We start from the raw sequence: 57,671 nt of genomic DNA, 5'->3' as shown, positions 1-57,671 counted from the left end.
AAGGTTGAAGTGGCCGTGAACGTTGCTCGCGTGAATCCCCGGGGAGCATCTTCTGCAGCCGTGAAAATGACAGTGCTGTTCGACTTGTCGGCGGGAATCTTGAGACCCGAAGCGGTCACGCCTTCGGGAAGGTTGTCGAATGTCAGCTCGATTTCTCCATCAAATCCATCCCGACGGAAAACAATCACGTCCAGAGGCATGCTCGCCCCACGCCGCAGAGCGATCGGTTTGGAGAGGGCGTTGCGATCTCCGTTCCGCAGTTCCATATGCGTCGCCCAGGCAACGACAGCGAAATCGGGCGCTGCCTGACGGATGGATAACCGGTACTCATTCTGGGGATCGTTCCTGGTTCCTCCGAACAGATCGGTGACCTGGACCCGGTAAGTGCCATCGGCGGGGATTTCCAGCTTGCCGAAAGCATCGGCTGATCCCGTGTTGTAGCAGGGGCCATCGAACGCGTACCCATTACTGGAGACTTTGATCGGACTGGGGAGGTCGGTCAACTGCAGCACATCGGTTAACTTCTCCTCTTCTCCCGTGCCCTCGACGCGTTGAACGACAATCGAAGGATCGGTCGACAGGCCGAGGCGCGACGAGGCGATCTCCAACCACCAGACTTCCCCTTTCTTCGCGGTGAACTCGAAGACATCGACGTCGGCAGCCGGGTAGAAACTGCCGGAAATCGTACAGGGAATGGAAACCGGCATGATCTGCTGCGAACCGTCCTGCGACTCGACTTCCGGGATTACGCTGGCTTCTGAAAAATCAGCAGGCGGCCACGAAAATGCGTTGACGTCACGTGTCGAGGGGAGCCGGGTGATCGATTCTGCAGGTTCGGCATTGCGAAGAGCCAATCGATAGAAGAAGTGAGGCCCCCCGTCGAACGTCAGATCGTGGATCTTCACCAGATAGCCGCCTGTCTCCGGGACCTTGAAATCCAGTAAACCACCACGCCGTTCGACAATGAGATCCTGCCCGGCGGCGTCGGCGATAATCACGACCGGCGTCAACTTGGAATCGATTCCTTTGGCCGCACAATCGACCACGATCCGATCTCCCTGTTGAGCGTCGAAGGAATAATGATCGACTCCACGGGCTGTGAGAGAGCCGTTGCAGATCGAGTTGAGCGGAACCTTCTGAGCAGATTCAACGCTGATGTTCTTTCCGGCCTGTAAGACTTCCTGCAGGTCGGCAATCTGAAACGTCCGGGCACTGGAGAGACCGAGCCGGGAAGTGACGCGAGCGTCATAGTTTCCGGCAGGACAGTCTTCGGCGACGGTCACCGTAAACAGATTCGGAATTGGTGTGCCTGCGGAGTCGAGCTTCGGCGTGGCGGTGATTGCGTCACTGGAGAAGTGAAGCGCTTCCAGCCCCTCCAGAAAATCGCCCGACACAGTGACCTCGACCGTCGTTCCGGCCTGGGCTCCCATCGGACTGAGAGTAAGCAGGCGGGGAGCCGGGAGTCCCACCGACTGGGCAGAAGCTGTCTGAACCAGGGCGGGGCACCAGATCAACAGCGCGAACAGGCTCAGAGTTGGAAACGTCCTGAAATGCATCGGATGGTCTACTCCAGCGAAAGCGAAGAATGGCGATCAGTGATTGAACAGAAACTCTTTCGAGTTCATGAGAGCCCAGATCAGGTCACGATATTTCTGGGGGGCGGCCTGCTGCGGAGGCAGCGGCTCCCCTTTTTCATTCAGAACGGGCTCCTGCAGATACGCTATCGCCGTTTCCAGTTCGTCTGCGCGAGGCTTTCTGGAGAATGCCAACATGTACAGGCGGTGCACGCGAGCTTCCTCGGAATCCGGAGATGTGGCGAGCTGAGCGGCGGTCCCGTTTCCAGCCGCAAGCTTGTTTTTGATCTCGCTGGAGTTGATGAGATGAAGCAACTGAGCGAGAGTCGAAGTCTGGACACGTTCGCATTCACAGACACTCGTGTTATCCGGACGACCGAAGACGCGCAGGAACTCGGACGAACGGTTGTAGCTGTTATCCGGCAGGGCGATGGCTCGGGTCGTGGTCGGCAAGTTCGCGAAGATTGTACGGCTGCCGGTCAAGTCGTCGATGGAATCGAGCAGGACTTCGGCCTGGAGTCTTCGGGGATAAAACCGCGAGTAGTTCTGACGGTCAACCAGATTGGCCTGGTTCGGCTCCGAGCTGAGCTGATAGGCGTTGGAACGAACAATGATCCGAACCAGTTCTTTCAGGTCGTAGCCACTCTCCACAAAATGCTGTTCCAGATCGGCCAGCAGGTCCGGGTTGGTCGGGGGATTCGTATCGCGGATATCGTCTTCCGGTTCGATCAGCCCCCGAGTGAAGAAGTGCTTCCAGTAACGATTGACAACCGCCTTGGCGAAGAACGGATTCTGCGGATCGCTCATCCAGTCGGCCAGGAAAAGTCGGGGGTCCTGATCGGGGAGAATCTCGCCCACGCTGTCGCCCAACGCGGCGGGGCGAAGAGCTTCGCCGGATTTCACATTCTTTGCTGTCGCCACGCCTCGTTCGTGGAAGATCAGATCTTCCCCGCGAATTCCAGTCGGCTTGCGACCAACCTGGCTGAAGAACGCGGCCAGACTGTAATAGTCGTCCTGTTCCCAGCGTTCGAACGGATGATGATGGCATTGCGCACACTGCAGCCGCACTCCGAGGAAGAGCTGAGCGACGTCTTCGAGCTGCTCCTTTGGATCTTTGACTCGCTTGTACCAGGCGACCGGTGGGTTCTCGACTACGGTTCCCGTAGCCGCCAGCAGCTGACGGACAAGCTGGTCGTACGGGACGTTGGCCAGCAGGCTGTCGCGAATCCAGGCGTGAAAAGCAAAGTTCGAAGTAATGTCGCTGGCGTCGTCGCGGCGATTCTTGAGCAGAGTCGTCCATTTATTCGCGAAGTAATCGGCGTACCCGGGGCTTTTTAGCAGGCGTTCGATCGCCAGGTCGCGTCGCGTCTCGCTGGAATCGGCCAGAAAGGCGGTCGCTTCCTCTTCAGAGGGGAGTCGTCCCGCGATGTCGAGTGTGACGCGGCGTAGAAACGTTCCGTCATCGCAAGGTTCCGAAGTCGGAATGCCCAGCTCCCGCAGGTTTCCGAAGACGTGCTCGTCGATGAAGTTGCGGGCCGGTGGAAACTCTCCCGTCTCTGCCCCCAGAGGAATGGCCGCGGAGTAAACCGCCGTTTTGTCCTGGAACCGAACCATTACAGCGGCTCGTCCCGGGAGCGATTTGGCTTGCGCAAGCCCCAGTTTGTCGACGTGCAGCATCGCTTCGGAATTGGACTCGAACAGAGCCAGCCGGGAAACATCTTGAGTTGACTGATCGCTGTAGTGGGCGATCGCCTTCAGCTGAACAGATTGACCGGGCGGAACAACGCCTCGTTCGGGTTCGACGCTCAGTCTGACCAGCTCGACATCGTCGGGAGTGCGAAAGGGCATTCCCTGTTCGATCCACTGAATCAACTCTCGATACTCCTCAGAGGTCGACTCCAACCGGACTCCGCCGCCGTGCGAGATCTGGCCGCTTGCCTTGCGAAGCAGCAGACTGTGTTCAGGAGCTGCGGGGAAAATCCGCCGGCCATTCCCTTCAATCACGAGGCTTTCGTAGTCTTCGTCCGGTTCGAAGCCGAACAGAGATAGCTGAAAACCATTGGGACCGCCGCCGGCCTTCGCATGACACGGTCCAGCATTGCAGCCCGCCTTGGTGAAGATCGGAACAATGTCGTTCACGAAGCTGATCGGCCGGGAGTCTGCCGCAGTTGATGTCGAGAAAGGGAGCCCGAAGCAAAGGGCAAGGAGGCCAGCACGCAACGCAGTCCGCATGGGAACCATCATGAGGTTGCCACCAATCGGGAGGAGTCAACAGGCGAGACATTGATCATCGTCGGTGATGATCGTGGGGAGCATCTATCGAGTGCTACCGATATGTTAATGGACGATGAAGGGGCCGTCCAGCAATTTCGGCTCGAAACAACCTTGAAAATCGAATCCTGACGCCGGTCGGCCCGGCGGGGATGGGTGTTCTTCTGGATCGCCAGGCAACATTGCGATTATCGGCACAGTCTGACACTCCCGATAGCGTCCCGTTCGACGTCTTCGGTTGTTCAGGTTATCCTGAATTGCGGTCATTCTCTAATGGGTGAGCCCTTCCAGTCCCCCTCGGGACCAGGGAAAGAGGAAATGCGGGAGATTCGCCTCACCGGGCCTGATTATCAGCTCGAAGATCGCGTCGCTCCTGCAGTGCCTGCTCCTCCTTAGTCTTGCCCTTTTAGAGAATGTCTCCCTGAATCTCTCCTCCTCTGAAGTGGACCTGTCATGACACGTTGTCTGTTTCCGGCTTTTCTCCTGATCTCAGCAATTTTGGGCACGCTTTCGTCTGCCGCCGCCGGGCAGCCGAACATTCTGCTGATCTTCGCCGACGATATCGGGTACGAAGCTCTCAACTGCTATGGAGGGCTCGACTTCGAGACACCACGTCTTAACGCGATGGCCGAGCAGGGCGTGCGGTTCGATCGAGCTTATACCAGTCCGGTCTGTACGCCCTCCCGGGTCAGCCTGCACACAGGGCTGTATACAACGCGGCATCGCCACTACAACGTGCTGCCGGTTCACAAGGGGACGGACCGTCAGGTCAACTTCCAGAAGATGCCGACGTTCGCTCAACTGCTGCGGGACAACGGATACTCCACCAGCGTGACCGGGAAGTGGCAGCTGGCGACGCTCGAAGTCTGGCCGGGGCACATTCGGGACGCCGGGTTCGATTCCTGGTGCATCTGGCAGATCTGGCTCAAAGGACAAAAGACGCTCCGCCACTGGACTCCGACCTTCAATGAAGACGGGAAAGTCCGCGATGACATCGCCGACCGGTTCGGGCCCGATGTGCTCGTCGAGTATGTCATTAAACAGATGCATGAAGCGAACGACGCCGGGAAGCCGTTTCTGATTGTTCACAACGAACTGCTTCCACACGATCCGATCATCGAAACGCCGGACGATCGAGCGAAAGGACGCCCCGCCAGCCTCGGCTCGATGATCAACTACATGGACAAGCTCGTGGGACAACTGCTCGACGAAGTCGAAGCGATGGGGATCCGGGAGAACACGTATGTCATTTTCATGGGCGACAACGGAACGCATGAGGTCGATTTCAAGAACCCCCAGGCCGGCGAGCAGGGACAACGGCCGCACACGCGGCACACTGAGGCGGGGAACGTGAATGGCGGCAAGGCGACTTTGACCGATGCCGGTTCGCACGTGCCGCTGATTGCCTGGGGACCGAAGCAGGTCGCAGCCGGAACGGTGTGTCAGGATCTGATCGACGTAACCGATCTGTTTCCCACGTTCTGCGAACTGTCTCAGACGGTCATGCTGGAATCGGTTCCGGTTGATGGTCGCAGCATCGTGAATCAGATTCATGGCGAACCGGGCACTCCACGCGAGTGGGTCCATCATGGCCTTGCCGGGAAAGAGAATCTGTTCGACGGTTCGTGGCGGGTCTTTCGCAAGAACGGACCGGTGATTGATGCCCGCTCGCTTCCCGAAGAGAAGCGACTCTCGCCGGATGATCCCCAGACGCTCGATGTCAGAGAGCGAATTGATCCGATCTTTGAGGCAATCACGGAGAAAGGGCCGCGTCCTCCGGTTCCGTTTGAACCGAAGTAATCGCCGCTTTACCCCTCCTCTTATCTGCTACAATGAACAGTGGCGATTCTTCTGGCGATGAGATGAGGAGGGGATCAATGCGAAGGCTCAACACGAATCTTCGAAGAGGCCCAGGCCGGCGCGGAATCACGTTCATCGAAGCCGGCGTCGCGATGCTGATTATTGTTGTCCTGGGAATCCTGCTGCTGCCCGGAATCCGATCTGCCCGGCCGGCTGCCCGGCGGGTCCAATGTCTCAATCATCTGAGGCAGGTCGGGACCGCGATGCTGAATTATCAAACCCAGTACGGAGTGCTGCCTCCCGCCTATACGGTTGATGATCAGGGAAATCCGCTTCACAGCTGGCGAACGTTGATTCTGCCATTTCTCGATGAAGATGCTTTGTATCGCTCGATCAAACTCGCTGAACCATGGGACAGTCCGGCGAATGCGGCCGCCCTGAAATCGGCTCCGTCCGTTTATCGATGCGCGGAGTTCCACGGCGACCAGTCCCACACGAACTACATGGTCATCGTGTCCCCCGAGAGTCTGATTCGAGCGACCGAGTCGCGAGACCTTTCGACGGTCACAGACGGTCGCACCCAGACGTTGATGGTTGTGGAGGTTCCTCACGAACACGCCGTGCCGTGGATGTCGCCGCACGATGCCGACGAGGCACTCATGATGAGTATCACCCCGGGGTCTGAACTTCCCCACGAGGACGCCATCAATGTCATGTATGCCGACGGCCATGCAGGTTCACTCAACGCAGAGATTGACCGCGAAATCCTGCACAAGCTGATCACGGCTGACAGTGGGGATACGTTTGAGGATACGAATTTCTAGGACGTGGCAGAGACTGCTGTCAGCTCGTTTTCGGATGGGATCAATACCGGTCGACGTCCGGGCTTCGTCCTCCATAGAGAGATTTCGAACCCGAGCAGTGGCAGTCCCCAGCTGATCCATGTAGCGACCGGGTCGTACCATTCCGCTTGAACGGCCAGCACGCTTCCCAGCCCGCCGAACAGTCGCAGAACGACAGCCGAGCAGAGTAGTAGAAACGTGCGTGTCATCCAGCGACGGTGCTCCGCGAACTGCCGCCGTATCGCGGCTTTCCACCCGAGTAGAGTCGTTGTTCCCGTCAGAATCGCGAGCAGGGCCAGACTGACCCCGGCGACCGGCCCCGAGGAGGCGTACGCGGCCATCCAGAGTCCGCTCGGGACAATCAGGAGCAGCACCGTCATCCCCTGAACGCGGCCGAGTTTGCGATGCCAGCGGGGAAAGCGCGTTCGGAACCGCGTGCTTATCAACAGCAGTCCCAGCATCAGCACAACCGGTCCCGCGACGATATGCGCGTAGAACGCCCCGCTGTATGCCCCGAAGTAGTAGTCCTCACGACCGCGGAGAAAGTCGGAGTTGAAGTTCGCCGGGAAGTAGTTTCGATAGCCGAGCACGATGCCGACCGTGACTTTCACGATCAGCACAACGACCACCACATTCAGCACGCGGCGGAGCGTTCGGAGAGAGAAGGGCATCATGACAGAAACGTTCGAGACGGGATCGAAAAGAGCTCAGCTTCGAGTGGCAGCCGAGCCCCTTCAGTGTCGCTCCCTGTTCGACGATTGTCCAGCAGTTCTCTGCAGTTAGCGACTTGTCCGCGTCGTCTGCCCGGAATCGGCACCGAGGGATTCGAGATAGGCGATCAGATCGGCCAGGTCCTGTGGACTGAGCATGCGATGGACGTCCTCCGGCATGATGGACGTGTTCGACGGGATAATCTCTTCAACGGTCTCGTTTCGGACACGAGTCGACTTCTCTTTGTCGATGCCGATGTGCAGTTCCTCGGGCCCTTCGCCGAGAATGATGCCGCTGGCCGTCTTGCCGTCTTCAGTCACCACCGTGTAGGGAGCGAAGCCCCGCACAAAACTGGCGCTGGGGTAGAGGATCGCTTCGAGCAGATCGCGACGGGACCGGCTCTTGCCGATCGTCGAAAGATCGGGACCGACCTGACCGCCGGTGCCACTGACTCGATGGCATTTGTTGCAGGCCGCTTTCGTGCTCTCAAAGACCGTGCGGCCGTGGTTGAGATCTCCCTTCGGAAGTGTCTGCTCAACAGTCAAAAGCCGATTGCGATCTTCATCCGACAGAGTCTTTCCGAGCGAGGCGGCTGGGATCTCAAGCCAGTTCTGGTCGTCCGGATTGACCTGTGGCCGGCGAAGCTGTTCCAGCGCGATGGCTGCCGCCGAACTGACGCCGGGACGCGGATCGATCAGCAGTTCCGAAAGTCGCCTCCGGTCGCTGGCGTTGATGAGACCGAGAATCAGACCATGGCGGATGAGCCGATCGTTCTCCGGGCGAGCCAGTGCTTCAACCAGAACGGGCATCATCGTCGCATCCTGTTGACTGTGGCGTCCGAGCACCAGCGCGGCGACTCGGCGTTCCCCCGGTTCGCCGTTCCGAAGTCGATCGATCAACTCCGGCTTCAACGTCTCGGCCTGATTCCAGGGGACATCGAGCAGCGAGCGAATGGCGGTCTGGCGAACGGAGCTGTCCCCGTCCTTCAGGAAGTTCGGCAGTTGACTGATCAGTTCCGGCAACGCGGTCCTGCGAAGATGCCAGATCGTTGCCATTCTCGCTTTGGGGGAATCATCATCGTGGATTGTCGCGACGGCGGGCTCCGCCGGGGACTTCTTGCGGATGCGATAGATTGCTCCTCGAATATGCGACTTCGCCACCTGAGATTGCGGACAACCGATGCGGAACCAGCCGCCGGTATCGATGACGAGCAGCGAGCCGTCCGGGGCTTCCAGAACATCGGTCGGGCGAAAATCCTTGCTACTGCTGACCACGAAATCTTCGAGCGAATCGACGGCATAGCTCGAACCATCCGGTTTGAGTGTGACTCGCGAGATGCGATTCGTGTTGAACTGCGTCACGAAGATCGAGCCGTCGAAACCCGGCCCCAGTCGGTCTCCGTGAACACGGCAGAGTCCCGAAACAGCGACATGACCGAAGTTGTGGACTTCCTGCAGCAGGTCGCCCGTCCGAATAAACTCGCTGCCGAGACCTTCGGCGAAGTCTTCACGCGGGTAGACGCCGCCGTACTGCCAGTTGACCAGACAATCGCCTCGCGGCTTCGAATACATCAGATTGACCGTGCCGAGCATCTCCCCTTCCGGCGTAAAGACGACCTCGACCGGATTATCCATACCGCCCATGCAGTAAGTCTGCACATCGGAGCCATCGGGGAGGCACGAGAAAATGCGAGCCGCTTTCCCCTTGCTGATGAGGTTCCCGGCGGCATCGGTAATCTCGTGACCGTGCCGGCCTTCACACCAGTAGATACGTCCTTCCGGCCCGAGAAACGGACCATGCACATCGGCTGCGTTGCCGGTGTACCCGAAGTCGCCAACCAGTTTGACCCGCTCGTCGGCCACGCCGTCGTCATCGGTGTCAGTCAGCTTCCAGATGGCCCCACTCGATGCGACATAGAGGGACCCCTGATGCCACAGGCAGCCCTGCGGAAACGTCATCTTGTCGGCGAACGTGGTCGCCTTGTCGAAGACGCCGTCCCCGTCGACATCTTCGAGTCGTTGCACAAAGTTCGGCAGCTTCTCTTCCAGTTCCGGCCGCCGCAGGTTCTCGCCGGCGTTCGCGGCCAGATAGAGCCGCCCCTGTTCATCAAAGTCTCCCATCAGAGGATGAGCGACCAGCGGCGGAGCAGCCGCGAGTTCGACGGTATATCCTTCAGGCACCTGGAGAGGAGCGGGTTCAAAGCTGCCAGCGGGTTCTTCGAGATCGACCTCCGAGGTTTTCTTTGCTTTCGCTTCCTCGAAGAGTTTGGACATCATCAGATAGCTCTTCGAGCCGCCTCCGTTCCACAGATCCCATTTCGGATTCGCGATCTCCTTGAAGTGAGCGTGAAGCTGTTCGCGGAGTTCGACGACATCGACGGCATAGGCTGGATCGTCGATCAGGTTGTTTCTCTCGCCGGGATCTTTGGTGAGGTCGTAAAGTTCGTTCGGGCTCTCATGGATCCGCTCGATGTACTTCCGCCTCGGCGTGCGGATCGCGCGGACGTTCTCAAATTCATAGTAAACGGTGTCATCCCAGGTTCCGTCCCATTCTCCTTTCAGCATTCGAGCATAGCCGCGGCCCGGTAGACCTTCGGGTTGCTTCAGGTCGAGCAGCTGGCACATTGTCGGCAGGAAGTCGGTATGGTCGACAACCTGTTCGACCCGCTGGCCAGCCGTGATCTTGCCCGGCAGCTTGTAAATCAGCGGAACGTGAATGGTCCAGTCGAAGGCGGTGAGCGGGCGGGTGTGATCGCCCATCCCCCAGTAGCCACTGTGCCCGCCAGCCAGTCCCTGATCGGCCGTGAAGACGATTAGGGTATCTTCACTGAGGTTGAGCCGCTTGAGAGTTTCCAGGATGCGACCGACGCCATCATCGATTCCGCTGATCTCGGCTGCATACTTACGGATCGTCGGAAGGTCGCCAATGCGGTCACCGTAGTTGAAGTTCCAGGGTTCCGGCTCCGTTCGCGGGAACGAGGGAAGCTCGGCGTCGCCGTAAGTTTCGAGATGACGATTCCGAATCGGTTCATCAATCGCTCCGCCGAGTCCGTAAGGCCCGTTGTAGGCGAGCATCAGGAAAAAGGGGCGGTCTTTGTTCTGCTCGATAAACTTGACGCCATGATCGGTCCAAAAGTCGGTCAGGTACTGTGGCTCGACGCGGATCTCTTCGTTCTCGATGATCTGCTGATCGTAAAACCCCCGACTTCCCCCGTGCGGTTTGGTCACCCAGTAGGAACAGCCATCCTGAGGATGCAGGTTGTCGCCCAGGTGCCACTTCCCGGAGAGGCCACAGGCGTACCCCGATTCATGCAGCAGCTGCGGAAGCGTGTCGAACTCTTCGAGCGTGTAGTAAGCGTCTGGACCGATCTGGGCATTGTTGGCCCTTAGGAAACAGTGCACGCCATGTTGGCAGGGCATGAGACCAGTCAGCAGAGTCGCTCGGGTGGGCGAGCAGACCGCGTTGTTTGCGTACGCCCGTTCGAAGAGCGTTCCCTGTTGAGCAAGCGAGTCGATGTGGGGCGTCTTCACGTCCGGGTTGCCGTAGCAGCCGAGCGACCAGGCGCCGTGGTTATCGGTCAGAATGAAGATGACATTCGGACGCTTGTCGGTCCGCTCGGCTGTCGCAGCCGGGGGAAATGCCATCAGGCAGAGAAGAACCAGACTGCTGACTCTCAGTGCTCGCATCGTAGACCTTTCGCTGGAGATCGGACTCAGTTGTCGTCTCTCAAGAAGAGATGGCGCGGCGCAGGAAGTTGTGAGTAATTTGCTGGACGCGTGGATCGGGGCCGTGCGGGCGACTCCAGTGAGACCACGGAAGCACATGCCCCGGCGGCGAACTCAACCCCTGTGCCCAGAATATTGTCGCGGCATTGAACACGAAGTTGCCTTTGGGACCCGGGTAGACAGTCGCCGTCCACTGCTGTGGATTCACGCCCCCTTGCCAGGCCGTGCCGCCCGCAACCACTTCGAGCCCGGAGATGTCTGCCGGATCACCGTGATACTCCCAGCCGATCAAACCGGGGATCGCGTCGCCTGCTTTCACACCGGTTCCGTTGAAGATCCAGTGGTCGGGCTTCGTGATGATCCAGTCTCCACCTCCGTTGACCGGTTCCACGTTTCTCGCGCCCATCAACAGTCCTTCGTCCGGTCCACGATGCGGGAACGGGCCATGATCGTTATGACGATTTACGGCGTAGTCGTTGTCCGCTCCGTACGGGCCGCCCCGGAAGATGATGCGGTTCTCGATGCCGCTGCTGCTCTCCCGGTAAGGCGTGACCCAGCAGACCGAATTTCCCGAAAGAAACATCAGGTTCACGCCGGCATCGCGCATGGCTTCGACACTGCGGAACTGTCGCAGATCCCAGTACTCGTCGTGTCCGACACTGATAAAGCATCTGGTTTTCAGCCCGCGGTCCGGCGTCAGCATGTCGGCGTTGGCACAGTACGTGACATCATACCCGTGTTGTTCGAGCCAGTAGGCGAGCGGAAACTCGAACGGCAGAAACTCTCCGGAACCGACCGTAAGGGGATCGTTCACGACCCCATCGTACTGGGCTTCGCGACCATACGGCCGATCGAAACTGACATCCGCCCACGGTCCCTGATTTCCTTTGGGGTGCGTGTAAATCGAGTAGTTGTTCGGCCAGCGGTTGTACGCCTGCCAGGTGTTCTCACTCGTCTGAAAGAGAATATCGGCCGGACGATTATCGCGGACGACGAACACGATATAGCTTTGCCAGTACGATTCGTTGCCTTCGGGGATTGTCGTCATTCGACCCAGGTAGACTCCGCTGAGCCAGTCCTCGGGAATCGTGAACGAGACCGTCGGCTCCCACTGACATTCATGCAGGTTCTTCTCGCCGGGCTGAGGCGTCGGTTGTGTCTGCGAGGGAAGCGAGTCGAACGTTCGCACGAGCCGCGCCCCGCGTCCACCGTAGTAGCCCATGCGAAAGATCTCGAGTTTGAACGAGCGAGCCGGGTTGGAGGAGACCATTACATCGAGCTTGTCGCCCACCTGCACACTCTGACGAGAGCAGTAGCCTTCAATCCAGGGAGAGCGGAAGCGTCCGCCGTCGACACGGACGCGCGTCAACTGCCAGTCCAGCGATCCTTCACGCTGATTCTCCGCGGCAATGCGACCGGAGTCCCGCGGTCCTGCGGCTCGACTGGTTCCACTTGAGTGGGCAGTGACCGCGGCGGCAGCGAGTGTGCCTTTCAGAAAATCCCGACGGGGAACTTGTGGCGAATCGTGGTCACTCATCAAGGAGGGCTCCGTGAGGAAAAGGAGGCGAGTGCGGCACCGGGGTCGTATTGTATCAACGGGGGCCACGGCATGCGAGAATAGTGGCGAGTGAAGTCCCTGAGTTGATGAACGGTTGTGTTCACCCCAGCCTTTCGTATAACGGATGCTAATCGGCGTCGGTCCTGTCCTCCTTTTGAAAGCGACACCTCCATGAACAGTGTTTCCAGGTTTCTTACTTTGATGATCGTCGGGGTGTTGATCGGACTTCCGGCTCTCGGCGACGAGCGGCGATCGAAGCAGACCGAAACGAAGTCGACAGAGACAGCCGTCGCTCCCACGAAGTCGAATGTGCGATATGGCGATCATGCAAGAAACGTCCTCGACTTCTGGCAGGCCGATTCGAAAACGCCGACACCCGTGGCATTTGTCATTCATGGCGGAGGATGGCGTGGCGGCGATAAAGATCGCGTCGATCGCTTTGCCGACGTGCAGGCTCTACTGAAAGCCGGGATTTCCGTCGTCGCCATCAACTATCGCTATGTGCAAAACGGAGAAGAGGAGGGCGTCGAACCTCCTGTAAAAGCACCGCTGCACGATGCCGCCCGTGCTCTCCAGTTCGTGCGGAGCAAAGCGAAGGAATGGAATCTCGATAAAGAGCGAATCGGTGCGGCCGGCGGATCAGCGGGCGCCTGTTCCAGTCTCTGGCTGGCGTTCCACGACGATCTTGCCGATCCTGACAGCGACGATCCTGTCGCCCGCGAATCGAGCCGCCTCTGGTGTGCCGCTGTGATCGGCGCTCAAACCACGCTCGATCCCCGTCAGATGAAAGAGTGGACTCCGAACAGCCGTTATGGAAGCCACGCATTCGGCTTGAAGTCTTTTGCGGACTTCCTTGAGCAGCGAGATGAGATCGAACCATGGATTAACGAGTACTCGCCCTATGCTCTGGTGTCAAAAGACGACCCTCCGGTTTACTTAATCTACCGCAGCGCCCCAGCGATTGGCGAACCTCAGAAAGACCCGACGCACACATCGAACTTTGGCATCAAACTTCAGGAACATTGTCGGGAGCAGGGAACGAAGTGCATTCTCGTCTACCCGGGATCACGCGAGCAGTCCTTTGAATCACCAACCGCGTTTCTGGTTGCCAGGCTCAAGCAGCGAACTGAACAGGCATCAGAATGACGCTTTTCACGACCGCACTCTGGACCGCCACGGTTTATGCAGTTCATCTGCTGGTCGCAGCGCGGGCCATTCTCCGACCGCATCGAGAGCCGGCCTCTCGTCTGGCCTGGATCATTGTGATTCTGGTCCTTCCGGTTGCGGGTATCATCGCCTATATCCTGCTGGGTGAAACCAATGTCGGCCGCCGGCGAGTGGCCAGAATCAAGTCCGTGCTGAAACAGATGCCTGATGCTCTCTCGGTCTTCGATTCGCAAAGCTCGGTGCTGACCGTCACCCTCGATGAGCGATTCGCACATCTGTTCCGGGTGGGGGAGACCGTCAACGGTTTTCCACCTCTGGGAGGCAATCGCGGGGAATTGATGGCCGACTCCGATGCCGCCATCGATCGGATCGTTGCCGACATCGATGCCGCTCGGGAGAACGTTCATCTTCTCTTCTACATCTGGCTGCCCGACAACAACGGGATGAAGGTCGTCGAAGCTGTGAAGAGAGCGGCCGCTCGCGGAGTTCAATGTCGCGTCATGGCCGACGGCCTGGGAAGTCGAACCATGACCGGTTCGTCGCACTGGCAGGCAATGAAAGATGCTGGCGCTCACTGCGCCGTGGCACTCCCGCTGGGGAATCTGCTGCTGCGGCCACTGCGCGGGCGGATCGATCTGCGAAATCACCGTAAGATCATCGTTATCGACAACTGCATCACCTATTGTGGCAGCCAGAACTGCGCCGATCCCGAGTTCCGTGTCAAAGCGAAGTTCGCCCCCTGGGTCGATGCCTTGATTCGTTTCAAGGGGCCAATCGTCTGGCAGAATCAGCAGTTGTTTGTCAGCGACTGGATGGCTCATGTCGATGAGGATCTTGAAGAACTGCTGCGAACGTCTGTGCCGGCGCAGAAAGAAGGCTTTGCCGCACAGGTGATCGGCACCGGACCGACAATCCGCTACTCCGCGATGCCCGAGGTGTTCGAGAACCTGATGTATACCGCTCGCGAAGAGCTTTTCATCACGACGCCCTATTTCGTCCCTGATGATTCGATGCTGAGCGCGATCTGCGCCAGTGCCCGGCGGGGCGTCGACACGACGATCATCTTCCCGGCTCGCAACGATTCTCTTTTTGTCGCCGCTGCGAGTCGAAGTTATTATGCCGACATGCTGGCCGCCGGTGTGAAGGTACGCGAGTACGAAGGCGGTCTGCTCCATACGAAGTCGCTGACAATCGATGGAGAAATGACATTGATCGGCTCGGCGAATATGGATCGCCGCAGTTTCGAACTCAATTACGAAAACAACATTCTGTTTCACGATACCGAGTTAACGGCCGCGGTCCGGGAGCGGCAGGAAACTTACCTGCAACAGTCGCGGACGGTCGATCCCGAAGCGGTCGCCAACTGGCCGGTGTATCAGCGGTTCTTCAACAACGCCGTCGCGATGCTCGGCCCCGTTCTGTGACGCTTCTGGAAGCCTCGTTCAGATCGCAAGGATTTCGACCATGGAGAGTTTCAGCCGACTGGCCTTCAGGAGCGGCAGCGCATTTCTGTTTGTTCTGGCCTCATTACTGACATCCGCAATACGCCCCGCGGCAGCCGAAAACGTACGGGTTGACGTCATCCAGGACAACTCTATTGTCATGGTCGGCGGTGAATGGACGGTGAACGGTGGTCGGCAGGGGCGTATCCGCATCAAAGGCAATCAGCATATTGTGGCGATGGGCTTTGATCTGTCTGCGGTCCGAGGACGCGAGGTTCGGTCGGCGAGCCTCGTTTGTGCTCAGGGGGATCACATGATTGAGGGCGTCACGATTTCGACGATCGCCACGCCCTGGGATGAGTACCAGTCGAATGGGCTGACAGCCGGTGTTGAAGGAATTGTTGACTGGGGGTATCCGGGAGCACGGTTCCCGGCGGTCTGTGGAGGAAACAGCTTCACGCTGGTGACGAGCATCGACTCCACAATTGTGGACGGCAGTTATCGCTGGGCTCTTCCCGCGGACATGGTGTATGCGATGGTAATCGGAGCCGCTCAGGGTCTGGCGATTCACGAACACACTGCCGACTATGGTCGCAATCCGACCATCTTTTCCCGGGAACAGTCTTCGAAGAAACCTTATCTGCTTCTGGATGTCGGGGAACCGCTCGAACAGGAACCGACTCCGCCATCGGATCTGCAGGTTCTGCCCCTCGGGCCAGCGAACGCGGAATTGTCGCTCGTTCCTCCACGAGCGGGATTCGCATACGAAGTAACCGTCGATGGTCACCGTTTGGGGCGACACAACATTCCGTTCGTGAATCACGACTCCAGTCTGCAGACGATTTTCCTGCGTGACCTGCCGGACTCGATTCTTCCTGATGCAGTCCATGAGATCCAGGTCGCATCAATCGACCGAATGGGGCGATCGTCGGGTCCAGTCGAATTCCGCGGAATCGTCTTCCGTTCGACTCCCGTGGAGACCCCCGACGTTTCTGTCCAGCGATATCCGGCGGCTGAGACCAGGGGCATTAGCGTTGTTCCAGTACTGGATAAGTATGATCAAAGCGGAGATCCGGTTGGCGACCTTCCAGCCGACTATCGAAGAGCAAACCCGATCTTTGATGGAACTGCGGTCCATCTTCGGGCGGCTGCCGGCGAAGTCGTCGGGTTTCAAGTCCTGCTTCGCGGACAAGGTGACGCGGGCGTTCAGGTCGCGCTGAGATCTCTGCCTGTCCGAATTGATCTCTGGCAGTCGGTTTACGTGTTGGCCGGGAATCGCGCGATTCCCGATGCTCTGATGCCGCTCCCGGACCAGATCACGCTTAATGAGCAGCAGGATCAATCGATCATCGCCGACATCTTCGTCCCGTTCGATGCGAAAGCCGGGGAGTATTTCGGAGAGCTCACGGTTTCGGACGGGCGGACCGTTCCGCTTCTCCTCGAAGTTCTCCCATTCTCGCTTCCCCGACGAGCCACGTTCTTCTGCGAGATGAATAGTTATGGGTTGCCGGATCATGTCGACGATTACTACGCACTGCAGCAGATCGCCTACGACCATCGCGTGCACGCCAATATTCTGCACTACTCACACAACACGGCTGCCCCCGGCTCGCGAAAGAGCAATCTCGACATGCGATTACGATCTGGGCGTCGGATGGACAACCGTCGTTATGACGACATCGCTCCAGGAGCAGCGGAGGCCTACTGGGAGGACTTTGCCGAGGCGTTCGGCCCGTTCATCGATGGTTCCCTCTTCAACGAGGGCCACCGCGGCCCGATTCCCGCTCCGGGATTCTATCTGACCTTTCACGAGAGCTGGCCTCTGCATTGTCGGGCCTACTTCAATGGGAATCCGGATGCTTACGAAGCCTTCAAGCAGTCTCCCGAATATGCTCAGACCTACGTGAATATCCTTGAGGACTTTGTCCGGCTGGCGAAACGGAAGCAGTGGCATGACGCCGGTTTTCAGGTTTACTTCAACAATAAAGGCGGACTCGATCAGCTCACCAAAGCTCCGTGGATTCTCGATGAACCGTCCAGCTATTGGGATTACCGGGCTCTCCAATACTACGGAGACCTCACGGATCGTGGCCGAGCAGAGGCCGATGAGATTCAGATTGACTACCGGATCGACATTTCGCGTCCCGAATACTGTCGGGGGCAACTGGAGCGGCAGGATGATTTGTGGATCGTTTCTTCCTCCGCGTTTCAGAACTACCGTCGTCTCGTCACGGATCGGATGAGAACAGAAGGCCTGCAGGCCTGGGTTTACGGCACGTCGAACCACGTTGACCAGAGTAACCGCAACATTCAGGCGTGGGCCCTGGATGCCTGGCAGGACGGAGCAACGGGCATTGTTCCGTGGCAAACGGTTGATAAGTCCGGAAAGGCCCTGAACGAGGCGGATCAACTCGGGTTGTTTATCTTCGACAGGACTCCGGACGGGAAGACCGTCATTCGACATTCGCTCCGCCTGAAAGCCTATCGCGAAGCCGAGCAACTGATCGAGTATCTGAGTCTGGTCGAACAACGCCGTGGCTGGAGCCGCGCACAGATGCACGACTTCATCGCCGCCTATGTCGATTTGGACGGCGAAGTCCAGCAGACCAGCGAAGAAGACGCCGGCACCGCCGGTTATGGGCGGCTCTCGGTTGCCGGATTAGAGTCGATCAGGGCTGCGGCAATAAGCCTTCTGACGGATGCTGAATGAACGCTGCCGAAGCGCCTGTCACGGAACTTACCGGCGCCGGAGAAGGCGATTGTCCGGCGATCCCAAGTAGTGGCTATTCGCCATTTTCAGCTGATGAACCGGCAAGTTCGGAGATTGCATCCTCAGCGACAGCCGTCCCCACGAGACTCTTCTTTTTTCGCGTCCGCAAAGGCCTACTGAAGCAAGCCGCGCTATCAGATCATGCCAGAATATCACTCACGACTTTAGCTGGCCGCTTCGCGGTGATAATTTCCTCGCGGCCGCTGGCCACGTACATGAGATCTTCGTAGTTCAGTCCAAACTGGTGCATGATCGTGGCCTGGTAGTCGTTGGGAGTCACGACGTTCTCAACGGCCTTGTGGCCGACCTCGTCGGTTTTCCCGTAAGCCATGCCTCCTTTGATCCCGCCGCCGGCCAGCCAGATGCTGAAGCCCTGGCCGTTGTGATCGCGGCCCGCTTTCTCGGGGGAACCCTGTTCCTGAGTGACCGGAAGGCGACCAATCTCTCCACCCCAGTGGACGATGGTGGAATCAAGCAGACCTCGCTGCTTCAGGTCCTTCACCAGAGCCGCTGCCGGCTGGTCCGTTTTTTGACAGATCGAGGGGAGTCCGCTCTTGATGCTCGCATGGTTGTCCCACGGCTGATTGTTGTGGAACAACTGGACGAAACGGACTCCTCGCTCCACGAGGCGGCGGGCGATCAGACAACGGGTGCCGTATTCGCGGCTCTTTGGATTGTCGAGGCCGTATAGCTTCTGAGTCGCTTCGGTCTCCTGTGAGATATCGAGCGCTTCGGTCGCCGCGGTCTGCATTCGGGCCGCCAGTTCGTAACTCGCGATCCGGGCCTCGAGTTCGGCTTCTCCAGGATGCTGTTCCAGATGTCGCTGGTTGAGTGTCTGAAGCAGGTCGAGGTTCTGCTCCTGGAACTTTCCCTGCAGATGAGCAGGCGCCTGGAGGTTCAGAATCCGCGGCTCCTTCGGTCGTAGAACCGTGCCCTGAAACAACGCCGGCATAAATCCGTTCGACCAGTTGGTCACACCATCGACCGGCAATCCACCCGGATCGGTCAGGACCATGTAAGCGGGAAGATTCTGCGTTTCGGAGCCGAGGGCATAGACCAGCCAGGAGCCGAGCGTGGGGCGGCCGAGGACGCCGGGAATGCCTCCGTGGAAGTAGCGAATGGAGACCTCGTGCCCGTTGGCTCCGGTATGCATGCTGCGAATCAGGCAGATGTCGTCGACAATCTCGGCGGTATGGGGAAGAAGCTCGGAAAGTTCAGTGCCACATTCGCCGTGCGGCTTGAAGGACCACGGCGAACCGAACAGCTTCTTGCTCGCTTCGTTCACGAAGCTGAACTTGATGTCGCCGGTGTATTCAACGCCGTCCTGCCGCGAGAGTTCCGGCTTCGGATCAGTCAGGTCCATGTGCGAAGGGCCGCCGTGCTGGAACAGCGAAATCATTGCCTTGGCTTTGGGCTCGAAATGGGTGTCCCGAGGGAGCAGATCGTTATGCGGCTTATGATCGACGCTCTTCGGCTTCGCCTGGGATCGTTCCTGTTTGAGGAGCCAGGCCAGAGCGAAGGAGCCGAAGCCCATTGACTGATGGGCAAGAAAGTCACGGCGGGAATAGGCGTTCATGGTCATGGGATGTCTTTGAGTTGGGCGGGCTGTAAGTGGTCGCGACTTCAGGAATCAGTCGACGTAGAGAAACTCGTTGGAGTTGAGCAGTGTCTGACAGAAGTTAATCAACACCTGCTGACTCGGCGTTTTCCCATCCGCCACACCACTCCGGTTGCGATGAAGCTCTTCCAGTTGATGGGCGACGAACGTCATGGCCAGCTCTCGTTCCTCAGCCGTCGGCTTTCGAAGATACGCCAGCTCCCACGCAGCCAGAATGCGAGCCGGAAGTTCGTCGTAACTATCGGATGGGACCGGCCCGTGGAAGTTCCGTTCGGAGTCGAAAACCGTTTCTCCGTCGTCATGCTTTAATGTCGCGGTTACGGTCCAGCTGAATGAGTCGGAGTTCTCGTCCTTCAGACAATCCGTAATGAAATCGATCGTGTCGCCGCGTTGGACGCTGGCTGAGTCCACGCTGGTTGTCAGATTGCCATGTTTGATCTGCCATTCGCCGAGCAGCCCAGTTCGTGAAGAAACGATCCGGCCCCGAACACCGTCGCCATTCTCGCTGGCATGTGAAAGCTTTCCGGCGATCGACAGCACGCCGTGATCCGGGATCCGCAGACGTCGGATCGCGCCGAATTTCGGGTTGCCGGGATGCCCTCCTGTTTTGGTGAGGAACACCCAGCCGATCTGTGGATCGGGACGCTTCTCGCTGCCCTGCCATTCGGTTCCGGTCCAGTGCGGCAGCGGAGTGAATTCACGCGTTCGCCCGGTTGTTTCATCGAACTGACCGTAGCCGAAGCCCCATGGCTCCTGGGCCGGCTCAGGCAAAACGGGTAACGTGTTGGCGATCGCGGACTCCACCGGTCTGGCGGTTGTGGTGACTCGTTCGGCCAGCAGTTCCGCCTGAGCGAGAGTGAACTCGCCATTCATGAGCATCAGCGACTGGGTCGCCACTGTAGAGACGGGACGTCGCTCGCAGTTGATGTCCATCACGGGAGCATCGAACATCTGAAGCATAGCCACCGGCTGCGTGCGACGAACTTCGATGTAAAGACTCCGTCGCTTCTGGGGACCATCGACGATGATCTGCCCCGTCTCGTCTTCCTTGATCTCGGCCGGCGGTCCGAACAGTGCTCTGTCCAGGGAGCCGGATGCGGTCAACATGCGATCCCGTAAAACCTCGGCTTCCAGACGCTGCAGCGACTTCCGCCAGTAGAAGCGGTTCTCGGGATCGATCTGGCTCATCTGTGAATCGGGATAAGAAGTCTGTCGCCAGGCTGTCGACGTCAAAATGAGGCGATGCAGCTTCTTCAGACTCCAGCCGCTTCCCGTGAACTCCGAAGCGAGCCAGTCCAGCAGTTCCGGATGCGTCGGCGAATCGCCAAGCTTCCCGAAATCTCCCGGAGTGGACACCAGACCGGTTCCGAAATGATGCATCCAGACCCGATTGACCAGCACGCGGGGTGTGAGCGGATTCCCGGGACTGGTCAGCCATTTCGCGTAGGCGAGTCGACGACCGGTCGTGGGGATGGATTCATCATTGACAGGAAACTGGACACCGCCGGCGTCGGGGACCGCGATCGTCAGCGCCGCCGGTTCGACGGGCTGCCTGGGCTGCTGATGATCTCCGCGATGAAACAGCCGCGCCAGTGGAGCATGTCCCGGTGTTTCCCGGAGGACGCGGATGAACTCCTCTTTGGGTTTCTTTGCCCGAATCTCGGCGATCTTCTTGTCGTAGTTCTTAAGGTCTTCGGCTGCGTCCGGCAGATACTGATAAAGCACGCCCGGCGTAATCTTCACGCTGGGATTCTTGTCGAGCAGCTGAGTCTGTTCCGGAGTCCGCTCTTTGTCAGGAGTCTCGTAAGCGGCTCGCAACTGGCCCCGCAACGGTTCCTCGTACTTCTCAAGCTCTTTCTGAAGAGCCTGCTCCATGTACTCCTTCTGTCTGGCGGCTCGCTCCTCGGCCAGCTTCCTCGCTTCCTCTTCCACTTCGGCTGCTTTCTCTCGGTCGGCCGCAGTGTAGAGCGAAACCCGGCGCTGGGGGGGAGTCTGCCATTTCTGCCAGTCGAGAGCCGGCTCGAAGACCGCACGCATCGCAAAGTAATCGATCTGCGAGATCGGATCGTATCGATGGTCGTGACACTGAGCACACGCCACGCTCATTCCAAGCAGGGAAGAACTCACGATCTTGATTGTGTCGGAGACGACTTTGTTGCGGGCTTCAGCGGAGTTGTCTCCCGAGCCCGTCCCATCAGCGGCCATTCGTAGAAATCCGGTCGCGGTCAGAAGTTCAATCTGTTCTGCAGTCAGATCGCCTTGAATCGGCCCGGCCAGTTCGTCGCCGGCGAGTTGTTCGATAATGAACTCATCAACCGGTTTGTCGGCATTCAGCGAGCGAATGATGTAATCACGGTACTTCCACGCCCACGGACGTTCCTCATCTTTGACTGTGTTTCCTTCCGAGTCGGCATACCCGGCGACATCCAGCCAGTGTCGAGCCCAGCGTTCGCCGTAATGCGGGGACTCCAGCACGGTATCGACCAGATGCTCGTACCAGTTCTCATCCTTCAGATTCATCCAGCGATCGAATTCTTCCCCAGTCGGCGGAAGGCCCGTCAGATCGAAGTAGACGCGCTTGATGAGAGTGCTGCGGCTGGCCTCGGGGGAGAATTGCAGTCCCTCCGGCATCGCGGATCGCAACAGAGCATCGACGGGGGTTCGAATTCGCTCGGCTGCCGGAAACTCGGGCACAGAACGGCGCTCAATCGGCTGAAAGGCCCAGTAGCTGCGTTCTTCAAGAGTAATCGGGATACCAGGGCCGAGATTCTCCGGTTCGGGACGCAGCGTCTTGGCGCCCTGAGCAATCCAGCGTTCGAGGATCTGGACCTGTTCGTCCGGAACATGAGCTTCGCCAGGGGGCATCTCGCCATTACGGACCCGATCCAGCAGATAACTGGCATCGGGATCGCCCGGCTCGATGACGGGACCGGAATCTCCTCCTCGGGTGAGAAAGCGGACCAGTCGCAGATCAAGCGATCCGTCCAGTTCTTCGGTCGCTCCGTGACAGTCAAAGCAGAATTCGCGGAAGATCGGCTGAATGTCCCGTTCGAATCGCAGATCCGAGTGATGAGACTCTTCGGCCGGACTGGTTGCGGTGAGACCAGGAAAGGTCAGAAGCAAAACAAACGCGAAAATCGCCGGGCGAGCAATCATTGAGGTCTCTTCGGTCGTGCTCCCGCTTCAGGGGGCGAAGCAGAACACGACTCAGGCAGGATTATGGGGGAGAGTTCAACAGTCGTTGATGTATTATGGCGCGCGACAACACGGCTGCTCAATGGCAGTTCGACTGAATCTCCGTTCCCGACGGAAATCAGCTGTCCACCTCGTCAAGTTCCGCCAGCATCTCCAGAAGGTTGGCGATGAGGATGTCGGAAGCCTCCTTCTGAACCACATTCGTGCCGAGCCAGGTCTCGTAGCCGCCCAGTCGATGCTGGTCCGGAGTCGGCAGATAGCCGTGACGCCCATTGGCCAGACCGATCACCATCGTCTGCGGGAAGGGGCTGCGATCTTTCAGTTCGAGTCCGATCTCCACGAACGTTTCAAAGGGGATGGCACAGACCGCGAGATCGCCAATGCGAATCGCCTGAACCTGAACGGTCATGGTCTCTTCTTCCCGTTCGGCGGCGCGAACTGTCTGGCGTGCGTAGTTCTGGGCCAGTCGCGGGAGTTTCTCGATCTCGGCCTTGTCCTTGATCGCAAGAACTTCCCGAGCTCGAGAGACATCTTCCTCGTTCGGGCGACGATACTTCAGACTCACATCCCGTTGCAGCATTGCGAGTGGAGCGTCGGTCCGGAAGGTCTCGATCTTCTGGTACGCGAACCAGGACGTATCGGCGGCTTTCCGGGCCACGATACGGATCTGCTCGAACGGCTCGCGCGGCGGACGGGTGACCGTGAATGGGATGTTGTTGATATCTCCCGATGTGCCATTTGACATCATGGCGATAAAGTCGTCACTCGCGTTGAGCCGCGAGGGCATGAGCCGGGAGTATTCGCCGAAGTAGTCGGACGACAGCTGACCGCTCGGACTTCCGCCGACATAGTGGAGCGAATAATTCGCGAACAGCGCCAGCGGTTTTCGTTTCGCGTCGCGGACCGCGATGATGCTGATATCCGGATCAGTCGGGCCGGCCGGACGATCGAGTACATCCGGGCTGCGACCGGGGTTCATCTTGACGATATCCATCTTGCCGAACGGATTGGGAGGCATCTTGCCGGGCTTGAGAAACCAGCGTCGGTTGAACACTTCCTCGGGAAGAGGATGGGCGGCGGCTCCAACCGAGCAGGGCTGCAGAGCCTCATGGGCGTTAATGATCGACTGAGCGACGCCCTCGACGAGTTGTTTGCGAAACGCGACTTCTGGAGCAGGGCCGTCTTTCACGTTTGAAGGGGGGCCTGTGTGCGTATGCGTTGAGCAGATCAACATGTTTTGTCGAGGAACGCCGGTCTTCTCAGCCGCGATCGCTTTGGCTTCGTCGAGTACTTCCGGAGACGCCCCGAGGCTGTCGAGAACGACCATCGCCACGGTGGTCGTATCGTCCGAGAACACCAGCGCCCGGGCAAAAAACGGATCGTGAGCCTTCTCAGCGTACTTGGCGTTGAAACCACCCGGCATGCGAATCGGGTACTGCTTCGGCGTGATATCGACCGCAGCCGCCCCCGCCTTAAGCACCCTTGCCCCGGCTTCGGCGCCGGGCGTTTCAGTCGCGTGGTAACAGAGGACTCCGCAGACGAACAACGAAAGCAAACGCAGCATGGCGACCTCCCCGCGGTGACACTGTGACTCCGACAGCCGGCAGACAGCACATCAGCCGGTGTTGATATGAGTAAGTGAGTGCCGCACAGAAATCAACTCAGCGAGGGAAAGTCGCCAGGTGAAATCATGTTTTACTTCTGGATCGGCAAGGTCAACTCGAGTGGTTTTCCGTTGCGAATGACATTCACGCGAACCCGGTCGCCAGCTTTCTTCGATGTGGCGACATAAGTCAGCAGATCCTGTTCGGTACTCAGGTTTCTGCGGCCGTCGTAAGCTACAATGAGATCTCCCTCACGAAAGCCGGCTCGCTTGGCCGCGGCATGAGGGCCGTGCTGTCCGACGCGACGGACCCGGAGGGCCATGTCACCGGAGTTGACTCGGGATCCCTGTCGTTCGTCGTCTGGAATTGTTTCCAGCACCATCCCTCCAGCGGCAATGCGACGCAGCCCCCAGGTCGTGACACGCCACGAAAGATCACCTGCGCGTCGCCAGTCTTTCGTGACCGACAATGTCAGCGACTTTTCAGAGCCGTTACGCTTCACGGTGACCGGCACGGATCCTCCCTGAGGGGCGATGTTATGCAGCACCCACTGGATATCCGCGATCGAAAGGATCGGCTGTCCGTTGAACGATTCAATCACATCTCCCTCCTGAATGCCGGCCCGGGCGGCGGCGGAGTCGGGATCGACGTCACGAACGGTCGATTTCTTATCGGGATTCATCACCAGTCCGACAACTTTGGGGTGAGGATAGGGCCAGAGGACTTTGTCCGGGATCGGCTTACCGGCTCCCCAGTAGAGCTCACGCTGAGCATCTCCGATCTGGTGACAGTGGATGCAGCTCTTCACGACGTCGCCCGAATAGTTCAGCCGATCGGTGTACTTGTCTTTCAGTGACGGATACTTCTCGGGGGACGAGACCTCCATCGGCTGCCCGGTTTTCCCCGCCAGGGATTGTTTGACGTCCCCATAACGAGCATGCAGATCGAGCGCCCCCTGCAAAGCCTCGGAAAGCCCTTCGAGCGAAACATCGCCGACCCAGTCGGTGCGATGGGAACGAGTGCCGAAACGTCCGTAGATCGTTTTGTCAGCATTCAGGAAGAAAACTGCGAACGACTGATCGGTATCGTACTGAAACAGATTCAGATCGAGGCCATTGGTCGACACCTGCCGGGCACAGACAAACTGCTCCAGCAGCGGACGGATGACCGGATCGGTATCGACGAGTTCATCGTCCAGCTTTACACATTCGTGACACGGCAGACAGCGCAGCACGACGACGATCGGCTTGCCGGTCCGTTTCGCTTCCGCGAATGCCGCGGGAAGGTCGTTGTAAATCCAGAAGCCTTCCGCTTCGACCTTGGCCTTATCACCCCTGACGATCTCTTCACGGGTTTGAGCCAGAACGGGAGCAGTCAGCGTACACAGTAGAGCGCAGAAGAGAAGTGGCCTGAGCACAGCAAGAGTCCTTGGAACGGGACAGTGAAGGGAGTGACAGAACGCTGACAATCTACCAGACAGCCGATCGATCTGCCAAGAAACAGGCCTGAGTTTTGACGTTCGATCGGACTGCACTGGTTTCGCTCCGGACGAACGACTACAGTAAACGCATCAATCAATAGCGTTGTGTTCCAGCCTCCCCACGCCCCAACTCCCCCCTGAAACCGCATGCGCAATTACATTGGACTGCTGTTTCTGTCGATCCTCGCTACGTCGGGGAATCTTCGCGCCGCCCCGATCGATTTTGTTCGCGATGTGCGACCAATCTTCGAGGCGCACTGTTACGACTGCCACAGTGGAGAAGAAGCCGAGTCCGGGCTAAGGCTCGATGTGAAATCGGCGGCCTTCAAAGGGGGCGACAATCACGGGCCTGACATCGTCGCCGGCAAGCCGGATGAGAGCCCGCTGATTCACTTCGTTCAAACCGACGACGAAGACGAGCTGATGCCGCCGGGCGAACGACTGCCGGAAGAAGAGATCGCGATACTGACGAGATGGATCGACGAGGGAGCTGTCTGGCCGGACGGCGTGGATACGGTCGAGCTGGCTGATCGCATGGACCATTGGAGCTTCAAGCCCGTCCAGGCAGACGACGAGGTCGAGCAGACGATCGACGACTTTATCGATCGTCGACTGGAAGAGGCAGGGCTGAAGCGAGCCGCCCCGGCCAGTCCGGTCGACTGGCTTCGCCGCGTGACGTTCGACCTGACGGGCTTGCCGCCGACCCCCGAAGAAGTTGCCGAGTTCAGGAAGCAACCCGACTACGAAGCGGTTGTCGAACGTCTGCTGGCGTCTCCTCGTTACGGAGAGCGCTGGGCACAGCACTGGCTGGATGTCGTTCGCTACGCCGACACGCACGGCTTTGAGGTCAACACCGAACGTCCCAATGCCTGGCCCTATCGTGACTATGTCATTGAAGCCTTCAACAGGGACGTCCCTTACGATCGCTTCATCCGCGAACAGATTGTCGGCGATGCTCTGGGGGAAGATGCCGCCACCGGCTTTCTGGTCACGGCATCGGTTCTGTTGCCCGGACAGATCGGCAAGGATGAACCGTCGAAGCGGCTGGCTCGACAGGACTCACTGGACGAGATCGTCAACAACATCGGGCAGACATTCCTCGGCCTGAGCGTCGGCTGTGCCCGCTGCCACGATCATAAGTTCGATCCGATCAGCGCCCGTGACTACTATGCCATGCAGGCTTTTGTCGCTGGAGTGGAGTACGCCGATCGCCCGCTCAATACTCCGGAAGCAGAACAGGAACGCCGTGAACTGGCGAAGCTGAAATCCCGATTGAAACAGGTGGAGGCGGAACTGGCGACGTTGACTCCGTTTGTCGGCAACGGAACTCCGCGCCAGATGGTTAATGCCCGGACAAACGTCGAACGCATCCGCCGCACTTCCGCTCGACGACTCCGTTTCACCGTGTTGGCAACCAACCGTCTCGAACCGTGTATCGACGAGTTGGAAGTCTTCGATCCTGAGGGAACCAACGTCGCTCTTGCTTCCGCCGAAACGAAAGTGACCGCATCCGGGGAAATTCAGGTCGCCAATCGCCATGACCTGACCTATCTCACCGACGGGAAGTACGGAAACTCGAGCAGCTGGATGTCGAACGAGAAGGGAGGCGGCTGGGTCATTCTCGAGTTTCCGACCGATGTGATTATCGATCGCATTGTCTGGGGACGGGATCGACTCGGAAAGTACGACGATCGGCTGGCGATCGACTACCGCATCGAAATTGATCCCGGTGACGGGACCTGGCTGCCCGTCGCAGATGCCAGTGATCGGCAGAAGTTCGATGGATCAGCGAAGAAACCGGCGTTCTCTACGGACGGCCTGCCAGTCGAAGAACAGATCGCCGCGAAGGCTTTGCTTGACGAGAAAAAGCAACTGAGAAAGAGGATTGCAACTTCGGAGGGCGGACAGATGGTCTTCGCGGGCAAGTTCCGCGAGCCCGACACAATTTACCTGCTGAATCGCGGCGATCCCGAGCAGCCCGGCGAGGTTGTCCCGGCTGCAGTTCTCAGTTCCTTCGACTCCCTTGAACTTCCCGTCGATACAGCCGAACAGAAACGGCGGATGGCGCTCGCAGACTGGATCGCGCGACCCGAGAATCCTCTGACGGCCCGCGTGATGGTCAATCGGATCTGGCAGGGGCACTTTGGCATTGGGCTGGTCGAAACATCGAGCGATTTTGGCCGCAATGGGGCGATGCCGACGCATCCAGAACTGCTCGACTGGCTCGCGACGACGTTTGTCGAGAACGGCTGGAGCATCAAGCAGATGCATCGGATGATTGTCCTCAGCCAGACGTACCGGCAGTCTTCGGCGGTCGACAATCCCGCAGCCGTCGATCAGGACGCCGATGTCCGTCTCCTCTGGCGATTCCCTTCACGGCGGCTGGAAGGCGAAGCGATTCGCGATTCGATGCTGGCCGTGAGTGGCGAGTTGAATCTCAAAATGTACGGCCGCGGATACAATCTCTTCGACAAGCGGGGCGGACTGACCGGGTTTGAACCGGTGGAAACGTTCCCGAAGGACGGACTGCGGCGGATGATCTATGCGCACAAGGTTCGCCGCGAACGAGAAGCCGTCTTCGGAGCCTTTGACTGTCCGGATGGCGGGCAAAGTGCGGCCCGGCGACGGGAAAGCACGACCCCCATTCAGGCGCTGAATCTGTTCAACAGCAAGTTTACGCTCGACCGAGCCAATGCGATGTCTGACCGCGTGCGGAAGGAAGTTAGCGAAGACGTTCGGGATCAGATCGTCCGCTGTTACGAACTGGCGTTTGCCCGCTCACCGAAGGCTGTTGAGCTCGACGATGCCGAAGAAGTCGTTCGTGAATACGGCCTGCCGGTTTTGTGCCGCGTCCTTTTCAATTGCAATGAATTCCTGGTGATGCCATGACATCTGACGCAGAACATCTTTCGACAGCTGGCCGTAGCCTGCTCGATCGTCGGAGCTTTCTCTCCAATAGCGCGACGGCACTCGGATCAATCGCACTGACACAGCTGCTCGGATCCGATCAACTCCTCGGCTCCACAGTAAAGACGCCGCATATTGATCCTGCCCGGCCCTATGCGCCGCGACAGCCGCATTTCCCGGCTCGGGCGAAGAATGTGGTTGTCATCTTTTGCGCGGGAGCCGTCAGTCAGCTCGAAACCTGGGACTACAAGCCAGAGCTGATCAAATGGGATAACAAACCGCTTCCCGGAGGACCGGCTGTCACCTTCCAGGGACCGGCGGGGAATCTGGCCCGTCCGCAGTACGAGTTCCGCCAGCGGGGCGAAACCGGGAAGTGGGTCAGCGACATGATTCCTCACCTGGCCGAACTGACGGACGACTTCGCGTTCGTGCACTCTCTCACGAGCACCTCGAACACACACGGTCCGGCCGAGAACTTTCTCTCCACCGGTTTCGTGCTCGACGGCTTTCCCAGCCTCGGCTCCTGGGTGACGTATGCGCTCGGAAGCGAAAGTCAGGAACTGCCGGCCTACATCGCGATCCCCGATCCACGCGGCGTTCCCCAGAACGGTTCGAACAACTGGGGAGCTGGCTTCTTGCCCGCGGCGTTCCAGGGCACAACAATGACGGCCAGCGATCCAGTGCGGCATCTGGCCGCTCCCGGAGTGTCGTCCAAAGCCGACAAGGCGGCCCGGTCGTTGCTTCAGCGGATGAACGAACGCCATCTCGAGCAGCATCCCAGCGACGGCAAGCTTGCAGCACGAATCGCAAGCTACGAGTTGGCCGCCCGCATGCAGTTAAGCGTGCCTGAAATCAGCGATCTGAGCACTGAGCCGGAACATATTCTCAAGCTCTACGGTGCCGACGACGTCGAGAACAAGAATAAAGCCGGGTTTGCCCGAAACTGCATTCTGGCCCGCCGGCTCATTGAACGGGGTGTTCGCTTTGTCCAGCTCTTCAATGGGGCTTACGCCAGTGGCGGCAAGCTGAACTGGGACGGCCATAATGCCCTGAAAGAACAGTACGACGTTCATGCCGAAGTTCTCGATCAACCGGCTGCCGCTCTGATCCGCGACCTGAAGCAGCGCGGCCTGCTGGAAGATACGCTCGTTGTCTGGTGTACCGAGTTCGGACGGATGCCGTTCTTTCAGAAGGGAGCCAAAGGACGCGATCACAACCCGGACGGATTCACCTGCTGGATGACGGGAGCGGGCGTGAAGCCTGGGGTGAGTCACGGCACCACCGATGAATTCGGTCAGAAGGCGATCGAGAACGTCCATCCGCTGTATCACTTCAACGCTACCATTCTCCACCTTCTCGGACTGGACTACGAGGCTCTGAGTTTCGAACATAACGGGATTCAACGCCGACTGACCAACGTCGAAGGTAAACTGATCCCGGAGATTCTCGCCTGATGCGCCTCAATGCGACCGTACTGATTCTTGGACTTCTGACCCTCTTCGCTCATTCGAACTCGCTTCCCGCCGCCGAACCGGTTTCCGTTTCCGGCGTGTATCCTCATCTGCGGATGTGGAACAACGAAGGGGAATGCGGCACCGGGGCGGTCGTGCTCTGGCAGGGGGACCTGTGGGCAATCACTTATGCTCCGCACATGCCGGGCGGCTCGTCCGACAAGCTCTATCAGATCACTCCGGATCTGGAGCAGATCATTTTCGAAGGCAGCGTCGGCGGGACGCCGGCCAATCGGATGATTCACCCGGAGTCAAACCAGCTGCTCATCGGCCCGTATCTGATTGATGCCGAGAAGTCGATTCGCGTCATTCCTCCCGGGAAGATGTTCGGCCGGCTCACCGGCAATGCCCGCCATCTCACCGATCCCGCCGGTAAGGTCTATTACGCCACAATGGAGGAAGGGCTGTACGAAGTCGACGTCGAAACACTCGATGTCCGCTGTCTGATTCGCGATGGCAACTCAGGAGCACCCGAGAAGGGCATCCCAAGCCGGCTTCCCGGCTATCACGGGAAAGGGCTGTACTCTGGGCAGGGACGCGTCGTCTATGCGAACAATGGCGATCGCGATCCGCGCGTGAAAGTCGATCCCACGGTTCCGTCCGGAGCCTTGGCTCAGTGGTTCGGACAGGGGGACTGGCAGCTCGTCCGCCGAAATCAGTTCACGGAAGTGACCGGTCCCGGCGGGATTCATGGAAGTGAGAATCCGAAGACTGATCCGATCTGGTCGATGGGCTGGGATCAGAAATCACTCCTGCTCGCCTTGCTTGAAGACGGCACATGGCACTTCTACCGGCTTCCCAAAGGAAGCCACAGTTACGACGGAGCTCACGGCTGGAATACGGAATGGCCGCGCATTCGTGAGATTGGCGAAGCCGATCTGCTGGCGACCATGCATGGCACCTTCTGGCAATTCCCAGCCGACTTCTCCGTCAAGAATTCAGCCGGCATCGCTCCCCGCTCGAATTATCTGAAAGTGATTGGCGACTTCTGCCGCTGGAACGATCGGATCGTCTTTGGTTGCGACGATTCTGCCAAAGCAGAGTTCCTCAACACCCGCCCGTTCAAGTCTCCGCACGGAGCTCCCCTGCAGTCGAATTCCAATCTCTGGTTCGTCGCTCCTGAACAATTGGATGACTTCGGGCCGGCGATCGGCCGTGGCTCCGTCTGGCTTCGCGAAGACGTGGACGCCGGGACCGTCAGTGATCCTTATCTGTTCGCCGGATACGACTACCGCCAGCTGCATCTGACACACGAATCGAACAAGCCGGTTCAGATTACGATCGAGGTTGACCGTGAGGGCTCGAACGACTGGAAAACGCTGCAAACCGTCGAGATCCCCGCAGGGGAAGCGGTGTCGCATGTTTTTTCCCCGGAGGAGTCAGCAACGTGGGTTCGCCTGAGGGCGGACCAGCCTGCCACTCAACTCACGGCCCATTTCCAGTACCGCAATCGGGATGAGCGACGTCCAACGAACGATCCGATGTTCGCCGGACTGGCGACACTCGACGACAAGCCGGAAACGACCGGACTGATGCAGAGTCTTTCCTACAACAAACTCGGTCTCGCGGTTCCGGCTGACAAAAGCGGTTCCATTGGTTACTACGAAATCGATTCCCAGCTCCAGTTGCAGCGGGTCGATGATCCGGCAGCAGCTGCCCGGCTGATTGAAGCCGTTCGGCAACCCGAGCAGACGGTGACCGTCGACGACGCCTCCGTTCTGTTGATCGAGGACGGCAAGAGGTATCGGCTGCCTAAAAACGACCGCTATCCCCAGTGGAAGCGACCCGCCGCCCGTCAAACCCAAGGGCTCACGCTGGCTGACGTTCTTGATCAGAGCCTCGCCCTCGACGCTACTGTGAAGACAAGTTCGATCCACGGCGAGTACGCGCCACACTTCGCCGTTGATGGCAGGATCGGCAACGATGAAGCCCGCTGGATCTCCACGAGTGGTGAGAAAGGGGCGATCGAAATTGACCTTGGCCAGCCGCAGACCTTCCGGAGTCTGTGGGTCGTTTCCGGCTGGTTGCAGGATCCGCAGTATGTCGCCCGGAACTTCGATGTTCAGATTCGAGACGGGGGCGACTGGCGAACTCTGGAGCAGGGAACCGTTCGTCGGAATCATCAGATCGAACACGAGATCGTCTTCGACGAGCCTGTCACCGCTCAAGAGTTGCGAATTGTTGCCGCGGAGACTGGTCACCTGCGGATCTATGAGATTGCTCTCTTCAAGAACTCTCCGGAGATTCAGCGGGCCAACCCACTCGACTTCGGCCCTCCCCGCGTCTGCCGGGAAGCCGCGACCGAACGGGATCTCCTGAACGTGCACGGAACGTTCTACGAACTTCCCGCACGGAATGCTCAGGGGCTCGCGAAAGTGCGACCGGTCGCGACTCATAACCTCACGATTCACGATTTCTGTTCGCACAACGGACTGCTGTTCTTCACCGGTCTCGATCGGTCGACGGAATCAGAACACATCTTTCGCAGTGCCGATGGCCAAGCGGCGGTGTGGGCCGGTGTGATTGACGACCTCTGGAAACTCGGCAAGCCTCGCGGCGTCGGCGGCCCCTGGAACCGAACGTCCGTGAAAGCAGACCAGCCGTCTGATCCTTACCTGATGACCGGATACGATCGAAAGTCGGTTCAGATTCAGTCTGCCGCCGCCTGCCAGATCCGTCTGGAAGTCGATGTCGATGGAACCGGGCTCTGGATTCCGTATCGCTCCTTCGAACTCAAAGCGGGCGACGAGCTTCAGCACGAGTTCGAGGAAGGATTCAGTGCCTACTGGGTCCGAGCGATCGCCGACGCCGACACCACGGCCACGGTGATGTTCCGCTACGAGTAGGCAGTCATTCAGACTGGCGGAACGAACGGCCAGAATAAGGGGATCAGGAAGATCGCGGTGATCCAGAGCAGCAGGTTGAGCGGCGTGCCGATTCGCACGAAATCGCCGAATCGATAGCCGCCCGGCCCGTAGACCATCATGTTCGTCTGATAGCCGATCGGCGTCATGAAACTGGCCGAAGCCGACAGCACCAGCGCCATCAGGAATGGTCGCGGATCGACGTCGTACAGCCGGGCGGTCTCCAGACAGAAGGGGAAGATCAGCACGGCTGCGGCGTTGTTGGTAATGACTTCGGTCATCAGTGAACCAATCAGGTAGATCACGGCCAGAGCCGCGACCGGTCCCCAAGCGTGCGTCGATTCAACCAGCAACTCAGCAACTGCCGTTGCCGCTCCGGAATTCTCCAGGGCGGCTCCGACTCCAAAAGCCGCGGCAATCGTGACGAGCACCTGCCATTCAATACTCCGGCGGGCATCGCCCGATGAGATACAGCCACACGCGACCATCAGAAATGCGATTGCGGTTGCTGCGACCACCGTGTCGACAATGCCGGTCGTCATCAGGGTGATCAGAACCGCAAAGAGCAAAACGGCAATCCAGGCCCGTTCACGACGCACCGGTCGCCAGTCCTCAACATCCGACACCAGATAGAAAGCCGGGTCGTGACGGTAGGCCCGTGAGAAGTGAGGACGTACCTGCATGAGCAGCGTGTCTCCCGGACGCAGTTCAATATCGCCGATCTTCTTCTCGACACGCCGTCCACCACGATGGACGGCCACAACTGCCGCTCCGTAGGTCGCACGGAAATCCGCCTCCCGAATCGTTTTCCCAACCAGCGGCGAACTTTCGGAGATCACGGCTTCGCACATCCGCCGGTGTTTTTCCGGCTCGCTCGGGGCAGCAGCCTCAACGTCCGCCGCCGGGACGAGGCCGGGAATCTTCTCGAGCTCGATGATGCTGCTAACGATCCCTGTGAAGACAAGGCGATCGCTGGCGAGGATGACATCGTCCGGCCCCACGGGCGCGATCACCGAGCCGTTCCGTTCGATTTCAATCAGAAACAGCCCCGGGAGCTGGCGAAGGCCCGCGAGCTCAACACTCTGGCCGACAAGGCGACACGTCGGTTGGACGAGCATTTCCGTCATGTACTCCTTGCGGGACTCCCCCAGCTGCTCCAGCAGTTCCTTGCGTTCCGGAAGCAGCTTCCTGCCGAACAGCAGCAGATACGTCACGCCGATGATCGCATAGGGCAGGCCGACCTTTCCGATCTCGAACAGGCTCATCCCCTCGATTCCGTTGTCGATCATCAGCCCATTGACCACGAGGTTCGTGGAGGTTCCGATCAGAGTACAGGTCCCCCCGAGGATCGCGAGATAGGACAGAGGGATCAACAATCGGGAGGGGGAGACCTTGTTCCGACGAGCCCATTCGATCACCACGGGAACGAACATTGCCACAATCGGAGTGTTGTTCAGAAACGCGGACAGCGGAATGATCACGCTCGACAGGCGCACCAGAACAGATTTCTCGGAGCGGGCCCGCCCCAGCACGTGATGCCCGATGAAATCGAGGACTCCCGTTTCACGAAGAGCCGCGACAACAACGAAAAGCACGGCGACGGTCAGCATCCCGGCATTCGAGAACCCGGCGAAGGCCTCTTTGGGGGTGATGACGCCGAGGAGAGCGAACAGGGAAGTCGCTCCCATGAAAAGCAGATCGGGCGGCCCGATGTTCTTAACGAGAGCCACAAAGAGGGCGAAGACCACCCCCAGGGTCATCCAGGCTTCCATGCTCATCGCGGGTGTTTCTCAATTGTCAGCCGGCGGCGGTAGGGATCGGGCTTCGCGCCGGCAGGAGGTGTGTGATCAACGAACGTTCTTCGTGGCCCAGTCGGGCGTTCCGAACCAGTCGTGCATTTCTTTTTCGAAAGGAGCCACCACTTCGGATGGCTCGGCAATATGTCCCCGGTCTCCAGTCTCGATCATCCAGGTGTTCAGCGCGGCTCTCATCCGCTGCAGAACCGCCTGATGGGCCGGATCATTTGAGTTGGCCAGATTGTGGATCTCGTGAGGATCGGTGAGATTATCGAAGAGCATCTCATCAGGGAAGGGTTGCATCGCCGCAAAAGCCGGGCCGGAGAGTTCCCCCTTCCGCAAGAGTTCCCGCATCAGCGGCTGAACCAGGAAGCACTTCTCTTTGTAGCGATTCAACGTCCCCAGGCTGGCCCCGGGGGTAAAGTTGCGAATGTAATGATATCGCTCATCGTGCACAGATCGCATTCGAATAACGGTCTCATCGATCCGGTCGCGGGCGGCGAACGCATAGGTTCGCCGCGGATCAGCTTCCGAGCCGAGAAAAACGCGGCTTTGCATTCCGAGCGGCCGAGCAACACCGGCCAGCGACAGCGTCGTCGCCGTGAGATCAAGCAGACTGATCACCCGATCGCTGACGGTTCCGGGCTGCTCGTCGGATCCGAGCAGGTTGAAGTTCTTCGCATCGCGGACAATGACAGGAACACGAAGTCCCTGATCGAACGGCCAATGAATTCCTCTCGCGGTCAGGCGGCCGTTGTCTGAGAAGAAGATCACAACCGTGTCCTCATCCATTCCGTCCTGCCGTAACCGATCGAGAATCTGGCCGACGCGGACGTCCGCTCCACTGATGGAATTCAGATAGCGGGCCCACTCCTGCCGAACGATCGGATGATCGGGATAGAAGGGCGGGGGAGTGACGTTCTCTTCCGTGGCGACCTGCGGATGCCATTCCTCGCCGACCCAGGGAACGCGCTTCTTCTCTGCCGACTTGCGGTCATAGATATCGTACTCGGCTTCCGGCAGATTGATCTGGGCGAAGAAGGGCTGTTGCTCTTTGAGATCGTTCCATTGAGAGCCGTCGTAGATCTCGCCTTCGTTGGTAAAGTTGAGGTCGAGCTTGCCCGTCCCGACTTCGGTTTCTCCCAGATGAGTGATATTGGCGGTGTAGTAGCCGGCCTCTTTGAGCCGATGCGTCAGCGGACGAATCCCCGGTGGCAGTTTGAAGTCGTCCTCCCGATGAGACCGCATGTTGTGCGTGTCGGTGGTCGTCTGATACATGCCGAGCATGAAACAGGAGCGGCTGGGAGCACAGACCGGCGAGGTGGCAAAAGCGTTGGTAAAGCGAACTCCCCGGGCGGCCAGCCCATCGAGGTTCGGCGTTGCCACATTCGCCTGCCCGTAGCAGCCAAGATCGTTGGAAAAGTTCTCGCCGACGATCCAGAGAATGTTCGGTTGTCGCTCTGCAGTTGCTCCCGGGGTCGTGAAGACGAGCAGGACGAGAAGAGTCAGCAGCGGTCGGACAACAGGCATACGAGAGAATTCCGATCACGAGAGCCAGTGAGCTGGGAACGGTCAACTGCGGTGAGGCCACAGTTTCAGGCGCTCTCAGTCTACCTCATGGTCGACGGGATCGGAATCAAGCAACAGCAGTCAGGCGAAAAGGAGGGGGGCCTGATTATTCAGACGCCCCGTCGTTCGCCTGCTTTCGAAAGATCAGGAAATAGTTCTCTTCCAGAAACTCCGCTCCTTCATGAACCTTCTCGAAGCCAGCGGCGACGATCTCAGACTCGAAGACTTCCTGGCCGGCACGAACGTGATTGAGAGTCCATTCGGAACTTACCCCTTCGATCCGCCGAAAATCGATAACGATCACCTTGCCATCCGGCTTCAGCGCCCGACGAAGTGACGCCATCGTCTTCTGGGGATACTCGAAGTGATGGTACGTATCGCAGATGAAGGCCACATCGACAGAATTGGGCGGCAACTCAGTGGAATCGGCCGTGCAATGAACGGTTTCGACGTTCCTGTAGCCCGCCTCCCGTGTGGTCAGTTGAATATGATCGAGAAAGTTCTTCGCGATATCGACCGCGATGACGCGTCCTTCCGGACCAACCTGCTCGGCGAACAGTCGCGTGAACAGCCCGGTGCCGGCGCCAATGTCGGCGACAGACTGGCCCGGCTTGATGCCGCATGCTGCGACGATCTTGTCCCGATGCAGATAAACTTCGCGGCTCTCGACCTCGAATCGCTCGACGAAGTCTGCGACATCAGGGTTCTGAAAGGAATCGTTGATCCCCGGCTTAACGCTCTTCTCCTGGCCCGTTGCTGCGCCAGAGATCGTGGCAATGAATGAGAGCGAAAGCAGTAACTGTGTAAGAACTGATCTCACGGTGTCCTCTCCATGTCGCTGGTAAGAATGAGAGCCAGAAGCGTTCTGGCCCGTCCCTGAGCATGTCATTCCGACGCAGATTTGGCAACAGTCCGAATCCGAGCCGCGACCCTGGCATTGCGGTCGTTTGAAGGGCAGGGGAGAGGTCGGCTCAACTGCAGCAGGTGGGACGCGTCCCGGAAGAACTCGACTGTCCGGCTGCGGTGACGCCATCCGACGAACTCTTCACTTTGTTCCACGGCATCTTCGCCAGCATCAGGCCCATGCCACACGTGTCGGTGACGCCGGCAAAGACAAGCCCCGCTCCCACGAATCCAGCCAGCCCAATCCAGTACGGATGAACGAACGCACCGAGCACGGAGCCAATGACCACAAGAAGGCCCGCTGCAATCCGAACCTGCCGTTCCAGTGAAATCATTTTCTTCCCGCGATTAACCGGAAGTCCGGACTGGTCCCAGGCGAGGGTTCCGCCTTCGACGTTGTAAACTTCGGTCAGTCCCGCTGTCGTCAGCTTCTCTGCCGCCTGGTTGCCCCGGCCGCCTGAACGACAAATCACGTAAACGGGACCAGTTTTCTCGCTGTTCACGAACGCGGAAGCATCGAGTTGATCGAGCGGCACGTTCCGAGCAATCTGAGCATGCATTTCCTGAAACTCGACCGGAGTCCGTACATCGATCAGCTGAATCTCTTCTCCTGACTGAACCTTCTGATGCAATTCCCTGGGTGAAACTGTCCTGGCACTCATCATCGACTCCTTTGTTCGAGACGTCGGAAACATACGATAGTTTAACCCAAAAAAAAGCCGCTACTGGGGATCTGGCGGATCGAACCGCTCTTCGATGCATCGCATGATTTTCTCCAGGTGAGGCTCTGCAACTTTATAGAAGACCTTCCGTCCTTCCTTCTCACTGGTGAGAAAACCGCACCGCTGCATGAGCCGAAGGTGTTCAGAAGCCATCGCGGTGGGTAACTCGCAACTTTCCGCCAGCTCACTCACGGTGAACTGACCGGAGAGAAGCATCTGAATCATGCGCAGACGATGAGGGTGGGCAAGCACGCGAAGGCATTCCGCGGCTTCTCCAAGCGCTTCCAGATCGGTGAATTTGGGATCGTCCTGAGTCATGAATAGGTCTCATTGTTGCCACTTCAATATATCGTAATGTTGCGACCTGTCAATAAGTCTTTTCCTTAAAAATCGCAGATTCTTTTGAACGTCGATTGGCTCTGGAAATTTGCTCAGCCATTTTGAGATAACGCTTCCCGCTGTCGGCCCATGAAAATGGCGGGGGCCGTGAATGACCCCCGCCTTAAACAGCGTCCCGATGTCTCGCTGGCGATCTCAATCAGTACCCGCCTTGTCCTAACATTCCGGACGAGGAGGGTGCAGACTCACCCGCTTCGCGCCGATGGTATTCATCCAGAATCGCGGCCGTCGCGCTGGCACCGCATCGGCTCGCTCCAAGTTCGCGAACACGGATCAGTCCATCCAGGTCGCGAACGCCGCCAGCCGCTTTGACTTCGACGTTCGACGAGCAGGCTTCCCGCATCAGTTTCAGGTCATGCTCGGTTGCCCCCTGATAGCTGTACTTGCCATCGCTCTGCTTGACGAAGCCATAACCGGTCGACGTCTTCACCCAGTCCGCTCCAGCTGACTCGCAGATCTGGCAAAGCTTCCGTTTGAAGTCGTCGCTGCTCAGTCCCGCTCCGCCCGCGGTGAGATAGTCGTTCTCGAAGATCACTTTGACCTTCGCTCCATGACCGTGCGCTTCGTCGCATACGGCCCGCACGTCCTGTTCAACGTAGTCCCACTCTCCGCTGAGTGCCTTCCCGGTATTGATGACCATGTCGATCTCGACTGCGCCGTCTTTGCACGCGAGTTCGGTTTCATACCGTTTCGACTCCGTGGTGGAGTTCCCATGGGGAAAACCGATCACGGCTCCGACAAGCACGTCGGTTTCCTTCAGCAGTTCGACGGCTCGCTTCACGGCATAAGGCTTAATGCAGACCGAAGCGACGTTGTACTTCGCTGCCAGCCTGCAACCATCTTCGAGTTCCTGATCGGTCATCGTCGGGTGGAGCAACGAGTGATCGATTATCTTGGCCAGTTCGTTGTACGAGTATTTCATGAGTGCATTCCTGATGATGAAGACGAAGGAGTTTGATAAGCATCGGCCGCGAGTGCGATCGCCCCCAGCACCCCGGCTCGGTCGCCGAGTTGCGAAAGTTCAACGCGGACATTGTCAGTCGGAAACATACCGACCCGCGTCGTGATCTGATCGCGAACGGTATCGAGCAGAAGATCTCCGAGAGCGGCCACACCACCCCCGAACACGATCAGATCGGGATGAAGCATCGTGACGACGTTCGCGGCTGCGATTCCGATCCAAGTGACAGCTCGTTCCAGAGCGTCACGGAGGGCCGAATCGTGAACGGCTGCCAGATTCATCTCGCGCGGGGTGACGCGATTCGCATCGCCATCGACCGCTTCATACAGATGCGGAGCCAGCCCCATCTGCATCAGGCGGATCCCCTCGGCTGCGATCGCCGTCCCGCTGGCCAGCGTTTCCAGGCAGCCGTGGTTTCCGCATCCACACAACGGGCCGTCCGGGAGAATCGTCTGATGGCCCAGTTCGCCAGCCGATCCGAGTGGACCGAGCAGCAGCTCTCCATTGACCGCGACGCCACCGCCAATCCCTGTTCCAATTGAAAAGAACGCCATTTTCAACCCGGGTGTACTCGCTCCATGTCCAAATCGAAGCTCAGCCAGTGTCGCCGCCCGTGCGTCGTTGAGAACACGAACGGGGCAGGAGAAACGCTTTCCCAAGGTTCCAGCAACGTCGACATCTCGCCAGTTGCCCGTCAGATTGGGAAGGAATCTGGTGCGGCCCGTTTCAATATCAACCAGTCCGGGAGCCCCGAACCCAATGGTGCTGATGGACGCAGAACTCTTCGACGCCAGTTCTTCGAGCTGATCTCCGATCCTCGCCAGGACGTTCTCAGGCCCATGATGAGCCTCCGTTGCAATCGCGCATTCGCTGACGATCTCGCCTTCCAAATCCGCGACAGCCAGCTTGGCCGTCGTCCCTCCGAGATCGACACCCGCGAGGAGCTGGCTCATTCCTGCGTTCCCTGAGCGGTGACAAAGTTTCGAAGAAACGTATGCGACTGAACCAGCGACGCTTTCCGAGCCGCCAGAGAATGTTCAAACGAGCGATCCTCAACTTCCACGCAAACCGGGCCGCGATACCCGGTATCGCCCAGCACAGAAAAGAACTTCCCCCAGTTGACCTCACCAAGTCCCGGCAGTTTCGGCGTGTGGTACTGCAGCGGCGTCGCCAGAATGCCGACGTCGTTCAACAGATGCTGATCGACTCGCACATCTTTGGCATGAACATGGAAGATGCGATCGGCAAAGTCTCGGAGTGGGGCGAGGTAATCCATCTGCATCCAGACCAGATGCGAGGGGTCGAAGTTCAATCCGAACGAGGGGCTCGGAAGATCGGCAAACATCCGTCGCCAGATCGCCGGACTGATCGCCAGATTCTTTCCGCCGGGCCATTCGTCATTCGAGAAGAGCATCGGGCAATTCTCAATGCCGATGCGCACCTGATGCGACTCCGCATGTTCGACGAGCGGACCCCAGGTCTCCAGAAACCGCGGCCAGTTGTCGTCGACCGACTTTGTCCAGTCCCGGCCGACGAACGAGTTGACCTGAGGAATCCCGAGAATGGCAGCCGCTTCAATCAACTTCCGCAAATGCTCAACCGCCGTCCTGGCTTCTTCGGCATCGGGGGCGAGCGGGTTTGGGTAATAGCCGAGGCCGCTGATGGACACACCATACCGGTCCAGCAGTTCCCGAATCTGTTTCGCGTCCTTCTCTTCAAACGAAGTGACATCAATATGTGTCACCCCGGCATACCGACGCGTGGCCCCGCCCTGAGGCCAGCACATCACTTCGACACAGTCGTACCCGATACGGCTCGCCGTCGAGAGGACGTCTTCGAACGACAGGTCGGGAAGAATAGCAGTGACAAATCCGAGTTGCATTAGTGATCCACTCCTGTTGAAATCCAGCGTTGCTCACGGTGACTCGTTAGAATCGCTTCACATAACAGAATCTCGCGGTGCCCGTCGGCGAAGGTCGGAAACGGAGCCGGGGCGGTATAGTCGCCGGTCGCGATGTAACCGTAGAATGCTCTGCATAACTGCTTGAACGTATCAGGAAATCCTTCGTTGTGACCGCCGGGATAGTTGCTCACGCCACCAGCGGAAGTGTGCAGCAAAGCCGGATCGCGTATCAACCGTTCATTCGGCTCGTTCCGATGCCCGATCGTGATCTCATTCGGCGTTTCACTGTTCCAGGCGAGACTTGCCTTTGAACCGGCCAGCTCGAACTGCAGGCAGTTCTTTCGTCCGGCGGTCGTCTGCGAAACCCACAGGCAGCCGTTGGCTCCGTTGTCGAAACGCAGCAGGATGCTGCCGCAGTCCTCGGTCGTGATCTCCACCGGCTTCGTTTCCGCCGGAGCCTTGCCGCCGGAGAACGTCTGCGATCCCCCCACGGGCTGCTTTCGAATCGGATGAACCGTGCGCAGATCCGCGAACACTTCTGTGACTTTTCGTCCGGTGATGAACTGCAACAGATCGAGCCAGTGCGTTCCGATATCGGCAACCGCTCGAAGTTCGCCGCCATCTTCAGCGACGACGCGCCAGTTGAAATCGGTTTCGTAGAGGAGCCAGTCCTGCACGTAAGACCCGGTCACATGGAGAACATCGCCGACAGATCCGTCCGCAACTCGCGCAGCCGCTTCATGGCAGAGCGGATAGAAGCGAATGTTGTAGGCGACGCCGGCGACGCAGTCCGACTTTGCGGCCAGTTCAACCAGCTCGGCCGACTGCTGCGAGTTCATTGCCAGGGGCTTCTCGCAGAGGACATGCTTGCCCGCCTTGAGCACGGCGACCGTCTGTTCGTAATGCAGTCGATTCGGCGTCGCCAGATGGACGGAGTCAACGCTGTCATCCTGCAGAATCTCTTCAAGCGATGCGTAGCCGCGAGGCAGACCGAGTTGCTCGCCCGCACGGTTCGACTTCTCCGGACTCGATCCGAGAATCCCGGTCACTTCCACTCCCGCCCGGCGGAGAGCTTCGATATGAACCGGCCCAATGAACCCGGTCCCGGCAACAGCAGCCCGTAACTTACGCGTCATGATGTCCTTTCAATGCGAACGGAGTTGTCCGCGAGCGGGAGTCGCGGAACGAACCGGACCGAGCCGGCTGTGAAACTCATACTGATCGCCCCGATACAAGGTCCGCTCCCACCAGAGCGGACGGGCGTCCTTCGTGTAACCAACGGCCGTCACTTCGAAAGCCGGTGCACGCGCAGTGACTTCAAGCAACGCCGCCTCTTTTCGGGGGAGGAGCACGGCTCGAATCACTTCATCGGCTCCCGCAATCTCAATTCCGTGGGGGCCAGTCAATGCCTGATAGAGAGAGCCGGCCGCCTGTGTTCGAGTCAGTTTCGGGCAGAAACTGGTAACCACGTAACGATGCTCCAGAATGACGGGCACACCGTCGGCCAGCCGCAATCGTTCGAGCTCCCAGACGCGCTCATCGGAGTCGAGCTCGAGAGCCTCGCGAATCTCGCAGTCGATCGTCCCGGCTTCAAGTCGCCGGAACGTCAGCACGGTTGTCTTCGGCTTCTTGCCAGCCGCCCTGGCTTTCTCTGTGAAGCTGACCAGCGAACGGAGATCGTAGTCGATGAGATCGCGGCGGACGAAGGTGCCGATGCCGCGACGAAACTCGAGCAGGCCTTCTGAAACGAGACTGGCGAGCGCCTTGTTGGCGGTCGCCCGGCTGACCTGGAACTTCTCGCTGATTTCACGTTCGGTCAGAAAGCGATCCCCGGACTGATACTCGGCGGCCAGGGCCGAGCGCAATCGATCGTTCAGCTGCTGATAAACCGGGTTCCGCTGAATGCTCGTGTCCATAGCGGAGATGGTACAGTGGCTAAGCCACCTCGTCAAATCGGCTTCGCTATCCGAGAGGAGTTTCAGCTGGGGAAGCTGCGCGGTGTGGAGCCACACAGAATGACTCAGACATGCACGTCTCAGTCGCGTCACCGACAGGAAGCGGCTCGCCGGGGAAGGGATTCCCTTGAGACCGATGACGTCGGTGATCGACCGTGGCTGGTTTCGCGCATCCCAACTTTTCCGAAAATCTCACACTTCCTGACGAACCTTTTCCCGCTGACTGGCGTCTGTAGTGCAGAAGCTGGTGAAGACCAGTCACCATGACAACGGCTAACACTTTTTGACAGGCAGAACTCAGTTCGATGATTCTTGAGAACCCCACCATGCAGATGGAACGCCTTCGCCGCGAGCCCGGCGGCCCGAGTGAGGATTTGCGTTTGTGACCGATGCTCTGACTGGAGACTTCCTGTCAGCCCGGTGTCACACGCACCGGGCTTTTTTTACGCCCGGACTTCGGCGTTTCAGGACACTACGGCCCGTTCGACTTCTGGTGAGGTCACCAGCCTTTCAAGCTGGTCAGGTTGGGTTCGAATCCCACACGGGTCATCAGTAAACAGTCAGCCCATTTCGGAATCGACGACCGTGACAACCTTCATCCGCAATTCGTATCGACGTTTCTTCGCCTTCTTCGGACATGCATTCCGCCCGGCTCCGATCGAACGCGGACAGGCTAATGCCGGCAGGCACTCAGCAAAGAACTCAACCGCTTTCGATCGAGAGTTACTCGGAGTTTACAGCTCCATTAAGTGAAAGCAGTTAACGGGATGTCGGGGAGCGGCTACCCCACGTGCCCTGGGAGCACGCGATCGTCGGTTCGAGTCCGGCCATCCCGACTTTATTACGAAGAAGGTCAACCTGGGATTGAGGTGTTAGCGGCGGCATGTCCGGCTCTTAACCGGAACGGTGACGGTTCGAATCCGTCCGATCCCATTCAGGAGGCGAAGCCTCTGAATCGCGCCCATGATGTAGCGGTAGCCTGCTGCCTTGCCATGGCGGGAGTGCGGGTTCGACTCCCGCTGGGCGCTTTGAAGAGATGATGCGGTGGTGCTCGTGCTGGTACGGGCGGGCGGCTCTGAACCGTTCTGACGCAGGTTCGATTCCTGCCGCCGCAACTGATGTCCCTCAACAACAGTGGGCACGAAACGGCTTTGTAGGCAATCGGTAGACCACGTTGTCTCAGACACAGCGATGCTGTGGGTTCGAATCCCACCAAAGCCATTGGACGAGTGTGCTCCTGGGAGAGCAGTTCGCCTCCAAAGCGAACGCATGGGGTTCGACTCCTCACGCTCGTGTTTCTCGCGACCTGAAGAAAGGACTGCATGATCAATCTCTGGCTCGATGACGAGCGGGATCCGAACAATCGGAAGATCCAGGAACTGTTCGGTGCGGAACCGGGCATGATCTGGGTGAGGACTGCAGATGCGGCGATCAGTCGGCTCAAGTCGAACAACGTCGCCTGGGTGTCACTGGATCACGATCTGGGAACAACGCAAACCGGTTACGACGTCGCGAAATGGATTGAAGAACGAGCCTACTACGGCGAGTTATCGCAACTAACCTGGACAATTCACTCGGCCAACATCGAAGGATCCCGTCTGATGCGGGCGGCTCTGGAGAACGCCGACGAGTATTGGAGAACAACGAAAAACTGAAACTCTGCAAGCCCTGCGGGTGTGATGGATGCATGACTGACTTCGAATCAGTCGGACGAGGTTCGATTCCTTGGCGGGGTATTAAAGCGGATCGCTTTACCGGATGTCCGCGAATGAGCTTTGTTTCGCCTGAAACGCTGCTCCTTTCGCGGACGGAACGGTTACGAGAGTGAACTGCTCCAGTGGTTCGACTGCCAGCCGGGATTACATCCCTGTTAAGGATTGCGTGAAGAACGCATCTTCTCGGCACCTCTTCGTCGAGCCACTTTTGAAGACATAGCAGACATGATCGACTGCCGGCTCGGAGTACATGATTTGGGATCCGGAGGTTGCGGGTTCGATTCCCGTCGGTGCCATTTTTTCTTACGACGCACCGTAGCTCAAAGGTAGAGCACCGTAACGACTCTGAACCACCACTTCGTCGATCATGCTTTGACATTCCCCGACTGAATGTTGGACTCCATCAGGACTTTGTGATCGCAAGATCGTGCAGGTGCGAATCCTGCCGGCGTCTTCGGACGCCGTGGCGGAAACAGTAGACGCGCAAAGAACAAATGCTCTGGCAAACCCCTCGTCGGGGACCTCACTCGACTGCGGAAGCGGAATACATGGACTCCGCAGGTTCAACTCCTGCCCGGCCGGGATCGACTCTGGTCGGTAACTCTGCTTCATGCCTTCGTCGAGTGAATTTTCACAAGGCTCGAAGAACCGAGCCGATGCTGCTGAGTCGACTGCTCGCGCAGGCTGACGTTTGATTCCGTGATCTGATGACACGGGAGTCTGCGCACTTCGTCCACTCAGGTCGAAAGGAGGCCGGTTATGGCCAACAAGTCCCTCTTCTCCAACTTCAAGAATCTGTTGCCGCGTACGAACTCGATCAACGAAGCGGGCGGCGCCGCTTACAAGTTCTCGGCCAAGCAGGCTCTCGCTCAGCTCGCTGCAACCGGGTGCTTTAACGGAGTCTTCTACGCCAACGCCCAGACGCAGCTCGATACCTTGCGGTCTCTGATCGACGAGGTCGATGACAATGTCTTCCTGGCAAAGCTCGCCGTGTATTCGCGGGAACGGGCTTTCATGAAGGACATGCCGGCTGCCCTGGTGGCTTCGCTGTCGACTCGGGATACCGCATTGATGCACCAGGTCTTTGATCGGGTGATCGATAACGGCCGCGTCCTGCGGACGCTGTTCCAGATGGTCCGTTCCGGTCAGTTTGGTCGGAACAGCCTGTCGTCGAGTTTGCAGCGGGCTTTCCAGCGCTGGCTGAACGAGGCTTCCGTGAGCAAGTTGCTGTCGGCTTCGATCGGGAACGATCCAAGTCTGCGCGACGTGTTGCGGCTGGCTCGGCCAACTCCGCGAGACAACGCGCGGCGGGCTCTGTTCGGATGGTTGACCGATAAGGACGTCGAGAAGTGGGCTCCGGCGACCGAAGCCGATCTCCCGCAGGACCTGAAGCAGTTGATCAAGTATCGACGCATCACCGGCGAGAAGGATCAGGCTGCAGTCGCGGCTGATCTGAACGTGCGTTGGGATCTCCTGGCCGATGCCGCTCGGGGGCCGAAGGTCTGGAAGGCCATCGCCCGACAGATGGGGCCGCAGGCATTGCGAATGAACCTGAATACGCTCCTGCGTCATCAGGTTCTGGAAGATCGTGAGATGGTCGATTACGTGGCCGGCCGCGTGGCCGATGCGACGGAGATCCGACGTTCGCGACAGTTCCCGTACCAGTACCTGGCCGCCTACCTGAACGCGTCGACGGAGTTGCCGCATAAGATCCGGGATGCGCTGCACCGAGCAGCCGAGATTGCCTGCGGAAACATCCCGGAACTGCCGGGACCGGTCGTAATCGGACTCGATACCTCGGGATCGATGAACTGTCCGGTCACCGGATACCGCGGTGGAGGGGGAACTTCGGCCGTGCGATGTGTCGATGTGGCGGCTCTGTTCGCTGCGGCGATCCTGCGTCGAAACCCGGACAGTGTGCTCGTGCCGTTCGATACCATCGCGTACGACGCACGGCTCGATCCGTCCGATTCGATCCTGAGTCTGTCGAAGCGGCTCGGCCAAATGGGCGGAGGAGGGACCGATTGTTCGATCCCGCTGCGAGAAGCCAACAGCCGTTATCGTAATCGACGTTTCGCAGGATGCGTGCTGATCAGCGATAACGAAAGCTGGATCCGCAACGGACAGGCCTTCGGATACGGAGCTTACGGGTCAACCGGAGTGATGACCGAATGGCAGGACTTCGTGAAGAATCAGCTGCGACTCCAGGGTGGCGACATCACGGGACCAAAGCTGGTCTGCATCGACATCCAGCCGTACGGAACCTCACAGGCTCCAGAACGCAGCGACATCCTGAACATCGGCGGCTTCAGTGACGCCGTGTTCAACGTCGTGAGTGGATTCCTGTCCGGTGACGAAAGCCGCTTCGTGAAGGAAGTCGAAGCCGTCGAACTGTAATGAACCCGAACGCCCTCGAGTCTCTGCGATTCGAGGGCGTTTCGTATTAGTACCAGGTTTCATCGTGACGACGGCGGTTGCAGGACATTCCCAGTGAGAAAGAACTCTCAGACCTGCGCATCAAAAAGGCGTCCGCCCCCGGACAGGACGGACGCCACATCGTATTAATGCGTCAGGTCAATCACTTATCGGCGACTTGTCGTCTGCCGATCCTCGGACTGACGGTTCTTCGAGTCGGAACCGCGATCAGACTTAGTGATCTGCTGGTTGGTCGACTCGCGGACGTCGATGGTCTGACCGTCGATGCGAATTGCCTGAGCAATCAGAGCCGAGCGACCGTTCATCCGTGCTTCACCGGCGAGGAATTTGATCTGCTTTCCTTCGCTGATGTCGACATTCTCAAATTCGCTGGCATGTCCGAGGTTCACTTCCTTGGTGCCATGCTTCTCAGTGCGAACGGTGGCGATCACGAATTCGCCTTCGCGATTCCGGAAGTTCGCCTGTCGTGTGCTCACGACTTCGCCCTGAAAGCGGTTGAGCCCCTGCTTTCGCGGCAGCTGGTTCGTGATTGTCTGCTCGCCGGCCGAAACGCGTTCCGCCATCAGCATCGATTTACCGTTGAAGGTGGCGCGAACGCCGTGGGCCTGGACCTGATCACCCTGCTGCAGATTCAGCTGGTTCACTTTGTCCTGCGAACCGAGGCAGACGGTCGCGGTTCGACCTTCCTGGGTTTTCAGCTTCGCGACAACTTTCGGCTTCTCTGAGTTCATCATCTCCTTCTGGGAGAGACTTTGAATCGTCCCTTTCACCTGAAGGCGTTTCGAACTCTGATGCTGACCGTTCTGATTACGGCTGCGCTGATGTTCCTGAGCGCGAGCCTGACTCTGACGACGTGCATTCTCCAAATCGATCAGGAAGATCGTTTCGAGCGAGTCGTAGACGCCGTCGTTGTCGTAGTCGGTGCCGACAGTGACCCAGCCTTCAATCTCACCGCCACGGAAGTTCGATCGTCGCTGACCGGTGTAGCCTTGCCGGCGATTGTCGTTCTCGCTTTGACGATGCTGATTGCGCAGCTGTCGCTGATTCTGGTTCTCGTCGGTTCGGGATTCGCTGTCGCGGTCCTCCCGGTTCTGGTTCTCGAAGCGATCGGACTGACGCTCGCTGTTCTGCTGATCGCCGGGCCGAGATTCCTGCTGGCTCGACTCGTTCTGGCGATCACGATTCTGCTCGCGCGGAGCCTGCTGAGCATGAACCGGCATGGCGAGCAGGGCGGAGAGGCCGAATGCGGCCACAAGGTTTGGATTACGTAGAAGCATCGTTGATATTCCTTTTGCTTTTGATGTCATTGGAGCGTTCTGGCACACGGGGCAGAGACTATTCCCAGTCCCACCAGGTGTCGCCGTCGTAGTAGTTGTCGTAGTACCCGTCGGCGTAGGCGTAATCATCTTCCCACCAGTCGTCGTTCCAACCGTACTCATCGTCGCGGTAGTCTTCGTAGTAGTCGTCGTCATAGGCGTAGTCATCATCGCCGTAGTAGCCGTACTCGTAATCGTCTTCCCACCAGTCGTTCCAGGTGTAGTCGTTGTAGTCGTAGTCGTAATTGTCAGCGTCGTCGTAGTACGAGTCGTAGTACTCTTCGGTGTACGTCTCCTGAGCTTCGACCGGCGACACAAACGCGAAAGCCAGCGGGATCGCCAGCAGGCTGCTAAGTAATCGGAATGAGAGTGCGTTCATTACCAACTCCTTTCTTCAAGCAATTCTGAATCTTGTCCGAGCGGCATCGCGGTCTCACTAAGATCGCTGAGAACGGAAAGCCTTCCGTTCGTCCGCTCAACACCAGGGCAACGGAACCTCCGCCGGCTTCCTGGCGTGTGCGAACCTTGTTAGCTAAGGCCCGTGACGGCGAGTCCCCGCAGTGTGCATGCCAGTTGGAAATGTTATGAAGATCGGATCGGGAGACCTCTGCGGAATCGGGCAGATCTCCCCACAAGCTCGCCGGTGGATGGGGAAGACTCCGATGCGAAACGTCTCAGGATCGCTGGGGACCCTGGTACACACGTTAACATCGGTGAGGGTGACATCAGGTTTCTGGAGGAATCGCGTTAATCGCCGATGGGGACTCCGGGACCTCGTCGTTCGAGGAGGTTCCACCCTGATCGTTGAGCATTCAGAAAAGCGGACGCTCGTCAATCAGCCATTTCGGCTCTTCGATCGAGCCGGGCGGGAAATCCTGCTTGACAGGAATCCTCGACAAAACGAGACTCAAGATAGATCGAGACGTGCTTATCGGTCGACAATCTCTTAATATAGAGCCTGCCGCACGCCGGACTTCCCGCATAGCATCCTTCCCCACACAGGTCTCATGCGCGTACTCGCCGTTACTCTGGTGCTCCTCTTCGTGAGCAATTTTCCATCCGTCCTGCGGGCGGAATCGCCCGCGCTCTCTCCCGAGGATCTTGCGTTCTTCGAGGAGAAAATCCGGCCCGTGCTGATCGAGCACTGCTACGAATGTCATTCACCGGAATCAAAAGCCATTAAAGGCGGCCTGCTGGTCCACTCCCGCGAGGCCCTTGCAACCGGCGGCGATTCCGGCCCCGCGGTGATTCCCGGAGATGTGGACGAGAGTCTGCTGCTGAGTGCGATGAAATTCGAGTCGTTCGAGATGCCCCCGCAGGGAAAGCTGCCCGAGCAGATTCTGAACGACTTTGAAACATGGATTAAGCGAGGCGCTCCTGATCCGCGCGACGGAGAAGCTCCGCAGCGGCACACGGGGATTGACCTGGACGCCGGTCGCGAGTTCTGGGCATTTCAGCCGCTGACCACACCGGAGCTTCCTGAAGTCTCTGGCGTCGAAGAGCCGGTCGACCGTTTCATCCTCGCGAAATTGAACGAAGCCGGGCTGAGTCAGAATGGGCCAGCGGATGCGGAGGTTCTGCTCCGGCGAGTGTATTATGACCTGACGGGACTTCCGCCCTCACCAGAGCAGGTGAGAACCTTTGCTGCAGATTCTTCTCCGAAAGCTTATGCCCGCATCGTCGACCGACTGCTGGCATCTCGCGAGTTCGGCGAACGCTGGGGCCGTCACTGGCTCGATGTCGCCCGCTATGCAGATTCGACCGGCGGCGGACGCTCTCGCATCTATCGGAACTCGTGGCGGTATCGGGATTACGTGATCGATTCGTTCCAGGCCGACAAACCGTATGATCAATTCATTCGAGAACAGCTCGCTGGGGATCTTCTCCCGTATGAATCTGTGGAGCAGGCCGCCGAACAACTTACTGGCTGCGGCTTCCTCATGCTCGGCCCTCACAATTACGAGCTGCAGGACAAAGCCCTCCTGCGAATGGAGGTTGTCGATGAGCAGATCGATACCCTCGGCAAAGCCTTTCTTGGCATGACGATCGGCTGTGCCCGGTGTCACGATCACAAGTTCGATCCCATCCCAGCCGCGGACTACTACGCTCTCGCGGGGATCTTCCGGAGCACGAAGTCAGTCGGCCCCGGCAATGTGGCGGAATGGATCACGCAGGAAATTCCGATGCCGCCTGAGCAACAGGCCCGGTACGATGAGTACCGTCGGGAACTCAACAGTCTGGAAGCACAACTGGCGGATGTCACGAATCGCCTAAAAGAGCTGAATCCCCGGGCTGACGCCCGCAGCATTTCTCCGCGACTTCTCGCCGGAATCGTGAACGACGAACCGAAACTCATCGGAGACTGGAAGGGCTCGACCAGCAATCCCAAGTATGTCGGTCAGGAATACGTACACGATCAGAATACGGCGAAAGGCGCAAACTCAGCTGTGTTCGAAGTTCAGCTGGCCGAACCAGGACAGTACGAAATTCGCGTCGCCTACTCGAGTGGATCAAACCGGACCTCCGCCGCTCCAGTGACAATTAGCGACCAGACGGGCGAGTTGGCCACCCTGACCATCAATCAGAAGCCCGCACCTCCGATCGATGGACTGTTTGTTTCCCTGGGCTCGTTTGAGCTGCAGTCTTCTAAAGCGGAACCTGTTCGGATTACCGTCGGCACGGCCGGCACCAGTGGCGTCGTGATCGTCGACGCGGTCCAGCTGCTTTCATCGCAGTTGTTGTCTGAACGCGACGAACTGCAACGGTCAAGCCTGTTGAATGCGACAGTCGACCTGGAAGCCGTGGCTGAGGCCAGACGTCTTAAACAGAAGAAACAAGAACTCACCGAACAGATCAGCACACTGAAGAAAGACGCGCCGCCCGCACCGGAGGAGGTGATGGCGGTTCGCGAAGAGGTCCCGGACGAGATTGGCGATACGGAGCTATGTATTCGCGGCAATATTCGGAATCTCGGCCCGGTCATCCCGCGGGGTGTTCTGCAGGTGGCCACGACCGGCGATGCGACGATCCGCTCTTCGCAAAGCGGTCGCCTCGAACTGGCCGAATGGATCGCCAGTCCAGAGAACCCGCTTACGGCTCGGGTTATGGTCAACCGCATCTGGCATCATCTGTTCGGAGCCGGCATCGTTCGAACGGTCGACAACTTCGGCAGCACCGGCGAGTTGCCCTCGCATCCGCAGTTGCTCGACTACCTCGCGGTCGATTTCATACGGAATAACTGGTCCGTGAAATCTCTGATCCGTCAGATCGTACTTTCCCGAACCTATCGAATCTCCGGACAGACCGAATCGCAACTCAAGTCAACCATCGATCCTGAGAATCGCCTGCTCGCGTATTTCCCCAGGCGGCGAGCCGATGCCGAGTTTCTGCGTGATGCTCTGCTGCAGATCAGCGGTCGTCTCGAAGAATCGCATGGCGGCAACACGGTTCCCAACGGGACGAATTCAGAATTCGATTTCACTTACAGCGATCGACATCGCAGCGTCTATCTGCCGGTCTTCCGCAATCGACTGCATCCCATGCTGGCCGTGTTCGATTTCCCGGATCCGAACCTGGTTCAGGGGAAGCGAACCAATACCACACTTGCAACGCAGGCACTTTACATGATGAACAGCAGTCTGATACTCGAACTCGCCGAGGAGACTGCTCAACAACTGCTGACTGATACAGGCCGCGACCGGCAGGAACGAGTTGAGTGGCTGTATCGATCCGCGCTCGGACGCGCCCCCTCGGCCGACGAGCAGGAGTTGGCGGACCGATTCCTGAATACTTCGAAACCGAACGACTCACCAGAGGTCTGGACCATGCTGACTCAGAGCCTCTTCTGCAGTCCCGAGTTTCGTTTCATCGATTAGCCAATCCGAGCTCCCCACACACATTCAAGATCTGGTGGTTCACGATGAACACGCTTCAAATGACCGGTCGACGACAATTGCTTCAGTCTGCAGCCTGCGGTTTCGGCTCGCTCGCGCTGGCGGGGCTCTTCTCGCAATCGCGTGCCTCTGAATCAGCGAATCCGCTGACCGGTCAGGAGACGCATTTCCCGGCTCGAGCCAAGCGAGTGATCTTCATCTTCATGCAGGGCGGTCCCAGCCAGGTCGATACCTTCGACTACAAACCGGCCCTGGAAAAGTACCACGGCACAAAGCATGACTTCCGCAATGCCCGGAGAATGAAGGTTCAGAGCGAAGAGGTGATGAAATCGCATTGGACATTCAAGAAGCACGGCGAGTCGGGACAACCGGTTTCCAGCCTGTTTCCGGAAATGGCGAAACATGTAGATGATCTCTGCTTCATCCGCAGTATGCACACCGAGGGAGTCGCCCACGGCCCGAGCACGCTCTTTCTGCACACGGGAGCCACGAACCTGATCCGACCTTCGATGGGGGCATGGATCAGTTACGGACTCGGGACCGAGAACCAGAGCCTGCCGTCGTTTGTCACCGTTTGTCCGACCTCCGCAAAAGGGGGGCCACGGCTCTACTCCAATGCATTTCTGCCGCCGGTTCATCAGGGAACAGCATTGGGACGGGTCGGTATTCCGGCGGCGACGGCCCGGTTCGAGAACGTCCAGAACCCGCGTTACGATTCGGTCGTGCAACAGCGTCAGTTTGATTTATTGCGGGAGATGAGCGCGGTTCAATTGCAGCGGACCGCCGCGGAGTCAGCCTATGAGTCGGTCCTCGATTCCTACGAACTGGCTTATCGAATGCAGTCCGCCGCTCCCGAGGTCACCGACATTTCGGGAGAGACTCGGGAAACCCTGTCGATGTACGGCATCGATCAGCCGGAAACGGAAGATTTCGGCTATCAATGTCTGCGGGCTCGCCGACTCAGCGAAGCCGGCGTCCGCTTCGTGCAGATCAGCTACGCCGATAATCGATCGACGCCCCGCTGGGACCAGCACGGAAACATGCCCGAACACGAAATGCATGCCAAAGCGACCGACAAGCCGGTCGCGGGACTGCTGCAGGATCTCAAACAACGTGGCCTGCTTGAAGACACCCTCGTCTGGTGGGGCGGAGAGTTCGGTCGCACCCCCTTCACGCAGGGGAACCTTGGACGCGATCACAATCCCGATGGCTTCACCGTCTGGCTGGCCGGGGGCGGAGTCAAACGCGGGTTCGCTTATGGCGAGACCGACGAGTTTGGCCAGAACGCGATCGTCAATAAGGTCCACATGCATGACCTGCATGCGACCATCCTGCATCTGCTGGGGCTCGATCACGAGCGACTGACTTTCCGTCACGCGGGGCGAGACTTCCGCCTCACCGACGTGCACGGACGAGTCGTGAAAGAGATCTTCGCCTGAAGCGAGTGCAGGTTTAAGGTCCTGGCTCCAACGCTGACAAACCTCGGCCGCGCCGGTGAAGCGTCTACTTCCCTTGCGCTGACTCCTTTATCTTCGAACCTGTCCCCCAGGTCGATCGTACTCGGCTTCGGCGGCCTCAGGTTTGCTCAGGCCGAGCAGGGGAGTGGAGTAGTTCATCACCTATTGGAACCACACAGAGATTCGGCGAGATCGTCCGTAGTCAGGTGTTGCTCCGCGGCAGTAATGAAGACGCTTTCATTGAAACGAATACCAGGCTCATCCAACTTCTGAATGATCTCGTCAGTCGTCATGTTGTCGGTCTTTGGGGGCGTTCACGCGAGTTCCTGAGACCGGATCAATCGCTTCCTGATCTCATCGAGAGTTCTTTGTTCTTGACCGCTTGCGGCAAACTTCTCGCGTCGTTCGGCCAGCTTCGCTTTTGATCTCGACTCAGCTTCTTCTTCGCCATGATGAACTCCTTTCCGGGAACAGAACGAATAACACAAAGAGAACAGGTCTGACATGAGTGCAAGAATATACCCCCTGATTCCATCGCTGAAATCAGAGGGTAATTCGTCCTGTGTCATCGACGATCAGAGCAGGTTGACCACCCGGTCGCTCAGGCCCTTTTCGCCTACGACGATGTTCAGCTTGCCGTTGCCGGCGAGCTTTTCCAGGATTTCCAGTTCCCGCAGTCGCATCAGAACCGGGTTGTCCGCCAGCAGTTTGGCCGTGTTGGCCTGCGACCGCATGGCGGCGGTTTCTTCGCGACGCGAGATCAGGTTAGCTTCGGCGGCCTTACGGGCCTCCGTCACCTTGTTCATCAGGTCCTTCATGTCGCCCGGCAGGATCACGTCCCGGATTCCGACCGAAGCGATTTCCAGCCCCAGTTCGCCGGCTCGACGCCGCACGTTGTCCTCGACTTCGCTTCCCACGGCGTCCTTTTCCGTCAGGAAGGCATCGAGTTCGCGGGCTCCAATCACGCTTCGCAGCACGAGCTGCGTTTCACGATACAGAGCCTGCCGCACGTCGTCGGTCTGGCTGACAGCCTTGCGGGCGTCGGCGACCTTGTAAGTCACCACGGCGTTGAGCCGCAGCGTGACCTTGTCAGCCGTCATGATGTCCTGGCCGCTGACATCGACCATGGTTTCCCGCAGGTCGACTTCAACCACCTTCGCATCCGACTGTCCCTTCCAGAACGCGTACAGCCCCGGAGCCAGTGTTTCGACATACCGGCCATCGATGAACAGCACGCCAACGTGGTCCCGATTGACCGAGCAGACGTCGAGCGTCCGCTGCGCCAGTGGCGACTTGGCGATCACCTTCAGTTCCGGATGCTCGAACCGCACCTGCCGGGCGTCAACGACTTCAACACGGACCTTCTTCTGTCCATTCCAGTAAGAGTAGAGGCCGGCCGGCAGGATGTGGCTGAATCGGTTTTCAATCCACACCAGCGCCCGTTCGTGGTCCTGCAGGTCGAGCACGACGGCTCGGTCCTTCAGTACACCCGAGTTGACAATCAGGTCGAGCTTGTCGTGAACCAGCCACGGATCCCGCTTCGAGACGACGTCAACACGGACCTTGCCCAGCGGATCGATCAACCAGCGGGTTCCCTGCTCGATCAGACCTCGGAATTCTCCATCCCGGAAGTACAGACCGACTTCGTAGCTACGAATCTTGTAACGCTTCAAAAAGATCATCTCACACCTCCCTTCCATTTCTTTCTACAATGACGGTATTCGATAAGAATGGTTCAGCTGTTATTCGAGAATGTGATGGAAGAAGCTGAAGATACAGTCGAGGGGGAATGGGACCGAATGCAGCGGCCCCTGGAGATGGCCGTAGTAGCGATCATGATGACGAGTCGTAGGCGGTAACGTTCCAGGTGCTTTGAGTCTTCCGCTGAGTCATGATTGCACGCGGAACGCTGCTGGTTGTTATTGAACTCTACTACCGTCAGAATGTGGTTTGAATTCCCACCCTTTTGCCGAGTTGGAAAGCCCGGAATGAACGAACAGGTCGAGTCGCCGAATGACGAAGATGAAGGCGATCAGTGGTATGACGAAAAGTCGCGGATGATGGCGGAGTCGCTTGGTGAGGAACACGACTCCGTTCTGCACGCGATGATCCCGTATGCCGTTGGTGGTGCGCTCGATGTGTACCTCTATCCGAACGGATTACCGGGGACCGGCTTTGCGACGAAAGAACTCTCGGAGGATCTTGGCGAGTGCTCGCGGAACGACGAGTTTGATGCCTACGAGATGGTGATGTTCACTCGTCATGCCTTGCCGCACGATCCACTCAAGGACGAGGAGTCGCCATTCGGTCAGACTCTCCAGTCCTGCAATCAGTTTCTCAATCTGATGGCGCGATACAGTGCTCAGGCCGAGTTGAATCCGGGCGAAACGTGTGAGTTTCCGGAGGACATGGAAGACGTCGGCGGACGGAGTCTGATCTTCGACGCCTACAGCGCCTACGAATCCGATGACGGAGACACATTCGGTCTGCTCATGCTGATGGAGATCTTCCGCTCGGAACTCGAGTTCACCCGCGAACACGGCGGCGAGGAACTCCTTGACCGGCTCAAAGCAGCGGGGCACTTTCCCTACTCGGATATGGACCGCGAACCAGTCGCGTAACGCATGCGTGCAGTTGCTCAGCCTTGAGTACGCCGTCCAAGGACAGAGCGCTCGCACAATCACGCAAGCGAATCGCGGAGTGTGCTTAAGGAAGAGGTCGCGAACTGATCGCTGCAGGCCCGGGAAGTTGTTTCGCCGCTGGCCGAACCAGCGACGTTTCGCCTCTCCAGTCTGAAGCCTCTCAGCCCGTTCTCCCTTCCGCATCCACACACTACAAGGCAACTTCTCACGCTGCCCCAGGGACATTGCGCCCGAACCTGTGGCCTCCGCGCCGCTTTCGCGGAGCTTCGGCGAGTCCGAGGCAAAGTCGCCCGAGGCAGATCGATCGAACGTCTGTCCTCTTTCGGCTGACAGGAGACGCTTTCAGCGTCGCCGACTTTCAAGGTCGGTTGCCGGCTTTCAGCCAGCAGTTGGCGATCGGTATGGGAATCGAACCCACGACAGTCAGGTTAACAGCCTGATGCTCTGACCAATTGAGCTAACCGAAATTGATATCGCCTTTCAGAAACCATGTCCGGAACATTCAGCACTCAACCTTCGCGGGCAGCCTGAATGCCGCTGGATAGCGATATCAACGGATCAGAGAGGAAGACACGGCTCTCTGACGCCGGTTCGGCGAAAGATTTCATCGACTGATGTAGATCCGATGCATCGTCCGCGTTATCGAACGACACGATTACTCACCGTTCAATGAGTTGGCTCGCAGACACATAAGGGGTGGTTGACTCGACTCAGCCGGCGGGCTAAGGTGGCTCCCCTTGCCACCGGACCCCGCCGGGTAAAAAATTGACTCCCCCTTGAATGAGGATCTGATGAAGAGACGCAACGCTTTCACCCTGATTGAACTTCTTGTGGTCATCGCGATCATCGCTATTCTGGTTGCCTTGCTGCTTCCCGCGGTCCAACAGGCCCGCGAGGCCGCCCGTCGATCGAGCTGCAAAAACAATCTCAAGCAGATCGGACTGGCGCTCCACAACTATCATGAC

36 protein-coding genes and 7 tRNA genes (2 of these 43 only partly in view) are annotated in these 57,671 nt (G+C 58.5%); 21 read left to right on the top strand and 22 right to left on the bottom strand.

Going from position 1 to position 57,671, the window contains the following annotated elements; all coding sequences use genetic code 11:
* A protein-coding gene (locus L1A08_RS12200) for a serine protease (protein WP_238756677.1) crosses the window boundary here: on the bottom strand, positions 1–1,556 show its 5' portion. 718 nt of this gene lie to the left of the window's left edge; 1,556 of the gene's 2,274 nt are visible here — the first part of the coding sequence; the start codon lies at positions 1,554–1,556; the stop codon falls past the left edge of the window.
* Positions 1,557–1,592: 36 nt separating this feature from the next.
* Positions 1,593–3,713, bottom strand: coding sequence for a DUF1549 domain-containing protein (locus L1A08_RS12195; protein WP_238756676.1), 2,121 nt, complete (start codon positions 3,711–3,713; stop codon positions 1,593–1,595).
* A 585-nt stretch (positions 3,714–4,298) separates the two neighbouring features.
* On the opposite strand from L1A08_RS12195, the gene L1A08_RS12190 reads away from it, so the two are divergent.
* Both L1A08_RS12190 and L1A08_RS12185 read left to right on the top strand, forming a co-directional pair.
* Positions 4,299–5,645 carry a sulfatase-like hydrolase/transferase gene (locus L1A08_RS12190; protein WP_238756675.1) on the top strand — a complete coding sequence of 449 codons (1,347 nt, stop codon included), beginning with the start codon at positions 4,299–4,301 and terminating at the stop codon, positions 5,643–5,645.
* 77 nt (positions 5,646–5,722) lie between these two features.
* Positions 5,723–6,469, top strand: coding sequence for a DUF1559 family PulG-like putative transporter (locus tag L1A08_RS12185; protein ID WP_238756674.1), 747 nt, complete (start codon positions 5,723–5,725; stop codon positions 6,467–6,469).
* On the opposite strand, the gene L1A08_RS12180 is transcribed toward L1A08_RS12185, so the two are convergent.
* The 3 genes from L1A08_RS12180 to L1A08_RS12170 form a co-directional block, all read right to left on the bottom strand.
* Positions 6,466–7,161 carry a DUF2306 domain-containing protein gene (locus tag L1A08_RS12180; RefSeq protein ID WP_238756673.1) on the bottom strand — a complete coding sequence of 232 codons (696 nt, stop codon included), beginning with the start codon at positions 7,159–7,161 and terminating at the stop codon, positions 6,466–6,468. The two genes, L1A08_RS12185 and L1A08_RS12180, sit on opposite strands and share 4 nt — an antisense overlap.
* Before the next feature lie 105 nt (positions 7,162–7,266).
* Complete coding sequence (locus L1A08_RS12175) at positions 7,267–10,884, bottom strand: PVC-type heme-binding CxxCH protein (protein ID WP_238756672.1); 3,618 nt, start codon at positions 10,882–10,884, stop codon at positions 7,267–7,269.
* Positions 10,885–10,924: 40 nt separating this feature from the next.
* Positions 10,925–12,460, bottom strand: a complete 1,536-nt coding sequence (locus L1A08_RS12170) for a twin-arginine translocation signal domain-containing protein (RefSeq protein WP_238756671.1) — start codon at positions 12,458–12,460, stop codon at positions 10,925–10,927.
* 192 nt (positions 12,461–12,652) lie between these two features.
* Here L1A08_RS12170 and L1A08_RS12165 point away from each other — a divergent pair, with 192 nt between their 5' ends.
* From L1A08_RS12165 to L1A08_RS12155, 3 genes are read left to right on the top strand one after another with little or no spacing between them, the layout of a single operon-like run.
* On the top strand, positions 12,653–13,627 hold the full coding sequence (locus tag L1A08_RS12165) for an alpha/beta hydrolase (protein ID WP_238756670.1): 975 nt from the start codon (positions 12,653–12,655) through the stop codon (positions 13,625–13,627).
* Positions 13,624–15,072, top strand: a complete 1,449-nt coding sequence (gene cls / locus L1A08_RS12160; RefSeq protein ID WP_238756669.1) for a cardiolipin synthase — start codon at positions 13,624–13,626, stop codon at positions 15,070–15,072. Before L1A08_RS12165 ends, cls begins: the two co-directional genes overlap by 4 nt.
* A 40-nt stretch (positions 15,073–15,112) precedes the next feature.
* Entirely contained in the window at positions 15,113–17,800 is a 2,688-nt protein-coding gene (locus L1A08_RS12155; protein WP_238756668.1) for a hypothetical protein, read from the top strand.
* A 199-nt stretch (positions 17,801–17,999) separates the two neighbouring features.
* Here L1A08_RS12155 and L1A08_RS12150 read toward each other — a convergent pair whose 3' ends face one another.
* The 4 genes from L1A08_RS12150 to L1A08_RS12135 all read right to left on the bottom strand — a co-directional run bounded on the left by L1A08_RS12150 (position 18,000) and on the right by L1A08_RS12135 (position 25,694).
* Positions 18,000–19,442, bottom strand: coding sequence for a DUF1501 domain-containing protein (locus L1A08_RS12150; protein WP_238756667.1), 1,443 nt, complete (start codon positions 19,440–19,442; stop codon positions 18,000–18,002).
* Positions 19,443–19,490: 48 nt separating this feature from the next.
* On the bottom strand, positions 19,491–22,634 hold the full coding sequence (locus L1A08_RS12145) for a PSD1 and planctomycete cytochrome C domain-containing protein (RefSeq protein WP_238756666.1): 3,144 nt from the start codon (positions 22,632–22,634) through the stop codon (positions 19,491–19,493).
* A 157-nt stretch (positions 22,635–22,791) separates the two neighbouring features.
* Positions 22,792–24,237: a neutral/alkaline non-lysosomal ceramidase N-terminal domain-containing protein gene (locus L1A08_RS12140; protein ID WP_238756665.1), complete on the bottom strand. Its 1,446-nt coding sequence runs from the start codon at positions 24,235–24,237 to the stop codon at positions 22,792–22,794.
* A gap of 131 nt (positions 24,238–24,368) precedes the next feature.
* Entirely contained in the window at positions 24,369–25,694 is a 1,326-nt protein-coding gene (locus tag L1A08_RS12135) for a Trx7/PDZ domain-containing (seleno)protein (protein WP_238756664.1), read from the bottom strand.
* 210 nt (positions 25,695–25,904) lie between these two features.
* Between L1A08_RS12135 and L1A08_RS12130 the strand changes: the two genes are divergently transcribed.
* The 3 genes from L1A08_RS12130 to L1A08_RS12120 are packed head-to-tail and all read left to right on the top strand — an operon-like array spanning position 25,905 to position 33,021.
* Positions 25,905–28,646 (top strand): PSD1 and planctomycete cytochrome C domain-containing protein, encoded by a 2,742-nt coding sequence (locus tag L1A08_RS12130; protein WP_238756663.1) that lies wholly within the window; start codon positions 25,905–25,907, stop codon positions 28,644–28,646.
* Entirely contained in the window at positions 28,643–30,118 is a 1,476-nt protein-coding gene (locus L1A08_RS12125) for a DUF1501 domain-containing protein (protein ID WP_238756662.1), read from the top strand. The genes L1A08_RS12130 and L1A08_RS12125 overlap by 4 nt, the downstream gene beginning before the upstream one ends.
* Positions 30,118–33,021: a discoidin domain-containing protein gene (locus L1A08_RS12120; protein WP_238756661.1), complete on the top strand. Its 2,904-nt coding sequence runs from the start codon at positions 30,118–30,120 to the stop codon at positions 33,019–33,021. The genes L1A08_RS12125 and L1A08_RS12120 overlap by 1 nt, the downstream gene beginning before the upstream one ends.
* Before the next feature lie 8 nt (positions 33,022–33,029).
* Here L1A08_RS12120 and L1A08_RS12115 read toward each other — a convergent pair whose 3' ends face one another.
* From L1A08_RS12115 to L1A08_RS12070, 10 genes are all read right to left on the bottom strand, one after another.
* Complete coding sequence (locus tag L1A08_RS12115; protein ID WP_238756660.1) at positions 33,030–34,817, bottom strand: SLC13 family permease; 1,788 nt, start codon at positions 34,815–34,817, stop codon at positions 33,030–33,032.
* A 69-nt stretch (positions 34,818–34,886) separates the two neighbouring features.
* Positions 34,887–36,365: a sulfatase family protein gene (locus L1A08_RS12110; RefSeq protein WP_238756659.1), complete on the bottom strand. Its 1,479-nt coding sequence runs from the start codon at positions 36,363–36,365 to the stop codon at positions 34,887–34,889.
* Positions 36,366–36,510: 145 nt separating this feature from the next.
* The gene (locus L1A08_RS12105) at positions 36,511–37,224 is read right to left on the bottom strand and encodes a class I SAM-dependent methyltransferase (RefSeq protein ID WP_238756658.1); all 714 of its coding nucleotides are present in this window, start codon (positions 37,222–37,224) and stop codon (positions 36,511–36,513) included.
* Between the two features lie 151 nt (positions 37,225–37,375).
* Positions 37,376–37,969 carry a rhodanese-like domain-containing protein gene (locus tag L1A08_RS12100; protein WP_238756657.1) on the bottom strand — a complete coding sequence of 198 codons (594 nt, stop codon included), beginning with the start codon at positions 37,967–37,969 and terminating at the stop codon, positions 37,376–37,378.
* Positions 37,970–38,029: 60 nt separating this feature from the next.
* Positions 38,030–38,347, bottom strand: coding sequence for an ArsR/SmtB family transcription factor (locus L1A08_RS12095; protein WP_238756656.1), 318 nt, complete (start codon positions 38,345–38,347; stop codon positions 38,030–38,032).
* A gap of 220 nt (positions 38,348–38,567) precedes the next feature.
* Positions 38,568–39,350 carry a deoxyribose-phosphate aldolase gene (gene deoC / locus L1A08_RS12090; RefSeq protein WP_238756655.1) on the bottom strand — a complete coding sequence of 261 codons (783 nt, stop codon included), beginning with the start codon at positions 39,348–39,350 and terminating at the stop codon, positions 38,568–38,570.
* Positions 39,347–40,342 carry an ROK family protein gene (locus L1A08_RS12085; RefSeq protein WP_238756654.1) on the bottom strand — a complete coding sequence of 332 codons (996 nt, stop codon included), beginning with the start codon at positions 40,340–40,342 and terminating at the stop codon, positions 39,347–39,349. Before L1A08_RS12085 ends, deoC begins: the two co-directional genes overlap by 4 nt.
* Positions 40,339–41,271, bottom strand: a complete 933-nt coding sequence (locus L1A08_RS12080) for a sugar phosphate isomerase/epimerase family protein (RefSeq protein WP_238756653.1) — start codon at positions 41,269–41,271, stop codon at positions 40,339–40,341. Before L1A08_RS12080 ends, L1A08_RS12085 begins: the two co-directional genes overlap by 4 nt.
* On the bottom strand, positions 41,271–42,428 hold the full coding sequence (locus L1A08_RS12075; protein ID WP_238756652.1) for a Gfo/Idh/MocA family protein: 1,158 nt from the start codon (positions 42,426–42,428) through the stop codon (positions 41,271–41,273). Before L1A08_RS12075 ends, L1A08_RS12080 begins: the two co-directional genes overlap by 1 nt.
* A gap of 9 nt (positions 42,429–42,437) precedes the next feature.
* A complete protein-coding gene (locus L1A08_RS12070) occupies positions 42,438–43,208 on the bottom strand; it encodes a GntR family transcriptional regulator (protein WP_238756651.1) in 771 nt (256 codons plus the stop codon).
* A 515-nt stretch (positions 43,209–43,723) separates the two neighbouring features.
* Between L1A08_RS12070 and L1A08_RS12065 the strand changes: the two genes are divergently transcribed.
* The 9 genes from L1A08_RS12065 (at position 43,724) to L1A08_RS12025 (ending at position 47,359) form a co-directional block, all read left to right on the top strand.
* A tRNA-Glu gene (locus L1A08_RS12065) sits at positions 43,724–43,796 on the top strand.
* A gap of 214 nt (positions 43,797–44,010) precedes the next feature.
* Positions 44,011–44,083 (top strand) — tRNA-Pro (locus L1A08_RS12060).
* 24 nt (positions 44,084–44,107) lie between these two features.
* Positions 44,108–44,180, top strand: a tRNA-Lys gene (locus L1A08_RS12055).
* Between the two features lie 24 nt (positions 44,181–44,204).
* Positions 44,205–44,275 (top strand) — tRNA-Gly (locus tag L1A08_RS12050).
* Positions 44,276–44,287: 12 nt separating this feature from the next.
* Positions 44,288–44,362 (top strand) — tRNA-Gln (locus L1A08_RS12045).
* A 32-nt stretch (positions 44,363–44,394) separates the two neighbouring features.
* A tRNA-Leu gene (locus L1A08_RS12040) sits at positions 44,395–44,468 on the top strand.
* Positions 44,469–44,569: 101 nt separating this feature from the next.
* Positions 44,570–44,902 carry a cyclic-phosphate processing receiver domain-containing protein gene (locus tag L1A08_RS12035; protein ID WP_238756650.1) on the top strand — a complete coding sequence of 111 codons (333 nt, stop codon included), beginning with the start codon at positions 44,570–44,572 and terminating at the stop codon, positions 44,900–44,902.
* A gap of 367 nt (positions 44,903–45,269) precedes the next feature.
* Positions 45,270–45,416 (top strand) — tRNA-OTHER (locus L1A08_RS12030).
* A gap of 305 nt (positions 45,417–45,721) precedes the next feature.
* Positions 45,722–47,359 carry a TROVE domain-containing protein gene (locus L1A08_RS12025; RefSeq protein WP_238756649.1) on the top strand — a complete coding sequence of 546 codons (1,638 nt, stop codon included), beginning with the start codon at positions 45,722–45,724 and terminating at the stop codon, positions 47,357–47,359.
* A 185-nt stretch (positions 47,360–47,544) separates the two neighbouring features.
* On the opposite strand, the gene L1A08_RS12020 is transcribed toward L1A08_RS12025, so the two are convergent.
* Positions 47,545–48,675 (bottom strand): hypothetical protein, encoded by a 1,131-nt coding sequence (locus tag L1A08_RS12020; RefSeq protein ID WP_238756648.1) that lies wholly within the window; start codon positions 48,673–48,675, stop codon positions 47,545–47,547.
* Positions 48,676–48,733: 58 nt separating this feature from the next.
* Entirely contained in the window at positions 48,734–49,093 is a 360-nt protein-coding gene (locus L1A08_RS12015) for a hypothetical protein (RefSeq protein ID WP_238756647.1), read from the bottom strand.
* Between the two features lie 664 nt (positions 49,094–49,757).
* Here L1A08_RS12015 and L1A08_RS12010 point away from each other — a divergent pair.
* Together L1A08_RS12010 and L1A08_RS12005 are read left to right on the top strand one after the other, a co-directional pair.
* Entirely contained in the window at positions 49,758–52,589 is a 2,832-nt protein-coding gene (locus tag L1A08_RS12010) for a DUF1553 domain-containing protein (RefSeq protein WP_238756646.1), read from the top strand.
* Positions 52,590–52,633: 44 nt separating this feature from the next.
* Positions 52,634–54,046, top strand: coding sequence for a DUF1501 domain-containing protein (locus L1A08_RS12005; protein ID WP_238756645.1), 1,413 nt, complete (start codon positions 52,634–52,636; stop codon positions 54,044–54,046).
* 593 nt (positions 54,047–54,639) lie between these two features.
* Here L1A08_RS12005 and L1A08_RS12000 read toward each other — a convergent pair.
* Positions 54,640–55,746 carry a slipin family protein gene (locus L1A08_RS12000; protein WP_238756644.1) on the bottom strand — a complete coding sequence of 369 codons (1,107 nt, stop codon included), beginning with the start codon at positions 55,744–55,746 and terminating at the stop codon, positions 54,640–54,642.
* 306 nt (positions 55,747–56,052) lie between these two features.
* On the opposite strand from L1A08_RS12000, the gene L1A08_RS11995 reads away from it, so the two are divergent.
* On the top strand, positions 56,053–56,685 hold the full coding sequence (locus L1A08_RS11995; protein ID WP_238756643.1) for a suppressor of fused domain protein: 633 nt from the start codon (positions 56,053–56,055) through the stop codon (positions 56,683–56,685).
* 812 nt (positions 56,686–57,497) lie between these two features.
* Positions 57,498–57,671: the start of a DUF1559 domain-containing protein gene (locus L1A08_RS11990; RefSeq protein WP_238756642.1), read on the top strand. It continues 765 nt past the right edge of the window; only the first 174 of its 939 coding nucleotides appear in the window; it begins with the start codon at positions 57,498–57,500; its stop codon lies off the right edge, out of view.

Source organism: Rubinisphaera margarita (assembly GCF_022267515.1).
GTDB classification, from domain to species: domain Bacteria; phylum Planctomycetota; class Planctomycetia; order Planctomycetales; family Planctomycetaceae; genus Rubinisphaera; species Rubinisphaera margarita.
The sequence above is the reverse complement of the archived record's forward strand: the minus strand, read 5'-3'. Positions and strand labels throughout refer to the sequence as shown.

Bases quoted from the DNA above. Each gene is read 5' to 3' on its own strand.
- L1A08_RS12150 (WP_238756667.1), bottom strand. From the start codon at position 19,442: ATGACCATGAACGCCTATTCCCGCCGTGACTTTCTTGCCCATCAGTCA.
- deoC (WP_238756655.1), bottom strand. From the start codon at position 39,350: ATGAAATACTCGTACAACGAACTGGCCAAGATAATCGATCACTCGTTG.
- L1A08_RS12185 (WP_238756674.1), top strand. From the start codon at position 5,723: ATGCGAAGGCTCAACACGAATCTTCGAAGAGGCCCAGGCCGGCGCGGA.
- L1A08_RS12095 (WP_238756656.1), bottom strand. From the start codon at position 38,347: ATGACTCAGGACGATCCCAAATTCACCGATCTGGAAGCGCTTGGAGAA.
- L1A08_RS12165 (WP_238756670.1), top strand. From the start codon at position 12,653: ATGAACAGTGTTTCCAGGTTTCTTACTTTGATGATCGTCGGGGTGTTG.
- L1A08_RS12075 (WP_238756652.1), bottom strand. From the start codon at position 42,428: ATGACGCGTAAGTTACGGGCTGCTGTTGCCGGGACCGGGTTCATTGGG.
- L1A08_RS12100 (WP_238756657.1), bottom strand. From the start codon at position 37,969: ATGAGTGCCAGGACAGTTTCACCCAGGGAATTGCATCAGAAGGTTCAG.
- L1A08_RS12170 (WP_238756671.1), bottom strand. From the start codon at position 12,460: ATGAGTGACCACGATTCGCCACAAGTTCCCCGTCGGGATTTTCTGAAA.
- L1A08_RS12000 (WP_238756644.1), bottom strand. From the start codon at position 55,746: ATGATCTTTTTGAAGCGTTACAAGATTCGTAGCTACGAAGTCGGTCTG.
- L1A08_RS12155 (WP_238756668.1), top strand. From the start codon at position 15,113: ATGGAGAGTTTCAGCCGACTGGCCTTCAGGAGCGGCAGCGCATTTCTG.
- cls (WP_238756669.1), top strand. From the start codon at position 13,624: ATGACGCTTTTCACGACCGCACTCTGGACCGCCACGGTTTATGCAGTT.
- L1A08_RS12115 (WP_238756660.1), bottom strand. From the start codon at position 34,817: ATGAGCATGGAAGCCTGGATGACCCTGGGGGTGGTCTTCGCCCTCTTT.
- L1A08_RS12025 (WP_238756649.1), top strand. From the start codon at position 45,722: ATGGCCAACAAGTCCCTCTTCTCCAACTTCAAGAATCTGTTGCCGCGT.
- L1A08_RS12080 (WP_238756653.1), bottom strand. From the start codon at position 41,271: ATGCAACTCGGATTTGTCACTGCTATTCTTCCCGACCTGTCGTTCGAA.
- L1A08_RS12145 (WP_238756666.1), bottom strand. From the start codon at position 22,634: ATGATTGCTCGCCCGGCGATTTTCGCGTTTGTTTTGCTTCTGACCTTT.
- L1A08_RS12070 (WP_238756651.1), bottom strand. From the start codon at position 43,208: ATGGACACGAGCATTCAGCGGAACCCGGTTTATCAGCAGCTGAACGAT.
- L1A08_RS12130 (WP_238756663.1), top strand. From the start codon at position 25,905: ATGCGCAATTACATTGGACTGCTGTTTCTGTCGATCCTCGCTACGTCG.
- L1A08_RS12020 (WP_238756648.1), bottom strand. From the start codon at position 48,675: ATGCTTCTACGTAATCCAAACCTTGTGGCCGCATTCGGCCTCTCCGCC.
- L1A08_RS12120 (WP_238756661.1), top strand. From the start codon at position 30,118: ATGCGCCTCAATGCGACCGTACTGATTCTTGGACTTCTGACCCTCTTC.
- L1A08_RS12180 (WP_238756673.1), bottom strand. From the start codon at position 7,161: ATGATGCCCTTCTCTCTCCGAACGCTCCGCCGCGTGCTGAATGTGGTG.
- L1A08_RS12085 (WP_238756654.1), bottom strand. From the start codon at position 40,342: ATGAGCCAGCTCCTCGCGGGTGTCGATCTCGGAGGGACGACGGCCAAG.
- L1A08_RS12015 (WP_238756647.1), bottom strand. From the start codon at position 49,093: ATGAACGCACTCTCATTCCGATTACTTAGCAGCCTGCTGGCGATCCCG.
- L1A08_RS12005 (WP_238756645.1), top strand. From the start codon at position 52,634: ATGAACACGCTTCAAATGACCGGTCGACGACAATTGCTTCAGTCTGCA.
- L1A08_RS12190 (WP_238756675.1), top strand. From the start codon at position 4,299: ATGACACGTTGTCTGTTTCCGGCTTTTCTCCTGATCTCAGCAATTTTG.
- L1A08_RS12140 (WP_238756665.1), bottom strand. From the start codon at position 24,237: ATGCTGCGTTTGCTTTCGTTGTTCGTCTGCGGAGTCCTCTGTTACCAC.
- L1A08_RS12175 (WP_238756672.1), bottom strand. From the start codon at position 10,884: ATGCGAGCACTGAGAGTCAGCAGTCTGGTTCTTCTCTGCCTGATGGCA.
- L1A08_RS12035 (WP_238756650.1), top strand. From the start codon at position 44,570: ATGATCAATCTCTGGCTCGATGACGAGCGGGATCCGAACAATCGGAAG.
- L1A08_RS12125 (WP_238756662.1), top strand. From the start codon at position 28,643: ATGACATCTGACGCAGAACATCTTTCGACAGCTGGCCGTAGCCTGCTC.
- L1A08_RS12110 (WP_238756659.1), bottom strand. From the start codon at position 36,365: ATGCCTGTTGTCCGACCGCTGCTGACTCTTCTCGTCCTGCTCGTCTTC.
- L1A08_RS11995 (WP_238756643.1), top strand. From the start codon at position 56,053: ATGAACGAACAGGTCGAGTCGCCGAATGACGAAGATGAAGGCGATCAG.